The organism is Vogesella aquatica (assembly GCF_028548455.1).
GTDB lineage: Bacteria > Pseudomonadota > Gammaproteobacteria > Burkholderiales > Chromobacteriaceae > Vogesella > Vogesella aquatica.
On sequence record NZ_JAQQLF010000007.1, the window covers coordinates 57527 to 114070 of the forward strand.

The window sequence follows — 56544 nt, forward strand, 5'->3', positions numbered from 1 at the left end:
TGATTGATGTCGCCAGCAGCGAATTGTCGCTGTAACAGATTGGGCGCCACGGGGTGAAGATGTTGGCTGCTCACGGGTCGCCAACGTTTACGGGTTCTGACCCTGATGCCGTTTCGCCGCATCAAGTCCGCGATGCGATGCCGCCCACAAGCGAAACCCTGCGCAAGCAATTCGGCATGAATGCGCCGGTGGCCATAGATGCCATTGACCTCGGCATGAACCAGCCGGATTTCACGCAGTAGTTGTCGGTTTGCCATCTCTCGCGTCGAAGGGGGCGGTGTAGCCATGCGTAGTAGCCACTGCGGGACACACGAAACAGTTGGCACATCGGCGCTACTGGGTAGCGGCCCGACAGTGCCTGAATCGCGCGGAATTTCACTTCGTGGGTTGCGAGAAGATGGCGAGCGCCTTTTTTAGGACATCGCGCTCCATGGTGACGCGGGCCAGTTCGTCGCGCAGTCGTTTCAGCTCGGCGGCTTCGCCGCTCTGTTTGCCTCGGCCCGGGAAAGCATCGGGGCCGGCATCTTGGAACTGACGTTTCCACTTACCCAGCAGTGACTCGGTAATGTCGAAGGCTTGGGCAACATGTCGTAATGGCGTGCCGGCAAGCACCTGCTCAACCGCTTCGCGCTTGAGGGACTCCGGAAAAGTACGTCTGGTCTTGGTCATGAGCACTGCTCCTTGGTGGCGATTATCCACCTTAAGTTAGTGTCCACGGGGAACGGGACAGACCAGTCTTCAGACCAATGTTCCATCGGTATTCCCTCCTTCAGTCCTTGTGTTACTCATCCGCTCGTTCACGTTGGGCCGCCCTAAACTCGGTGAGGCGCCTAAACACTTTGTGCGACCTGATCTCGGCTTTCGAGAAATCAACAACGACATTTTTCCCTGTGACGGCTGGCGCTGGCGTAGAGATATCAATACCATACTGCAGTAAGTCTTTACGAAGACTATTAAACTGATTCTGATGGTTTCTATTATCCAGGTCAAAGCTATTAGCAAGGTCATGGCCTGCTAAATAAAGCTGTGTCGCAATTCTCTTGCTTGGTATCGGTATCTGATTAAGCAAATGGGTTGTGTTGCTGATCTCAAAGGTAAGTGTTGGTGGCAGGTTGTTTTTAATGGCCTTGAAGAATAACTCCTTTACTCGCTCTTTACTGAGGTCTGCAACGGTTAATATTTTTTCACGCTGAAACTGCTTGAGATAATACCTGGCTTCTATCCTAGCGTGTCTGTCCAAGAAATCTGCGCACTGCTTCTTGTATTCAGGCCAGTCTTTGGTACGTGGCTCGAAGATCCAGCGCTTATGGTGGATCTTCGGTACATCACAACCCTTGTCATACAGGACCAATATAAAGGTCTGGCGCTGGCCTATGTAGATGGTTGGGTGCTTATTCTGCAGGTACTGGTCTACATGATGGCTATGGCGCATGGCATCACTTACCCGCTGGTACAGCTGATGATGAGTGACGGTGTCCGGCAGGGGGAGGTAGCCAGCAATGTGCAGCTCTCGGATCTCCATGTTACCGGTAGCGATCTGCAGCATGGTTTCCGGATCCAGGATCAGGCCATGGGATTTGATGATGGCTAGCACCACCTTCGGGATGATGGTTGCTGCATCGTTACTACCGCTGAAGTTGTGTCCCTGCAGAATGCTAGCGGCAGAGCAACGGATCTGGATTGTCTTGTCCCGGTAGATACGCAGGGCGTACCGCGCTTTATCCACATTGTTCAGTTTGTTGAATGGCAGGCTGAACGACCGATCAAAGTCCTTGCTAAGGATATCGTCCTTCTCTTTGTTTGCCTTGATATAGGGGGTCTTTCCGTTCTTGCTCGATGCAGACTTGAACGGGAAGCTGACGGTAAAAGTATCGATGGCCATTGGTCTCTCCTGGGCCAATACAGCTACTGTTTGTTAGTGAAGCAGGTAGTAGCTACTGACCCGTGTATGCAATGTATGTATGTAATAAGTGGCTGTTTACAGCACTTTCCCATGGGGGTACCCCCGTGATATGTACCTGTATCAACGATGAGTTTGTCCATGCGGTCCAGACCTACCGTATGTGCACGGTAGGTCCGGTTAAACGCTTTCAGTGATTACCGCTTGAACAGTGCTCTGGCCTCTGCTGGTACGTTGAAGTACGTTTTGCCGCTAATCCGTACGGTCACTTTGTCCGCAGCAGGGAGAGGTGCCGAGATGTCGATACCTGTTTTCTCCAGGATCAGCTGCCGCTCTTTGGCAAGCTTGGTCGGGCGAGCCTTTTCGCGTACATCACCTCCTCGCTGGTACAGCCGCACCAGCCTGAGATCTTGCAGTTTCAGTTGCTGTACCTGGCTGTTCTGCTCGCTCGTCAGTACCAGATCCAGGACAGCAGGAAACTGCTGGTTCAACACCGCCATGAAGTGCTCCTCACCAGCTTTTCTCCAGGCAGCCGGTGACGTCATGTCGTGGCGCATCAAGTAGGTGTTACTGAACAGCAATTCTACCCAGTAGCGTTTGCTCAGTCTGTGTTCCAGGCTACGCAGCCCTTCCTCGCCCAGTTTTTTGATGATGAACTTCTGGTTCTGCTTCAGCCGCTTGATGGCTGGTTGGAAGGTGATGCGGTACTCGGCGCATTCGTAGTACGTGGCACCATCAGCATCGATGCCCACGGACGTTGGCGATGGCTGGCTGTTCGTTGAGTTGCATGACCTGTTCTGCATCTTGCTATGCAGGTGTGCCAGCAGATCCGTCTCGGTGACTGCCGGCTCCAAGCGCACGAAGGCGGCGATACCCAGCTCGTGCAAGCGGAACTTCCCAGCGCTGATTTCTGCTTGCAGCGGCTGCGGGAAAGGCAGCTTGTTCTCGGCAAGCAGGGCTTCCGTTGACTGCTTGATGAAGTCCTTCAGCCTGCAAGAGCCAAATAGCGTTTGGCCGTACAATCTCGCACTCTCGGTCTGGGCATGGAGCTGGTGCTGTTGATCGATCACCAGCCAAGACCGTGCACCGTGGCGCGTGGTGCCTTGCTGTGGCTTCACGGTGCCGGATGGGCTATCCAGTTGTTCCAATTTTCCGTTTTGTGCCAGGTGCGCAAGCGTGATGTCGCCGTGACCGGTAGATACAAAAGTAGCGCGTGTAAACATGGTGTTTCCTTTCCTGTTTGGACATGGATGCGAAGCCATCCTCACCACGAGCGATGACTTGCAGGTTGGCTTTACAGGAAACGCACAGCACACGATTTTCGTAGAAAAACGAAGTAGGCAAGATTCGTCAAAACCCCCTGTAGATGCATCTACGAGGCCAGTTGATAGCGACTTTTGCCCAATCCTTGAAATTGACGATTAAGAATATTTTTTGAGTCGTGCGCGAAATCTGCTTGTCGCGGCGTGATGATTTCGTGCCTGAGCGTTGGCATGCTTCGCGCTAAAAAATCACTTGCCGCATCACCTCATCACACACTTTTTGCATCTGCTGGACGGTGTTGTCTCAAGCCGGCTCACCGCTCCATCGCCACCGCATTGATGCGGGCGCAGCGCGCCGGCCCTAGGCACGTAAAAAATGGCCGGATCGCCTCCCGGCTGCGCCCTTCGCCCACCCACAACACGCGCCGGGTATCGGCGTCCATCACCAGGCGACGCAGCTCGACCAATGCGCGACGATCTGGGCCAGACGGTGCGTCAGGAAGACATAGCGGTCGAGCCAGCTGACTTGCTCCTGTTCGGGCCGCAGTGCGGGCAGCTGCGCTAGCTGTCGTAGCTGCAAAGGTGGTAGTTGCCACTGACTAAGTCTCGCAGGTTTTCATGCCTGTACCCCCGCGACCCTTGCCGGCACGGGGGGTATTGTTTTGCGCCGGCTTGTACGGAAAACCGTGCGCGGCGTTGGTGCTTTATCCGTCAAACCGTCTGTCCTTGGGGGGAGACGCTAGAAAAACGCTATCGAATCAGTAGGCTGGCTTTTGTCACCCAGCAAGGGCGGCTTGGCATGAGAAATGCATGCAAATGCATTGTGTGCGAGACCGGTCCGCCTTCAAGAGGCCTGCCGCCACGACAACGGCGGGCCGTATGGGTCAGCCGTTTACGACAAAGGAGAAATTCCCATGCAGAAATCTGCACACAAACGTGGACAGTTGCTAGGCGTACTGGCTGCCAGCCTGGTGCTGGCGTTTTCCCCGCTGGTCAATGCGTCCACTCCGGCACCGAGCGCTGCACTGGTCAAGTACGACTACGATCAAGACATTTTCCATCCGGTTTACGCCAAGAACGGCATGGTTGCCGCCGAGCAGGAGCTGGCCACCCGCGTGGGTGTTGATGTGCTCAAGCGCGGAGGCAATGCGGTAGACGCTGCCGTAGCCGTGGGTTTTGCCCTGGCGGTGGTGCTGCCCAACGCCGGTAACCTTGGCGGTGGCGGCTTCATGATGCTGCACGACGCGCGCAGCGGTAAGGATATCGCGCTGGACTTCCGCGAAATAGCGCCGGTGCGTGCCAGCCGCGATATGTACCTGGACGACAAGGGTAATGTGGCCGATGGCCGCTCGCTCTACACCCACTTGGCGGTAGGCGTGCCCGGCACCGTGGCCGGCATGGAGTACGCGCTGAAGCAGTGGGGCAGCATGAAGCTGGCCGACATCATTGCGCCGTCGATCAAGCTGGCCGAGGAGGGCATGCCGGTCAGCGTGACCCTGGCCAAGATGCTGCAAGTGGAAAAAGACAATCTGGGTAAATGGCCGGGCACCCGCGCCATTTTCTTCCGCAACGGCGAGCCGCTGAAAGCCGGTGACCGCCTAGTACAGAAAGACCTAGCCAAATCGCTGCGCCTGCTGGCCAAGCACGGCAGCAAAGTGTTTTACCAAGGCGAGATCGGCGACAAGATCGTGGCCGAAATGGCCCGTCACGGCGGCCTGATCAGCAAAGACGATCTGCGTAACTACAAGGTGGAGCAGCGTGAGCCGGTGAGCGGCGACTACCGTGGCTACAAGGTGGTCTCCATGCCGCCACCTAGCTCGGGCGGCACCCACATCGTGCAGATCCTGAACATGCTGGAGCGCTACCCACTGGCGCAATACGGTGCCAACAGCGCGCAGACCATCCACTACCTGGCCGAAACTATGAAGCTGGCCTACGCCGACCGTGCCGAGTACCTGGGCGACCCGGGCTTCGTCAAGGTGCCGGTGCGCGGCCTGACTGCCAAACGCTACGCCGACGAGCTGGCAGCGCGTATCGACCCGCAGGCCGTGCTGCCGGCCTCTGCCATCAAGCCGGGCAAACCGCAGCCTTACGAGAGCGACCAGACCACGCACTACTCGGTAGTGGACAGCAAGGGTAATGCTGTGGCAGTTACCTACACGCTGAACCTGAACTTTGGCAGCGGCATCGTGGCCGAAGGTACCGGCATCCTGCTCAATAACGAGATGGACGACTTTTCTGCCAAGCCGGGCGTGCCCAACGCCTATGGCCTGATCGGCGGTGACGCCAACGCCATCCAGCCGGGCAAGCGCCCGCTGTCCTCGATGTCGCCAACCCTGGTACTGAAAGACGGCAAGCCTTGGCTGGTAACGGGTAGCCCGGGCGGTGCCCGCATCATTACCACCACGCTGCAAACTATCGTCAACGCCATCGACTTTGGCATGAACCCGGCCGAAGCTGCGGCTACCCCGCGGGTACACCACCAGTGGCTGCCGGACGAGCTGCGTGTAGAAAAAGGCCTCAGCCCGGACACGCTGGCTATCCTGCGTCAGCAGGGCTACAAGGTAGCGGTCAAGCCGACCATGGGCCGTACCCAGACCATTCAGGTACGCCCAGATGGCCTGTACGGCTTCTCCGACCCGCGTAACCCGGACGGTGCCACGCTGGGCTACTGAGTCTAGTTGCAATTACGCCCCCTGTCGTCGCTGGCAGGGGGCGTTTTTCATGTGGCGCTGCCCTGCTGCCACCTTGGGTGTGCGAAGTTGGCGACCAGATAATCCAGCTCCGCCCGTACTGCTGGTGGCAAATGTCGGCGGGAAGGGTAGAGCGCGTAGGTGGTCAACGCCGATACGCCATCGCCATCCACTTGACATATTTGGCGGTTTTTGGTAGGCTGGTACTGTCGAGCATTGCGCTCGGCTACCGTCACCGCCAGCCACTCGGCTCGGCCAGCTTCCCTTTCATCCCGACTGATTCATGCGCCATTGGCAGCGCAGGCCTTCTTGCGTCCACCGCAAGGGCCGCTGCCGTGCGTGCGCGTCGGCTGGTGCGTGGCGTTTCCCCCGACCAAAGGAGACCCACATGGATACCCAAGACCAACCGCGTGTACGCCACATTACGGCCTTCATGATGAATGCGCCACGACCGCTGTTCCGCCCCGGGCAGGTGGTAGCGACCCCCGGCGCGATTGCCGCGCTCGACCAGCGGGATCTGGCGGCGCTGCCGCTTCTGATCCGCCACCTTGCCGGTGATTGGTCCGAGATGGACGAGGAGGATCAGCAAGCCAACGACTACGCGCTACGTCACGGCCTGCGCGTGCTCAGCAGCTACCGGCTGGATGATCACCAGCGGCTCTGGCTGATCACCGAGGCAGACCGTAGCAGCACCACGCTGCTGCTGCCTGAGGAGTACTGACATGGCAAGAACCGCTACCACACCACAACGCAACGGCCTGGACACCCAGGCCGTTGTCACATCCACGGTGACCCCGCTACCGGTTGCCGTGGCCGAGGACGGGGTGCCACGGCACACCCTGGTGACCGCGTCACCGCTGGACATGCCGATTACCGTGTTCAAGGAGGGTCTGGACCGCCGTAAGGCCAACCGGCTGGCGCTGATGGAGTGGCTACGGCAGTCGCTGGTAGAGGGCGTGGATTACGGCCGGGTCCACATTGCTGGCCGTGACCGTTGCCAGATGGCGAGGCAGGGACGCGCCAGTGAGTGCCGTGACGACCGCCACTGGAGCAAGCCCAGCCTGTTCAAGCCCGGTGCCGAGAAAATCACCGGCATGCTGGGCATGAGCGTGCATTACCCGTCGCTGGCGGCGTACGAGCAGGCGGTGATCAACGGCCAGCAGCCCACGCACGTGATCCTGCGCTGTGAGCTACGGGACGCCCACGGGCGGAGCGTGGCTGAAGGCGTGGGGGCCCGGTCGCTGGCTCAGGACTACGGCGACATCAACAAGGCGCTCAAGATGGCCGAGAAAAGCGCCCACATCGATGCGACGCTGCGGCTGGCCGGGCTATCGGAGGTGTTTACGCAGGACATGGAAGACGGTGGCGGTAGCGTGGCGGCTCCGGCAGATGCCGAGGATGAGGAGGATGAAGACGACGATGAGGACGAGCCGGATGAAGTGCCGCCCGAACTCGCGGCGGTGACGGCCAAGCAGGTGGAGACCCTGCGGATGAGCCTCAAGCGTTACCAGTTGCCTGAGCGACGGGTCGTGGCCTGGGTCAAGAAGGCGACCAAGGGCGCCGTCACCCGGCTGGAAGACCTCAACGTTACCCAGTTCGCGCTGGTGCTGAGCAAAGTGCCGCAATGGGCCGCCAGCGACAGTGACCAGGCTGAACCCCAAACAACTGAAACCAACCGCCGTCGTCGCCGGCTCGTCGATGCCCGGCCTTACCCTGATGACGACGATCCTGCTGATGATGAGGAGGCATGACAATGAGCAGCAAATCCTTCACGCTGTACCAACTGGCCGACCAGTACCTGCAACTGGCGCAAGCCATGCGCGACACCGAGGTACCCGATGAGGTCATCGATAAAACGTTGGCCGCAGCCAGCGGCGACATCGAGCACAAGGCCTGGAACATCACCGCGCTGATGCAGGAGTTCGAGGGGCAGATTGCGATGATGAAGCTGGCCGAGCAGCGCATGGCGTTCCGCCGCAAGTCGCTGGAGAAGCGGACGGAGACGCTACGGCAGTACCTGCTGCAGCACCTGTGCCGCGTCGGGATCTTCGAGATCGAGACGCCCGAGTTTGCGATTCGTGTCTACGACAACCCGCCACGCGTCATTTTGGATGACGAGGATCTGGTGCCTGACCAGTACAAGGAAGAAGAGGTGGTGGTGAGCGTGCGCAAGGACGAGCTCCGCCGCGCCATGCTGGAGGGCGAGATCATTCCCGGTGCTCACCTGGAGCGCAGCCAGCGGCTTGCCATCAAGTAACTGCCGCCAACCAGAATCAACCACATGGCCGTGTGCCCTTCGGGGTATGCGGCCATTCGCATTTGGGAGCCACCACATGCATACGACCTTCCGTGTTCACCCAGCGCTGGCGGTCTGTCGCCAAGGGCCTTGCGGCCAACGTCAGCTCGTTCACCTGCGGCAGAGCGACCTTGACGGTGCCTGCGGCCAGCATTGCTTGCTGATGGCGCTGCAGATCCTGGGGCTGGCTAGCCGCGAGACCATTATCAATATCGATCAGACCCGCTCACGCGCACTCAAGACGCTGTGGCAAAGCAGCCGAGAGCACTACTTCCGTGGCACCCACGCCGCGCACATCACGGCGCTGACCGTGCCGTTTGCCCGGCAGCTCACCGTCGAGGAGCACTTCGGCCATGAGGGTGCCCAGCGTGCCTGCGCCACACTGACTGACGGTGGCTTGGCCATGCTGGGTATCCGGTATCGCTACGGTGGTGGGCACTGGTTATTGGCCATCGGGACAGAAGGGCTGGGCGACGGCCAACGTTACCGGGCTAACCGGTTTCTGGTTATCGACCCCAGCTACGACCCGCTGCCGCTCACACCGTGGAATGGTGTGCTCAATATCGGCAATGGCCGCGCCCGGAGCCAACGGCTGGCTTCGCCGGATGGTGACAGCCTTGTGTACCTGGAGTCGGTGCTGACGCTGTTGCCCAAGCAACGCGGGAGGGCCTGACCATGCTTGATCAACATGAACTGGCCTGGCTGCTGGCCGCCTGCGAGGAGCTGCCTGACTTTGGCGAGGAAGATCGTCCCTTCGATTACTTGGAGGCGCTGTTCATCACCGTGCTGGACTTCCATTCGCGTGGCGAGATGGTGGAAAAGGCACTTGATCACTACACCGCTACCGCTCGGGCAAAACTGAAGCTGACCGGGCACCAGAGCCTGCTGAAATGGCTGGCCCGCTACGGCGACAACCAGGCCGAGCTGGAGAAAGCCAGCCTGGCGTTGTGGGGCAACCGTCACTGGACACGGCTACGCTTACTCAAGCAACTGGTCGCCTACTTTGACGAGCAGGGCGTCGTGGATGCCACGACCCTGCGCCACTGGGCCATGAAGGCCGATTTTGAGCGCGACTTCAAAGGCCGGGTCAAAGGGCTGGGCTACACCGTGTTTCACTGGCTACAGCTGCGCTGTGGCGTGCCCACCATCAAGCCGGACGTGTGGGTACTGAACTTCGTACAGCGGGTCATCGGCAGGCGGCCCACCGAGCGCGAGGCGGTGCAGGCATTCGTCGCGCTGGCACCGTATCTGAAAGTGCCGCTGGCCCGGCTGGACAAGATCATCTGGACCACCGAGCGCGAGTGGATCGATGAGGGGGACTGCCCGGGCATGCGCATCGTGTTCTGGCGGCTGATGCAGCAACTGATGGTCAGCCGTCTGGATGCCTGTGCGCCCGGCTGGCGAGCTTGGGCGACCCTGACGGTAGATGCCCCGGAAAGGCTGCGCTATGGCATTGGTGGGCTGGAGTGGCGGGTACGCAGGGAGATCGGCGGCTGGATGCCCGGGGAGGGCGTGAAACTATGGCAAGACGAACCGGCCGAGGGCTTCCCGCTGATCGTTGAAATCAACGCAGGAGCGGAGGCAGCCCCCTTCTGCCTGATGGACGAGCACTACGCCCCGGTCGAGCTGTTCGGGCTGACGCCCGACCGGATGGACGACTATCTGCATGAGGTGATCACCATCGTGGGTGGATGGCTGCTGCTGGCTGCGTCTACAGTGCAGGGGAAGGACAGCTAGTCGGTATTATGCTAAAGGGGAGCTGCCGCTCACCAAGTGGTGCAGCGTCAATCGAATGGTCAAAGCAGGTATCCGATTTGCTGACGGCAGCGACAGAATATCTAGCCTAATGAAGAGATCATGCTACTTATTCTTGTTTCTGCCATCAAGAACCGTTACGCGTACCGAAGAGCCAATGCGTTTTATTGTTTGTAGCTTTCCATTTATGACTTTTTGAATCTGTCTTATATTTTTTTGGGCTGGAATGCTATTGCTTGCGGTGCCATCCGTATCTTGTTCTTGTTGAATCGTGGCATTGCTATCTATAACCATGCTTGGTTTCGATTTATTCTGAGTGTTCTCAGTTTTTATCGTTTCTGATGGCGGTGAGGATTTGATTGCTAGCCTTGGTGCCTCTTTGGTAATGTTATCTGTTTTACGAACCGTATCATTTTTGTTGGTAGGGAGCTCGTTGATTGTTGGGGCGCTTGGCTGGTTATATTTTTCTGGGTTTTTCTGCCACTCCTTGATATCTTTTGCGCGCCACCTATTTGTTCGATACTGTGTAATGGTTTCTGGTTTTGGAAATATCCCAGCCGCCATGTATCTATATATGGTTGCTCTCGATAATGATACATAGCCAATAATGCCAAGTTCAGGAACTCCAGTAAGTTGCCAAAGTTCTAATAGCGCATCATCGGAGAGGCTGCTAAGAGACGGTAGTGGGACAAATTCTCTAGGTTTGGCCATTTTAAATATCCGTTATGAATTTGCAATTTTCTGTCTTGGGCGCTTTATCGGAGTGACATTGTAATTCTCTCCCTTTTCTAGCTGGTCTAGTAGGTTTGCCCAACGGTTCAGTGCCTCTTGACGCTCATTGAAGTAATCATGCCGGTTATAGATACCTTCAACACCCTTGATCTTATGATTCAAACAGCGCTCTGCTACAACAGGGTCAATGCCAAGTTCTGCAAGATGGGTTCTTGCAGTTCGGCGTAAGTCATGGATCGTGAATGGTGGAACATCGGGCATGTGTGGTTTTACTTTACCGAGTGCTGTTCCTAGAGTGCCTTCATGGATGTGAGGAATCATTCTGTGCTGCATTTTTCGTGCAGGTAATACCCATTTACTAGGTCCGGCTAGTTCCTTCAGGCGCTTTAGCCATTCGATAGCTAGTGCGGGGAGTGGGATGTCAATTGGTGCGCCTGTTTTTGAGCGTTCACCCGGTAAGTGCCATACTTGATTATCTAGGTCAAACTCTTCCCATCTCGCAGCACAAAGCTCCATCTTTCGGCAGCAAAGCAGCAAGAGAAGTCGAATAGATAGGTCATTTTCGACACTGAACCCTTTGGCCAGTGGCATGGCGATAAAAAGCTTCCTGATTTCATCACGAGTTAGCCATCGTTCTCTAGCAAGCTCCTTACCTCCTGCATCATTCAGATCAAAGGCGGAAGCTGGATTGATTTCGATCATATGCCGTTTGATAGCGAAATCAAACATCCGCCTAGTCCAGCGAAGCGTATCGTTTGCAATCGAGGGGGCGCCACGTTTGACAATGGCTTGTAACATCTCGTCGATATGGCGTGGCTTCACATCTTCGACTTTCATTTTGCCAAGGTGTGGAGCAATGTCTTTATCGATGCGGCGACGGACAATGTCAGGGTGCTTCCAACGGCCCAGAATCATGCGCTCGAAGTACATGTTAGCCAGGTCAATCATCTTAATCGCGTTTTTTTCCTCCTCCCTACGAGCGACAGCGGCTGCCTTGCGGTCCTGCTTTTCGGCCGCAACGTCGTAACCGAGAGCAACTCTGGCGGCGAGTTCTTTGGCAATTTCCCGAGCTTTTGCTAGAGACAGCTCGCTGTAAGAGCCCAGCTGCATAACTCGAGACATGCCAGCCAGCTTGTAGCGAAAGCGCCATGTTGGACTCGCAGCCTTTTCCCGATAGCTCAAGTAGAGCCCATTGCCGTCAGAGCGTCCTTCAAATCGCTCGTTTGCTCTGATCCAGGCCTTGATCTGCATGTCAGTCATTTTGCCCATCTAACCTACCTCCAGGTGTACACGATAGATCATAAAAACCACTTTAAAAACATGACCTTGGCTGTGGTGTACATTTTTTGTTGTACACTTTGGTGAGAATGTACACCTAAGTGTACACCCTGGATGTGAGATTTTGTATGCGCCAATGAGCGCTGGTGAGACGATAAAAAGGCCCGAAACCTAGTGTTTTCGGGCCTTCTGGGATGGTGCTGAGCGCTGGTGAGCGGTTTTGAGACAATTATTCTACGTTCTGGATCTGCTCGCGCATCTGTTCTATCAGCACTTTCAGCTCTACCGAGGCCTGGGTGGTTTCGGTGGAAACCGACTTGGAACCCAGTGTATTGGCTTCGCGGTTCAGCTCCTGCATCAGGAAGTCCAGGCGTTTACCTACCTGACCTCCGGTTTTCAGGATGCGGCGTACTTCTGACAGGTGCGTGGTCAGGCGTTCCAACTCTTCGTCGACATCGATTTTCTGGGCAAACAGGGCAAATTCCTGCTTGATGCGGTCGTCATCGACATTGCCCAGCGCTTCTTGCAGGCGTGCGGCCAACCTGGTGCGATATGCTTCCAGAATTACCGGCAAGCGGGGCTTGACCTCTGCGATAATGTGATCCATGCCACTGATACGGTCTTGCAGCACCTGGGCCAGCTTGCTGCCTTCGCGTGCACGGGTGTCGCGGAAGTCGCCCAGTACGGCGTTCAGGCCTTCCAGGCACAGCTGATGCAGTACTTCCGGGGCGAGCGAGTTTGACTTGAGTACGCCAGGCCAGCGCAACAGCTCGCCCATGCCCAGGTCACGCACCTGCGGGGCCAGCTCGCGGACTTCCGCACTCACGGCCAGCAGACGCTGTACTGTGTCGCGGTTCAGTTCCAGCTGCGGGGTATCGCTGTCGGTCTGGTTCAGGCCAATGCGGCACTCCACTTTGCCACGGGTAACACGGCCGCCGATCAGCTCGCGTAATTGCGGTTCGATAATGCGCAGCTCTTCCGGCAGGCGCATTTGCACGTCAAGATAGCGGTGGTTGACCGCACGCAGCTCAATGGATAACAGGCCACCCGGAAACTCGCGGGTGGTAGAGGCAAAGCCTGTCATGCTTAAAATCATGGGGGCTCCCTAAACAGAATGAATAATTGGAAACTGACCCCGGATCGTTCAATCGATCCTGAGGCTGGCACACTATAACAATGGACACTACGCAATCCAAGCAGCGAGCGCTGCCGGTAGGCACACGGCTGGAAGATTACACCGTGGTGCGCAGCCTGAGCTCTGGCGGTTTCAGCGAGGTTTATCTGGCGCTGGACCAGTACGACCGCAAATACGCCATCAAGGAATATTTGCCATTGTCTATGACCGGGCGGCGTGGCAAGTCGGATGTCACGGTGTTGAACGAACTGGACAGAGAGGCGTTCAAGCTGGGGCTAAAGTGTTTTTTTGAAGAAGCGCGTATCCTGGCTGCCATCCAGCACCCCAATATCGTGCGGGTAAGTAACTTCTTTCGCGCCAATCAGACCGTCTACATGGTGATGGACTATACCGAAGGGCGGCCACTGGCCAAGGAGATCGAGCTGTCGCCGCAAGGCATCGCCGAGCCACGCCTGCGCCGGCTATTTGCCGAGCTGATCGGTGGCCTGCGCGAAGTACATCTGCAGCATTTGCTGCATCTGGATATCAAGCCGGCCAATATCTATCTGCGTCGTAATGGCACCCCGGTGTTACTGGATTTTGGTGCCGCCCGCCAGACGCTGGGGCGGGTCCAGCATTTGGCCAGCATGTTTACCCCAGGCTACGCTGCGCCCGAGCAGTACGACTCCCAGGCCAAGCTAGGGCCGTGGACCGACATCTATGCGCTGGGCGCCTGCATGTATATGGCGATGGGCGGCGACAAGCTGCCCTCGGCGGACCTGCGCCTGAAGCAGGACAAGGTTGTACCCGCCAGTAAAGCCTTTGCGCGCTACTACTCCCCCGCGCTGCTGGCGCTGGTGGACGACTGCCTGGGGCTGGACCCGCTTACCCGTCTGGCCAGCCTGAGTGAAATGCAAAAGCGGCTGCGCGACAAAAACTATGTGACCCCCGAGCCACCGCGCGGCGTAGCTGCCTGGCTTGGCCGGCTAATAGGGCGATAAGCATGAAGTTTGCCATTGCGGTAGATACCAGGGTGGGTGGTCGCCCCTATAACGAAGACCGCATCGGTGTGGTCTGTACCGAGCACGCACAGCTACTGGTGTTGGCCGACGGCATGGGGGGGCATGCCCATGGCGAGGTAGCCGCCCAGATCACGGTAGACGTATTCAGCGAGTTGTTCAAAAAAGCCGCCAAGCCACGGCTGCAGCATCCGCGACGTTTTCTGCTCAATGCCGGGCATGAAGCCCACCAGGCCATACTGGACCATGCCATTCGCTACCGCATGAGCGAAGTACCCAGCACCACGGTGGTGGTGGTGGTGATCCAGGATGGCGAGGCCTGGGTAGCGCACGCCGGGGATTCCCGCTGTTATCTGCTGCGCCAGGGCCTGGTAGCCTGGCGTAGTCACGACCACAGCCATGTCCAGCGCCTGATCGATACCGGTTTCCTGAACGAGGCCGACGCCCACGACCACCCGGCGCGCAATCGTATCTACAACTGTCTAGGTGCAATCGGTGAGCCGGATATCGAGCTGGCCGAGACCCTGCCGTTGAGCCGCGGTGATACCTTGTTGCTGTGCTCGGATGGCGTATGGGGGCCGCTGCGCGACGAGGAAGTCGCGAAGGCTTTTGTTGGCCGCTTGCCAGTCATGGTGGTGCCGGCCTTGCTCAGCGTGGCAGAAAAGCGTGCCGGTGCGCACAGCGACAACCTCAGCGCTATTGCCTTGCAGCTACTGTCTGACGAGCAGTTTGTACCGGGGCGGGAGGGTTTTATCGACAGCGAGATGCTTGCCGATACGCAAACCGAGCAAACCTGGCAGTCCACCCTGATGGAGAGCGAACTTAACCAGGGCCTGCACCGCAGCTGATACCCGTCAGCCGGTTAAGGCTTTGCGCTAGAATGCCGTTTTCTGATGCACCGAAAGAAACCGTATGCGCCCATCCCAACGCGCCACCGATGCCCTGCGCACCGTTCGTCTTACCCGCCATTACACCAAGCACGCCGAAGGTTCGGTTCTGATCGAGTGCGGTGATACCAAAGTAATCTGCACCGCCAGTGTGGAAGAGTCGGTGCCGTCGTTCCTGAAAGGCAAAGGGCAGGGCTGGGTCACGGCCGAGTACGGCATGCTGCCACGCTCTACCGGTAGCCGCATGCGTCGCGAGGCAGCCAGCGGTAAACAGTCCGGCCGTACCCAGGAAATCCAGCGCCTGATTGGCCGCAGCTTGCGCGCTGTAGTGGATCTGCAAAAGCTGGGCGAGCGCCAGATCCTGATTGACTGCGATGTCATCCAGGCGGATGGTGGCACGCGCACCGCCAGTATTACCGGTGCATTTGTCGCATTGGCCGATGCCATTGCCGGTTTGATGGCGGCAGGTAAACTGACAGAAAGCCCGCTGCGGGATCATGTCGCCGCCATTTCGGTAGGTGTGGTGGCTGGGCAGCCGGTGCTGGACCTGGATTACGTGGAAGACTCTGGCTGTGAAACCGATATGAATGTCGTGATGACCGGTGATGGCCGTTTTATCGAAGTGCAAGGTACCGCAGAAGGGGCACCATTCAGCCGCGATGAAATGAATGCACTGATGGCGCTGGCCGAGAAGGGTATTGCCGAACTGGTGTCATTGCAGAAGCAGGCACTGGCGAGCTAGCACTGGCACGTGCGGCCAACCCGGGTGGCCACCGCCGCCTTCATGAAAAAAGGGCACCGCAAGGTGCCCTTTTTTTATCCTGCAGCCGGATTACTTGGCAGCGGAAGCGGCTTTTTTAGCCTTAACAACTTTTTTCTCTACTTTCTTTTCAGCTTTCTTTTCTACTTTCTTTTCAGCAGCAGGGGCAGAAGCAGCAGGTTTCTTGGCATCAGCAGCGAAACCAGCGGAAGCAGCAACAGCGAAAGCCAGACCAGCAGCAACCAGAGTCAGTTTTTTCATGGTGAAATCCTTTGCAAAGAGTAGGGTTACACGTTGTGTTCAACGTCTGGTGCCATGTTAGGTAGTTGCCTGCTATTTGTCTGTTATGAATTGTTCATCGGTGTATCGCTTTGTTGCCCGGGCCAGCTCAGGGTAAAGCGTGCGCCCCCCATCGGGCTGTCGTCTATCCTGATATGGCCATGGTGGGCCAGCATGATCTGTCGCACGATAGCCAGGCCCAGCCCGTAGCCGCCCTGGCCGGCACCGCGGCTTGGGTCCAGCCGCACAAACGGTTCCAGTACGCTGGCGCGATCGGCTTCGGCAATGCCGTGCCCGTTATCGGCTACGCTTAGCTGCTGTTCACCATTGAGTATGGTGAAGCCAAGCTCGATTTCGCCCTGCCCGTAGTTGGCCGCATTGTTCAGCAGGTTATCCAGAGCACGTGCCAGCAAGGTGGGGTCGGCATGCAGGCTATCCTGATATACCCGCAGGCTGACCCGTAGCTGCGGGTGGTGGCTGGTCAGGTCGTCCAGGCGCTGGCGCAGCCAGGCGTGGGCGGGCAGGGTTTCCGGCTGCATGGGCAAGTCGGGGCGGCTCAGGCGGGCGTGCAGCAGCAGCTCGTCAATGAGCGAACCGATGTTGTTGAGGTCGCGTTCTATGCCCTCGTGCACCGGGTTGGCCGCATCCACGTCCAGCAAGGCCAGACGGTAGCGTAGCCGAGCCAGCGGGGTGCGTAGTTCGTGCGCTACGGCATTGATCAGGGTCTGTTTGCTTTCCAGCAGGCGCTCTACGCTTTGGGCCATATGGTTAAAGCCGCGCGCCAGCGGTTGCAGGCCGGAGGCGGGGGCCAGGCTGACCCGTGCCTGAAACTGCCCCTGGCTGAGCTGCTTGGCGGCGTTTTCCAGCTGTACCAGCTCGTTCCAGTGTGGCCGCATCCATAGCAGCACGGGGATGGCTAGCGACAGGCCAATCATGGTGAGCAGAGCGTAGTCCAGCCATTTGAGCTCGTGCATGAACACCAGATAGCTCATCGGCCCGGCCACCAACGCGTATTGCGACTGTTTGACCCGCTGCAGATAGGTCAGATCATCTTCCAGCATCACGATATCGCCACGCAGCAAGGCCTGCATGGAGACCGGGTCAAGCGGCAGGCTTTGTAGCGGCTGCAGGGATACGCTGAAATCCAGTTCGTGGTCCAGCCTGGCCAGCTCGGCTGGCCATTGGGGTTGCGGCACGCCATCCAGCGTGTGTTCGATCAGCGTTAGTGTTGTTTTGAGCAGGTCTGCCAGCGCGCGGTCACCTGCCTTTTCGGCCACTTCCTTGTACACCAGGCCGGCGAGCGATACCGCCACCAGAAAGCTGAAGATCAGCAGCAGATAAAACTGGATGAACAGTTTGCGCATGCTTTACCAGCCCGCCGGCGAGAACAGGTAGCCTTTATTGCGTACGGTCTTGATGCGTTGCGGTGCCAGCGGGTCATCCCCCAGTTTTTTGCGCAGCCGTGATACGGCAATGTCGATGCTGCGGTCCAGGCCGTCGTAGCTCAGGCCGCGCATCACACGCAGCAGGGTATCGCGATCCTGGATTTCCCCTGCGTGGCTGGCGAGCTGCCATAGCAGGTCGAAGTCCGAGGTGGATAGCGCCACGCGCTCGCCAGCCAGCAGTACTTCACGGCAGGGTCCGTCGATGATCAGCGAGCCAAATGCCAGACGCTGCGGCTGGCTGGCAGACGCGGGAGCGGGAGTGGCGACGGGGCTGTGCTGGCGTAGCTGGGCGCGTAGCCGTGCCGCCACGACGGCCGGCGGGGTGGTTTTGAGGATATAGTCGTTGGCACCCAGCTCCAGCCCCAGGATGTGGTTCATATCGCTATCCAGCGAAGTGAGCATCACGATGGGGCCGTGAAAGGTTGGCCGCAACTCGCGGCACAGGGTGAGGCCGTCTTTGCCCGGCAACATGATGTCCAGCAGGATCAGGGCGGGCTGGACGCGGGTAACGGCATCCAGTGCGGTATCTCCGCGTGGCTCGATGATCACGTCCAGATCATGGCGTGCCAGAAAGTCGCGCATCAGCGCGGCCAGCTCGGCGTCATCCTCGACAAAAAGCACGGTGTGTTTCATGGGGCGCAGTCGGCTAAAAAAGGAAGTATCGCGCGCCTGCGCATTCCCGGGCAAGCCCGTACCTGTAACAGCATGATGTCCAGGCATGCGGGCGTTAGCATTAGCGCTTTTCTACCTCGAAGGCACTCGCCAGTGTGGCTACCTGGGCGGCCTCGCTGGCCAGGCCGGCAATGGCTTGTCTGGCTGTGGCAATCTGTTCGGTCGAGGCATCAAACCTGGCCGAGATCAGTGTCATGCGTTCGGCCAGATGGCCGGCAGTGGCAGACTGCTGGGCATTGGTTACCGCGATTTCCTGCATCATCATGTTCACCTCGCCAGAACCTTGTTGCAGTGTGTCCAGCCTGCTTAGCGTGTGCTGTACGGTTTCTACGCCGGCCCGTGTTTCCTGCGTGATGGCAGCGATGGCGTCGACCGTCCCCTTGGCCGCCAGCTGCACATTGCTGACCAGGTGTTTGATTTCGTCGGTACTCAGGCTGGTACGTTCGGCCAGTTTGCGTACTTCGTCGGCCACTACAGCAAAACCGCGCCCGCTTTCGCCCGCGCGCGCGGCTTCGATGGCGGCATTCAGTGCCAACAGATTGGTCTGGTCGGCAATGTCGTGGATGGTCTGCGTCACCTGGGAGATGCTGCCGATGGCACTGGAAAGCGCGCGGATCGTATTCTGGGCTTCTTCTACGGCCTGGGCGGCAGCCTGGTTGCGGTTTTGCGAGCTGGCCATCTGGCTCACGCTTTGCTGCAGGTTTTCCCGGGTGTGCTGGCTCAGACGGGCTGTGTGCTCGGCATTGGCGGCCACCTGCTCGATCGAGGTGGAAAGCTCCTCGACCGCAGCGCCCATCTGGGTGACGGCCGTGGTGCTTTCGTCGATATGCCCTAGCAGTTCACCTACGGCAACCTGGACCTGTTGGGTGTTGCGCGTTTGCTTGTGTGCTGTCCACTGCAGGTTATCCAGCATCACTTTCAGGTTTACTTGCATATAGGCCAGCGCGCTTTCCATTTTGCCCTGGTCTCCGGCGCGGTTGATGCTAAGCGGATTGGTGAGCTTGCCCTGGGCGATATTGCGACAGGCTTGCAGCAGGGCTTGCTGCTGCTGTTTGCGCTGGCGCTCCAGCACCAGCCACAAGCCGGTAGCCAGCAGGCCCAGAGCACTGATCAGCAGCCCGCTTTTGTCGGGATGCGTGGCACCGGCCAGTATCACCATCAGCGTCATCAAGGTGACGTATAGCGGGCGGAACCAGACCATGATGCGCCCGGTTTTCTGTGGTTTTTGCCAGCGCTGGCCAGCCAGCAGGGCAGGGTAGGCCTGCTCGGCTTGCTGGATGTCGGCGCGGCTGGCCGGGGTACGTACCGACATATAGCCGCTGATATTGTCGCCTTCCAGCACGGGGACGACAAAAGCATCCACCCAGTAGTAATCGCCGTTTTTGGTGCGGTTCTTCACCAGGCCCCGCCAGCATTGCCCTTGTTTCACGCTATGCCACAGGTCGGCAAACAGCACCGGTGGCATTTCCGGGTGGCGCACGATGTTATGGGGCTGGCCCAGCAGCTCTTCCCGGCTAAAGCCGGAGAGCTGTACAAAGCGGTCGTTCGCATAGGTAATCGTGCCGTCCAGGGTGGTCTGGGTCACGATAATGCCTTCGGTAAACGGTATTTCGGTCTGGCTGACCGGCAGGTTTGTGCGCATGGTGATTGGCTTGGTATGGATAAATAAGTGGAGGCTGTGTGTCAGTGGCTATCCAGCAAGAGCTGGTGAATATCGGGTAATAGCGCTTGCCAGCTATCTGCGGTTTCGTGGCGCAGCACATGGTCGTCGGCATGGGGGCCATAGCGTATGGCCAGGTTGATACTTTCCGGTTTGAGGCGCTGGTTACGCCGGGTGTCAAAGAACACCACCACTTCGGGGCGGGTGAGGTCGCCGTCTGCATGGCGTTTCACCACGGCCAGCTTGCCGCTGGCCAGGCGTACCAGGGTGCCCGGCGGGTAAATGCCGAAGCAGTGCACCACATCGCGTACCACTGTCGGGTCGAAGTGGTTCTTGCCCAGCTCGAAGATTTTCTTGATGGCCACCGGGGCCGGCAGGCCTTTGTGATAGCAGCGGTCCGAGGTAATGGCGTCGTACACGTCGATAATGGCCGCTTGTTGGCCATAGACCGAAATGGCGTCACCCGCCAGCCCCAGCGGGTAGCCGGTGCCATCGTAGCGCTCGTGGTGTTGCAGGGCGATGGCGCGGATGATGGGCGAGTCGATACCGTTTTCGTCCAGGATCTGCTGGCTGAAGCGCACGTGCTCGCGCATCTGCTCGCGCTCTTCCGCTGTATGGCGGCCAGGTTTGTTCAGCAGCGGCAAGGGGATGCGTGTCTTGCCGATATCGTGCAGCAGCCCGCCCATGCCGGCCTCGACCACGATCTCATGCGGCGCACCCTGATGGTGCTGCAGGATCATCAGCAGCAGGGCAACGCTGACCGAATGCTGGAAGGTATAGGCATCCTTGTTGTACACCTGTGCCACCATGCGCAGTGCCAGGGCATTGCGGTCCAGCGAACCGGACAGCTCGCTACTGATGCCGTGCAGGGCCGCCACATCGAGCCGCAGGCCCAGCCGGGCGTCTTTCATCAGGTTTTGTGTAATGGCCTCGGTGCGCAGCACGATGTCGCGCGCCAGGCCCAGCTCCTGGTCTAGCGGGGTGGTACGGGCCTGGCTTTTCTCCGTGCCAGGGCGCCTGGCCGGTGCGCGCACGCTGGTGGCCGGGGGAATATCCCGGCCTTTCTCGGTATCGATATAAAAACTTTGTATGCCTTCCTGGCGCAGCATGGCGATTTGCGCCGCATTGCGCAGGCAAAAACGCGATAGCCAGAACGGATGGGCAGTCCAGTCACAATCCAGGCTGGCGACATACATGCCTACCACCGCCTGGTCGATATGGATTTTGCGCAATTTAGGCATTGTATTTTTTGCCGTCCGGGACGAAGTAGTTCACCAGGCTGTTCAGCGTTTGTGCCACCTCGTGCAGCTTGGCCGACATGGCATAGGCCTCCTGCGTGTCCTGCCGGTTGGAAACAATCAGCTTCAGGATCAGGTCGATCTTGTCCAGGAAGTCTTCCAGGGCAAAGGTTTGCAGGCGGTTCAGGTTGGTGATGCTGGCAATGCAGTCGGCTACCTGGGGGGCAACTTCTTTTTCGGCCAGCAGCTCGTCCAGCATGGCCAGCTGGTTGGACAGCTCGTAGATGAAATCCAGTGACATGAAGGACTTGGCCTCTTCCAGCTTGTCGTGCTGTACCTCGGAGTGGTCGCTGATTTCGAACAGCGCGGTGTTCAGGCTCAGGCAGGCACTGTCGATCTGGCCGGCCAGCAGGTTCAGCTCGTCCATCACCACCTTCAGGTGCATCTGCATGATCACGCTGGAGCGCAGCAGGTGGCCGGTTTCACCGGCACCATCCAGCGGTACGTCGCCGGTCAGGTCGCCCTCGGCAATTTTCTCGAAGTTTTCAATAGCCGAGTCCAGCGGCCTCACGATCTGGCGCATGAATACCAGGCCAAAGGCCACCACAGTGACGATGCCCAGGATAATGCCCAGCAGCGAGATATCCACAATCTGCACATTGCGCTGGTTAATGCGGCCAACCTCCTGTGCCGACTGGCGCAGTATCTGTAGCCGGTTCTGTTCCGCCAGCTGCACCAGTGCGCGCAGCTGGCTGTCCAGGCTGGCATCCAGTGCGCTGCTACGCGCCAGGCGTGCTGCATTATTCAGTGTTTCCAGCTCTTGCAAGCGGTCGCGGATCACGGCGGGGGTATGCGGGTTGGCCGCATAGAGGCTACCCAGGCGCGCAATGCTGGCCTGGCGCTGCGCTACCGGTGTTGCCTGGGCGCGGGTGGCATCAATCTCCAGCTGGCTGATGATGTCCAGCTTGCGCAGGTATTGCCCGTCGGCCTTGTTGATCTGCTCGGTGCTGTGCTGGATGGTACCGATACCCAGAATGCCACCGGTAATCAGCAGGGCGATCACGAACAGCGAGCCGGCGATATAGCCCGACTTGATGGATAACAGACGCTTCAGGCCACCCGGTTTGGGCAGTTTGGCGCGGGGCTGGGCATATAAACGGGCGGCCTGTGCGATTTGCTCGTCGCTGGCGGCGTAGCGTACCGACATATAGCCCACCACCTTGCCGGCTTTGCGGATTGGCACGATGGTGGCTTGTACCCAGTAAAAGCCACCGTCCTTGGTGCGGTTTTTGACAATGCCGCGCCAGGGTCTGTTTTGCTCCACCGTGGCCCACAGGTCGGCAAAGGCGGCGGCGGGCATGTCCGGGTGCCGCACGAGATTGTGCGGTTTGCCTATCAGTTCTTCACGGCTGAAGCCGCTGATGGTGATAAAGGCGTCATTGGCATAGGTAATCATGCCGCTCAGATCGGTCTTGGACACGATGGCGGTGTGGAGGGGAACCTTGTATTCGATGTCGCTCATGTCTTACATCCAGATCCGTTTGATAGCCAGCAGCGCGGTTTTGCACCGCTCCGGTGAAATGCAGCCTTTGATTTCGTACTTGGTGTTCAGGGTGTCGCGCGGGGTGGGTTCGCTGCGTGGAAAGCCTTTTTCGTCAATGATGGAGTACACCATCGGGCTTTTACGGGTGTAGTTCGTGTTCTTCACTACGCCGATTTCACCGCTTTGCAGCGCCACGACGGTACCGGCGGGAAAACGCGTGAGCTTCTTGATCAGCAAGCCGATGTGGCTTTCCAGATACTTGCTGTCCTTTTGCAGGTACAGCTCTTTCAGCGTGTTGGCCGGGTAGATACCGGGGCGCCATTTATTGGCGATTGTCATGCCGGCATAAGCGTCCGCCAGCCCCAGCAGCAGGGACAGCTCGTGGGTTTCCTCGCGTGTTTTGGCTAGCGGGTAGCCGCGGCCGTTGGGTTGCTCATGGTGTTCGTACACGTGCAGCAGCCATTGCTTGTCTTGTATGCCGTGCTTTTGCAGCAGTTTTACCGCCGTGCTGGTGTGCTCCCATACCGCCAGCTGTTCCAGCTCGCCCAGGCCTTTTTGCGCGCCCAGGCCTTTGTCGAAGTGGTACAGCGCCAGGTCCCGGGTAAGGGCGGCGCACAGGAGTGAGTCCAGGGCGGTATCGTTCTGGCAGATCTGGCTGGCCAGCATGTAACACACCGCGGCACCCAGTACGTGCTTGTTGGCACGCAAGTCCTGGCCGTGCTGTTGCAGGTATAAAGCTGCCAGTACCGCATCCGGGTCGTGCTGAATGAAGCCCACCAGCTGTTGGGCACGGCTGCGCATCAGCTCCTCAACATTGGCCAGGTTGCTGGGCGGGCTCAGGATGATGCGGTGAATCCGCGCGATGGCTTCGACAAAGCTGGCCATCTCGATGAATACGCTGGTTTGCTCGGCCGGGCGGCGAATGACGCGCGCCTTGATTTCCTTGGCCGATGGCAAGTCGCCCGCTTCGGATACCCCGATAAAATAGCCCCGCTCCACCAGTTTCTCGGCAAAGCCAGGCATGGATACGACAAAGCCTTTGCGCAGGATCAGGTTTCCCGAGCGATCGAAAATCGAGTAATCGATAGGCTTGTGTATCTGTATGTCTGCAAACGCCAGTTTGCGGATGAGTTGGGCCATAAATATCTCTAAGTAATACTTACTTTATTTTTAACCGGTTATTTATTTATTGCTTTGGTATAAACAGAATATTGAAAATTCACATGGTATTTATAGGGAAACGAATGCTAGTTGATGGTTTGCTGGCAGGCTTGATCCAGATCAAATGCAGTTGGTCTGACAAATGTGATAGCTGCATCTGTCGCCGAATGGAGACAGACCAGTGTCATGCCTGTGCGCGGGGGCCAGAGACCGCGCTTTCCGCGGCTGTAGGCAAAGCCCAGGCCACGGGCCGGCCCCAAGATTGACCGCTACTGCCCGCGCACGGATAATCCGCACTCTTTTCAAATGCTTACGGCCCCGCCGCCTTATTGATGACCGCAGCACCCAAAGCCCTGCCCCCGCGCACCCTGTCCGTTGCCCCGATGCTGGACTGGACCGATCGACACTACCGCTATTTCGCTCGTCTGATTACCCGCCATACCTGGCTGTACACCGAGATGGTTACCACCGGCGCGCTGCTGTATGGCGACGTTGGCCGCCATTTGCGTTACCACGAGGCCGAGCACCCGATCGCGCTACAGCTGGGCGGTAGCGAGCCTGACGAGCTGGCGCGTTGCGCCCGTCTGGCACAGGAATGGGGTTATGACGAGGTAAACCTGAACGTAGGCTGCCCGTCGGAGCGGGTGCAAAAAGGCGCGTTTGGCGCCTGCCTGATGGCCGAACCGCAGCTGGTGGCCGACTGCGTGAAGGCGATGCGCGATGCGGTGGACATCGACGTCACCGTCAAGCACCGCATCGGTATCGATGACGTGGATAGCTACGACAGGATGCGGGTGTTTGTGGATACCGTGGCCGACGCCGGCTGCCGTACCTTTATCGTGCACGCGCGCAACGCCATCCTGAAGGGCCTCAGCCCCAAGGAAAACCGCGAGATTCCGCCGCTGAAATACGACTATGTGTACCGCCTGAAGCAGGAGCGCCCCGATCTGGAGATCCTGATCAACGGCGGCATCAAGACCAATGCCGAGATCGCCGGCCACCTGCAGCATGTCGATGGCGTGATGGTGGGCCGCGAGGCTTACCACAACCCCTACCTGATGGCGGCCTGGGACGCGCAGTTCTACGGTGACAGCCACGACGTGCCGTCGCGCGGCAAGGTGGTGGAAGCGCTGCTGCCTTATATCGCCGACCGTCTGCAGGATGGCAGCAGCGTGCGCCATATCGCCCGCCACGTGCTGGGCCTGTTCCATGGCGAGCCCGGTGGCCGCCAGTGGCGCCGCATGCTGTCCGACGCCAAAGAGCTGAAAGACGCCGACGAAAGCCTGCTGATCCGTGCGCTACTGGCTACGCACGGTTGAACTGTCACGCAGTCCTTGTAAGATAGCCAAGTCACCCCGCGCCCGGTTCGCCGGGCCCAGGCTGCTGCCAAGGTGCCAATCCAGGTCTTGCCGGCCCCGGCACCGCCGGGCCGGGCCGCATAGGTACCAGAGTCGGCAGCCTTCCTGTTTACAAGCCCCACCCAGCTTGCCCGGCAAGCAGGGTGGGGCATCAATCTGCGCCCGGCTTGCCGGGCTTTTGGGTTTTATGGTGAGTACCCCTGCCAACAGCAAGGTTGGCCGCAGTACTTGCCACGGAGCAAAGCATGATCAATAAACTGGTACTGGCCAGCAATAATGCCGGCAAGCTCAAGGAATTCGCCGCCCTGCTGGCCCCACTGGGCATCGAGGTCATCCCGCAGGGCCGTCTGAACGTGCCCGAATGCCCCGAGCCGCACTACACCTTCCTGGAAAACGCGCTGGAAAAAGCCCGCCACGCCAGCCATGTGACCGGCCTGCCGGCGCTGGCAGACGACAGCGGCATCTGCGTGGAAGCGTTGGGCGGCAAACCCGGCGTGCTGTCGGCGCGTTACGCCGGCGAGCCCAAATCGGACGAGCGCAATAACGCCAAGCTGGTAGAAAAACTGCAGGGTAAAGCTAACCGCCGCGCCTACTACTACTGCGTGCTGGTGTTGGTGCGCCACGCCGATGACCCGCAGCCGCTGGTGGCAGACGGCGCCTGGTACGGCGAGGTGGCGGATACCGCGTCCGGTACTGGTGGCTTCGGCTACGACCCGCACTTCTGGCTGCCGTCGCATGGCTGCACCGTGGCCGACCTGCCGGCCGACGCCAAGAATGCCATCAGCCACCGTGGCCAGGCCATGCAGGCGCTGCTGGCCAAGCTGCAGGCGCAACTGGCATGAGCGTGATTGATTTGTCTGCACTGAAAGGCGGCCTGAAAGAATTACCGCCGCTGTCGCTGTACATCCACTTTCCCTGGTGCGTGAAAAAATGCCCGTACTGCGACTTCAACTCGCACGAGTTCAAGCCGCAGGCCGGCAGCATCGCCATCCATGATGCGGCCAACGTTGGCCGCAACGGCGTGGGGCAGGGCTTTGACGAGATGGCCTACGTGGACACGCTGCTGCGCGACTTCGAGCTGAGCCTGCCCGCCATCTGGGGCCGCCCCATCACCACCATCTTCATGGGTGGTGGTACTCCCAGCCTGTTCAGCCCGCAGGCCATGGACGCGCTATTGGCCGGCCTGCGCGCGCGCGCGCGCATCCACCCGGACGCCGAAATCACCATGGAGGCCAACCCCGGCACCTTCGAGCTGGAGCGCTTTGCCGGCTACCGCGAAGCAGGCATCAACCGCCTGTCCATCGGTATCCAGAGCTTTGACCCCGGCCACCTCAAAGCGCTGGGCCGCATCCACGACGGCGACGAAGCGCGCCGCGCGGTAGAGATCGCGCTGACGCATTTCGACAACGTGAACCTGGACTTGATGTACGCGCTGCCGCAGCAAACGCTGGAACAGGCGCTGGCCGACATCGATACCGCCATCGCCTACGGCGTCAGCCACATCTCGGCCTACCACCTCACCATCGAGCCCAATACGCTGTTTGCCGTGCAGCTGCCGGCCAACCTGCCGGACGACGACCTGTCGGCCGACATGCAGGAAGCTATCGAGGCGCGGCTGGAAGCCGCCGGCTACGTGCACTACGAGACCTCGGCTTTCGGCAAGCCCGGCCGCTTTGCCCGCCACAACGTCAACTACTGGCAGTTTGGCGACTACGTCGGCATCGGCGCCGGCGCCCACGGCAAGATCAGCGCCCACGACGGCATTGTGCGTGAAATGCGCTACAAGCAGCCGGCCGCCTATATCCAGGCGGTGGCCGACGGCCAGCCGGTGCAAACCCGCCACAAGGTTGGCCGCAAAGACCTGCCGTTCGAGTTCATGATGAACCTGCTGCGCCTTACCGGCGGCTTTGAAAGCAGACTGTTCACCGAGCGCACCGGTTTGCCGGTATCCTGTATCCAATCACAATTGCAGCAAGCACTGGCCGAGGGCCTGATCGAACAGGACCTTACCCACATACGCCCCACGCTGAAGGGCCAGCGCTTCCTGAATGAACTGTTAACCCTGTTCCTGCATGAAGAAGGAGAAGTCTGATGGCAAAAGAAATCATCCATACCGATAAAGCCCCGGCCGCAATCGGCGCCTACTCGCAAGCCGTGAAGGCTGGCAATACCGTGTACCTGTCCGGCCAGATTCCGCTGGACCCGGCCACCATGACCGTGGTGGAAGGCGGTTTTGCTGCTGAAACCCACCAGATGTTCAAGAACCTGCAAGCCGTGTGCGAAGCCGCCGGTGGCAGCCTGGACCAGATCGTGAAGCTGAATGCCTTCCTGACCGACCTGTCCAACTTTGGCACCTTCAACGAAATCATGGGCCAGTACTTCAGCCAGCCGTTCCCGGCACGCGCCGCTATCGGCGTGGCCAGCCTGCCTAAAGGCGTACAGGTCGAAGCCGACGCCGTGATGGTGCTGGGCGAGTAAGCTGCCATCTGGTAGCAATAAGCAAAGCGGCCTGCGGGCCGCTTTTTGTTTGGCTGTGGGCAGCATGACATGACGCCGCGCATGGGTCGCGCACCATCAAGTTGGCCGCATTCAGGTGCCTTGTCCGCAGGCCGAAGCGCTCCGCACGGCGCCAGCTCATTCCCGCCTGTTGTTTGCCAGCGCAAAAAGAGTGTTCCGATTGGCAGCGGTTCACCGTCTGCGCTGCCGTGTTAGCGTAATGGCATGGTGAGCTAATCGAGGGGGCATCATGATCACTAGTACAACGCTGGGTTTATTCCTGTTAAGTGTCAGCCTGTTATTACTCTCGCCCGGGCCGAACATGGCCTTTTTGCTGTCTTACAGCACGCTGCAAGGGCCGCGTGCGGCCTGTGCCGTTGCCTTGGGCATTGCCATCGCCGACGTGGTACTGACACTGCTGACGGCCGGTGGTGTCACCGCCATGCTGATGGCTTGGCCGTTTATGTTTGATGTGCTGCGCTTGGCTGGTGCTGTGTACTTGCTATGGCTGGCTTACAAGGCGTGGCGTAGCGGGGGTATGACGGCGATGGCGACCTTGCCCCGGCGTAGCGAACGCGACATCGTGCGTATGGCCCTGTTCAATAGCTTGCTCAACCCCAAGGCCTTGTTGTTCTTCATGGTGTTTCTGCCGCAGTTTGTCGATGCCAGCCTCGGGCATATTGGCTGGCAGTTGTGTCAGCTGGGCGCCATGCTGACGGTCCTGGCTTTTGTCTTTCATGCGGTCTTGGGCGCACTGGCCGCTACGGCGAGCGCGTACTTGCTACGCCGGCCGGGCTTTGCCCGCTGGCAGGGCCGGGTGCTGGCCATGGTCTTGATCGGCTTGGCCATGCGTTTGCTGTTGATGCAGCGGCCTGCTCCTTAGTCGGCAAGCCCCTAGCGGTGCGCGCGCCCAGGCTTCGCGGCCTGGTGCAGCCAACGCTCCTCAAGCCTGGCGTGCCTGCAGCAGAAAGTCGCGTAGCGCCTGGAAGCGGGTGGCGTGGCTGCCATCCGTATCCTGAATGCTGCTGCTGAAATAGCGGGTTATATTTTCTGGCGTGATGGCGGTGTGGCGTGGGTTATAGCTGCCGTTTGCGCTGCTGGCGGTATCGGAGCCGATACGCGTCAGTGCAATCAGGGCAATGGCGTCGGCGGCCGCCTGGTTACCGCTGGCGATTGCGCGATCGTATAGCGCTTTTTCGCTGTCGCTCAGCTGGGCAAAGGTGTTCACCATGCCGGTGGCGCGCTGAGAATAGTCTTCATCGTCGGCACTGATTTTCCCGCCAGCGTTGCGCTGGGCAAAGATGGCTGCCAGGCGCGCGTCGTGCTTGAGCAGAAACTCGCTGTCTTCGCTGGAACGATTGACCGGGCCCTGCTGGCGTATGCGTGCCAGCTCTGCCGCTATCGCCGCTTCCTTGGCGGCAACAGGCGTAGTACTGGCCGTGGTGGCCGAGGCGGGGGGCGTCAGCTGCTGTTGCAGCACATCGGCAAAACTTGCCGTGCTGCTGCTAGTCTGCTGGTCACTGCTTGCCGGTATCAGGCTGGCGGGTGAGGCGAGCAGGCTGGCCGATAGGGGGGAGGGAAAGCGGGGCGTGATCACTGTGTGACTCCTAGCTGAGGGTAGATGCCAGATGTGCAATTGTCATGCCAGCCAGCCCGTAGCTTGGGCTGAATGAAATGAAGCCCAACGTTTACCGCGCCGCCGCAGCGTTGGCCGAATGCCACTGCGGTGTCGTGGCTAACCTTATGCCTTCACGGTATTGCGGCCAACCTTTTTGTTTTGTGGTGCCGCTGCGCGGCGTGATGGCATGCCGCTTTCCGCGCGGCGGCGGGGTACTTTCTTTTGCGTCGCCAAAAGAAAGTACCCAAAGAAAAGGCGACCCGGGGCTGCTCGAAACCCCGTGCCAAACGGTCCGCCCCAGGCGCCGCCGAACTCGCCCCTTGCTAACGGTGCGGGGCTCAAACAAATCGGCCGCTTGCGCGTGCGAATCTTTGATTCGCTCAGCACAATCCTGGGGCAAACCGTTTGACCCGGCTCGCGCCAACGGGATAGGGCGGCGCCGGTGCGGTTCTATTAATTGACTAGTTTGTGTGCTTTGGGCCTTGAATGCTTTTGTAGCCTTAAAAGGTTGGCCGCAAGCATTTACGTTACTGCGGCCAACCTTGTGCAGTGACCCATGCCCCCTTGGGGAGCGCCGGTAAAAAGTCTGCCGCAAGGATTGTGCTGGGCGAATCAAAGATTCGCACGCGCAAGCGGCCGATTTGTTTGAGCCCGGAGCCGTTAGCGTAGGGCGAGTTCGGCAGCGCCTTGCGGTGGGCTTTTTGCCGGGGTTTCGCGGACCGCGGGGGCGAGGGGTCTGCGTGCGAATCTCTGATTCGCTCAGCGATAGAAAGGGGGCGCCGACCCGCCCCCTTCCCGTCAGCCGGGCGGAACCGGCTGTAATTATTATCCGCGAAGCGGATTCAAGACCTTTCATGTTGTCGCACGACAAAATTAAATGCGGCCAACCTTGTGTCGCTTGCTCCGTTACCCACAAAAAAGCCCGCTCAATCGAGCGGGCTTTGCCTTGTTGGCTGTCTGGCCAATAAAAACGATCAGCCGTTCTGGCGCGCCAGTTGCGGCGCATCTTCGCGCACGTCGCCGGCGGCGATGCAGGCGGCGGCGGTGAACAGCACGTCGGTGGAGCTGTTCAGCGCGGTTTCGGCCGAATCCTGTACCACGCCGATGATGAAGCCCACGGCGACTACTTGCATAGCCACGTCGTTGCTGATGCCGAACAGGCTGCACGCCATCGGGATCAGCAGCAGCGAGCCGCCTGCCACACCGGACGCACCGCAAGCGGCGACGGTGGACAGTACCGACAGCAGCAGGGCGGTAGGCAGGTCAATGTGGATGCCCAGCGTGTGTACAGCCGCCAGGCTCAGTACCGAGATGGTGATGGCGGCGCCGGCCATATTGATGGTGGCACCCAGCGGGATGGACACGGCGTAGGTGTCTTCATTCAGGCCCAGCTTTTTGCACAGGTTCATGTTCACCGGGATGTTGGCCGCCGAGCTGCGGGTAAAGAAAGCGGTCACACCGCTTTCACGCAGGCAGGTGAACACCAGCGGGAACGGGTTGCGGCGGATGGTCAGGCCAACGATCAGCGGGTTTACCACCAGCGCGATAAACAGCATGGCGCCCACCAGTACCAGCAGCAGCTTGCTGTAGCCCAGCAGCGCCGACAGGCCGGTGGTGGCGACGGCTTCGGCCACCAGACCGAATACGCCCACCGGGGCAAAGCGGATGATGACGCCCACGATGCGCGACACGCCTTCTGCCAGCTCGTTCAGCAGGGTTTTGGTGCTGTCGCTGGCGTGGTGCAGCGCCATGCCCAGCGCTACAGCCCAAGTCAGGATGCCGATGTAGTTGCCGGTAGCGATGGCGTTGATCGGGTTATCCACAATCTGGAATACCAGGTTGTTCAGTACCTGGCCGATACCGCCTGGCGGCGTGGTGCCGGTAGCGGCGGCTACCAGCTGCAGCGTGGTGGGGAAGGCAAAGCTGATCAGTACGCCGGTAACGGCTGCCAGGAAGGTGCCCAGCAGGTACAGGGTGAGTACCGGGCGCATATTGGTTTGCACGCCCTGCTTTTTATTGGCGATGGCACTGGCCACCAGCACAAAGACCAGCACCGGCGCCACGGCTTTCAGGCCTTTGACGAACAGGCTGCCCAGGAAGGTCAGCGATTTGGCGGTGTCGGGGGCAACGCTGGCCACGGCGATACCGGCCAGCAAACCGATCAGGATCTGCAGCACGATGCTGCCGTTCATGATGCGGTGGATCAGGGTAGGGTTCTGCTGCATAGGGGTTCCACGGTTCTGTCGTTATAGGTATCTGGCATGCCTGCGGGCGCGCCGGGCTGGCTTGCGGCCAACCTCCAAGACGATTCAAAACTGCAGAACAATCAAACGGGTACCGCCGTACAAGCAACAGCGGGGCGCAGTGTAGCAAATTTTTATTGGTGACAGAATTCTGTATCCAAAAGCTGTCAACTGTCACCATTGTCAGCCCGGTAAAAACAATCTGTTTACCCTGGGTGGCTTTATGCATGCCCTGGCCTCATGGCCTAATGCTTGTTCAACCGTATCGCTGCCGTTGGCAGCAGAAAGTCATCCCGATGAGTGCAGAGGCGATCGTTCGCGGTTTTTTCGGGCGGGTGCGCTCCGGTGTGGCACCGGAAGAGGCTGCCTTGTATCTGGCACCGCAAGTGCAGGCTTGGCAGGTGTGCTCGGCACCTCAGCCAGAGTGCATCGTGCGTACGCCGGACAATTACCGCGCGCATATCGAAGACTTCCGCCAGATGTTTGGCGACTTCACCGTGCAGCTGGACGAGGTACTGGCGCAGGGCAAGAAGGTCTATGTGCGCTGGCGTCAGTTTGGCCAGCACCTGGGCGAGATCGAAGGCTACGCCCCTACCGGCCTGCCGCTGGTGTGTGCCGGCAGTGCTGTGTACGAGGTAGCCAATGGCCGTATCGTGGCCTACTGGATGCAACAGGAACACCATGGCTTGCTGCAGCAGCTGCAGGCCAATGCACATCACAAGGAGCCGGCATGAGCCAGACCTACCCTTACCGTATCGTCAACGTGTTTGCCGAAAGCCGCTTTGGCGGCAACCCGCTGGCGGTGTTTACCGACGCTGCCGGCCTGTCCGACGCTGACATGCAGCTGATCGCGCGCCAGTTCAACTTGTCCGAGACGGTATTCATCCACCCCGGAGACGACGCTGCGCTGGCTAGCCTGCGTATCTTTACCCCCAGCTACGAGCTGCCGTTTGCCGGCCACCCCACCATCGGCAGCGCGGCGGTACTGCACGCGTTGCGGCAGCCGGGTGATGTCTTTACGCTGCGTACACAGGCCGGGCTGATTCCGATCACGCTGGACGATGGCGTGTTCCGCCTGACCGCCGTGGCCGCCACGCAGCGTGCGGCCAACGTTGGCCGCGCCGAGGCGGCCGCCATGCTGGGGCTGGACGAGGCCGACATCGCACTGGCGCCGGTGTGGGTGAACGCCGGCAGCGAGCAGATGCTGATCCGCCTGGCCAGCCGCGAGGCGGTGCTGCGTGCGCGGCCGGACCACACGCTGTTTACCCGTCACGCCACCCTGCGGCCGGGGCGTAGTATTGCCTACCTGTGGTACCAGGCCGGCGGCGTAGCCACAGTGCGGCTGTTCTTCGAGCAGCAGGGTAGCGTGATCGAAGACCCTGGCACGGGTAGTGCCTGCGCCAACCTGGGTGGCTGGTGCGCGCTGAACGGCTTGGCGCCGTTGTCGTGGCGCATCGAGCAAGGCGCAGCTATCCAGCGCCCCAATGTGCTGTACCTGGACGTGGCGGCCGATGGCTGCGTGCAGGTGGGCGGCAAAGTGCAGACGGTGGCCGAGGGGGTCTTCACCTTGCCCTAGGGCGGTGTGTTTCCCACAATAAAGGCAGCTGCGGCTGCCTTTTGCCATTTTGCGGTGGCACGGGGCGTTGCGAATACACCCGTGGCGGATAAAGCTGGCCGGCCAGCCATTGACGCTGTCGCGGCACGCTGATAGTTTTCTGCGCTACGGCTAGAGCCGTAGCTCGAAACAGGCGTTTGATGGCATGAGGGGTGCCGGACGCCCAAAACACAATACGAGGGAGTACAGATGAAAACATTCGCAAAACTGGCCGCAGTCACCGCCCTGACCCTGTGCAGCAGCCTGGCGCTGGCCGCCGGTGCCGGTGGTACATGGAAAACCATCGATGACGAAAGCAAGCAAGCCAAGGCACTGGTGGAAATCACCGAAGCGGCCAACGGCGAACTGACCGGCAAGATCATCAAGCTGTTCAATAATCCGGAAGCCGTGTGCGACAAGTGCGAAGGCGCATTGAAAGGCAAGCCGGTCATCGGCATGACTATCCTGACCGGCCTGAAAAAGGACGGCGAGGACTGGGAAGGCGGCAAAATACTGGACCCGAAATCGGGCAAGGTCTACAGCGCCAAAGCCAAGCTGGCCGACGGCGGCAAGAAGCTGGAAGTACGTGGTTTTCTGGGCGTAGCCCTGCTGGGCCGTACCCAGACCTGGGAACGCCAGTAAGCCAGGCTTGACCGGCCTGTGGCAGCCAGGCTGCCGGGTGCCGGTTGCTGTGTCTATCGAAGCGGGATGGCTTGTGCCATCCCGTTTTGCATTGGGTACAATCGCGGCATGAACGCTACCGTCGATATCGCCTGCCAGCCCATCGTGGCCGCGGCGGCCACCGCCAAGAAACTGGAGAAGCTGGGCCTGACCCGACGCTTCGACCTGGTGCTGCATTTACCATTGCGCTACGAGGACGAAACCCATCTCTACCCCATCCAGCAGGCACCGTACGGCCAGGCAGTACTGGTGGAGGGCGAGGTGAGCAACTGCGAGGTGCAGTTCCGGCCACGCCGCCAGCTGGTGGCGCAGATCGAAGATAAAAGCGGCAAGCTGGTGCTGCGCTTTATCCACTTCTACCCCAACACCCAGCAGGCGCTGGCCAAAGGCCGCCGTGTGCGGGCGCTGGGCGAGGTGCGGCGCGGCTTTTTCGGCGACGAGATGGTGCACCCCAAGCTGCGCGAGGTGCACGAGGGCGACCCGCTGGCCGATAGCCTCACCCCGGTCTACCCCACGGTCAACGGCTTGTCGCAGCCGGTACTGCGCCGCCTGATCCATGCCGAATTGAAAGCGCAGCCGATACCGGAAACCCTGCCCGACGAAGTGCGCCGCCGCCTGGGGCTGATGCCGCTGGCCGACGCCGTACACCTGCTGCACCGCCCGGGGCCGGAGTTTTCCGCCACCCAGCTCACCGACGGCAACCTGCCTGCCTGGCAGCGGTTGAAATTTGACGAGCTGCTGGCGCAGCAGCTGTCCATGCGGCTGGCGTATCGCGCGCGGCGCGAAGGCAGTGCACCGGTAATCGCGGGCGACGGCAGCCTGCGCGCGCAGCTGGCGGCCAGCCTGCCGTTTGCCCTGACCGGTGCGCAGCAAAAAGTACTGGGCGAAATTGTGGCCGACCTGGCGCAGCCGCACCCGATGAACCGCCTGCTGCAGGGGGACGTAGGCAGCGGCAAGACCATTGTGGCTGCCATGGCCGCGCTGGCTGCTATCGAGGCCGGCTTTCAGGTCGCGTTGATGGCCCCTACCGAGATTCTGGCCGAGCAGCATTACGTGAAGTTGGCCGCATGGCTGGCGCCGCTGGGCATCGAGGTGGCCTGGCTATCCGGCAGCCTGCGCAAGAAGGCGCGCGGCGAGATGGCGGCCAAGATCGCCAGTGGCGAAGCGCGGCTGGCGGTAGGCACCCACGCGCTGTTCCAGGACGATGTGGCGTTCGAGCGGCTGGGCCTGGTGATTGTCGATGAGCAGCACCGCTTCGGCGTCGGCCAGCGGCTGGCGCTACAGCAGAAGGGTGCCGAGCCGCACCAGCTGATGATGTCGGCCACGCCGATTCCGCGCACGCTGGCGATGAGCTTCTACGCCGACCTGGACGTATCGGTGATCGACGAGCTGCCGCCGGGGCGCACGCCCATCGTCACCAAGCTGATCAGCGCCGAGCGCCGCGACGAGGTGGTGCGCTTTGTCGACAAGGCCTGCCGCGAGGGCAACCAGGTGTACTGGGTGTGCCCGCTGATCGAAGAATCCGAAACTCTGCAGCTGCAAACGGCGGTGGATACCCACGTGGTACTGCAGCAGGACTTGCCGCAGTGGGGCGTGGGCCTGGTGCATGGCCGCATGAAGGCTGCAGAAAAGGCCGAGGTGATGGGGCAGTTCATCCGCAACGAACTGCAGCTGCTGGTGGCCACCACGGTGATCGAGGTGGGCGTGGACGTACCGAACGCCAGCCTGATGGTGATCGAGCACGCCGAGCGCATGGGCCTGGCACAGCTGCACCAGCTGCGCGGCCGGGTAGGGCGCGGTGCGGCCAAGTCCACCTGCGTGCTGCTGTTCGATACCCCGCTGTCGGAGCTGGCCAAGGCGCGGCTGAAGGTCATCTACGAAAACACCGACGGTTTCGAGATTGCCCGCCAGGACTTGAATATCCGCGGCCCCGGCGAGTTTCTGGGCGCCCGCCAGAGCGGCCTGCCCATGCTGCGCTTTGCCGACCTGGAGGTGGATATCGAGCTGCTGGAAGCGGCCCGCGAGCTGGCCCCGCAGCTGCTGCAACGTTGGCCGCAATACGCGCAGGCGCACCTTAACCGCTGGCTGGCGGGCAGGGCGCATTTCCTGAAAGCCTAGCGCAGCTTGCGGACTGCTGTGCGGGCATGAAAAAAGGCTGCCGGTTGGCAGCCTTCTGCGTAGTGCTCGCTGGCCTTATACGAACAGCTTCACGCCAAAGTAGTACAGGGTAATGGCCAGGCCCATGCTCACCGGCAGGGTCAGCACCCAGGTAGTGAGGATGGTCTTCACGGTACTCATTTGCACACCGGAGCGGTTGACGACCATGGTGCCTGCTACCGCGCTGGACAGAATCTGCGTGGTGGACACCGGGGCACCAATGGCACTGGCCAGGCCGATGGACACCGCCGACATGGTTTGCGCCGCCATCCCCTGGGCATAGGTCATGTCCTGTTTGCCGATCTTGGCGCCCACGGTGTTGACCACGCGCTTCCAGCCCACCATGGTACCCATGCCGATCGCCAGGGCTACCGCAACAATCACCCAGGTCGGGGCGTATTCGGTGGTGGCAGACAGGTCTTTCTGGATGCCTTTCAGCTGTTTCTGGTCTACGTCATTGATGCCGGCGACCTTGCCGATTTTCTTGGCGGCATCGCCCAGGCAGATCAGCTGGGTGCGTACGTTCCAGCGCTGGTTTTCCGGCAGCTGCTGGAAGGACTTGGCATCGCCAATAGCAGACAACAGCTCGCCGGTTTCATCGATAACCTTGGATACATCGCACTTGTGTGCGTTGCTGGCCGGGTACTTGGCATCGATGATGGCCTGATTACGCTGGTACAGTTCTTTCAGCTGTACGGCGGCAATCTTGGTGTGCTCGATCTGGATGGGCTCGGCGTCCAGGTTCACCACAAAGTGGGCCGGTGCCAGCGCAATCAGGACCAGCATCACCAGGCCAACACCTTTCTGGCCATCGTTGGAGCCGTGGGTGAAGCTCATGCCCATGGACGATACGATCAGCATGAAGCGCGCCCAGAATGGCGGGTGCTTGCGGCCTTCGATTTGCTGGCGCTGGAACGGCGACTTGTGGATGTTGGATAGCGGGCGCATTTTCAACAGGGTAAACAGCATCAGGCCTGCCAGGCCGGCGCCGAACAGCGGCGACAGGAACAGCGACACGAATACGTCGATGGCCTTGCTCCAGTTGATGCCGTTGGCCAGCGAGTCGCCGGTAATCAGCGCATTACCGACACCCACGCCCAGGATGGCACCGATGAGGGTGTGCGAGCTGGACGCCGGAATGCCGAAGTACCAGGTACCCAGGTTCCACAAAATGGCGGAGGTCAGCAGGGCAAACACCATCACCATGCCCTGGGCAGAGTTGATGTTCAGCAGCAGATCGGTCGGGATCAGGTTAACAATGGCGTAGGCTACAGCCAGACCACCAAAGAACACCCCCAGGAAGTTGAACAGACCGGACAGCATCACGGCGGTCTGCGGTTTCATGGACTGGGTGTAGATAACGGTCGCTACCGCGTTGGCGGTATCGTGAAAACCGTTGATGAATTCAAAAGCCAGGACAAAGGCCACCGAGAGAACCAGGGTGACTGCCAGCGTAGTGTCGAGCCCCGAGAGGAGTTCCAGCATGATGATGTGCAGTGCGTTATCAGAAAGGCGGGATTCTTGGGCTTTGCAGATGACACGTCAAGAGTTTGTAATAATCTTTTTTAGCCTTATCAAAAACCTATCAAAATTGTCCTGACGGGCTTGACAAAGGCGTATTTATTTTTGCTGTAGATGCATGATTTTAAAAAGAAAAAAAGCCCTTCGGCACCGGCCGTAAGGGCTTTGTAATAAAACAGTAATAATCAGCCAAATTTGCCGGTGATGTAGTCTTCTGTTTCCTTGCGCTTCGGTGCGGTGAAGATGCCGTCGGTTTCACCAAACTCTACCAGCTCGCCCAGGTACATATAGGCGGTGTAGTCGGACACACGCGCAGCCTGCTGCATGTTGTGGGTCACGATGGCAATGGTGTAGTCCTGTTTCAGTTCGTGGATCAGCTCTTCGATGTGGCCGGTAGAGATCGGGTCCAGCGCCGAAGTCGGCTCGTCCAGCAGCAGCACTTCCGGGCGGGTAGCCACTGCGCGGGCGATACACAGGCGCTGTTGCTGGCCGCCGGACAGCGAGTTGCCGCTTTGCTTGAGCTTGTCTTTGACTTCGTTCCACAGCGCAGCCTTGCGCAGCGCCCATTCCACGCGGTCGTCCATTTCGGCTTTGGACAGGCTCTCGTACAGCTTCACGCCAAAAGTGATGTTGTCATAGATGGACATCGGGAATGGCGTAGGCTTCTGGAACACCATGCCCACTTTGGCGCGTAGCATGTTCACGTCCACGCTCTTGGCCAGCAGGTTTTGCGAATCCAGCAGGATCTCGCCTTCGGCGCTCATGCCCGGGTACAGCTCGAACATGCGGTTGAAGGTGCGCAACAAGGTGGACTTGCCGCAGCCGGATGGGCCGATGAAGGCGGTAACCTGGCCTGCGGGGATGTCCAGGTTGATGTTCTTCAGTGCGTGGAATTTGCCGTAGTAAAAGTTCAGGTTTTTGACCTGGAGCTTGATGGCGTTAGTAGTCATGGTCGTCAAGCCTTAATGAGTAGAGTTGTTTTTGCTGGCAAACCAGCGGGCCAGAATATTCAGGGTAAGAACGCTGAACGTAATCAGCAGGGCACCAGCCCAGGCCAGTGCGTGCCAGTCTTCGTACGGGCTCATGGCAAACTGGAAGATCACGATCGGCAGGTTGGCCATCGGCTGGTTCATATTGCTCCAGAACTGGTTGTTCAGGGCCGTGAACAGCAGCGGGGCGGTTTCACCGGAAATGCGCGCTACCGCCAGCAGGATGCCGGTAATCACGCCGGCTTTGGCTGCACGCAGTGTCACGTACATGATGACTTTCCACTGCGGTGCACCCAGCGCAATAGCGGCTTCGCGCAGGCTGTTGGGTACCAGGCGCAGCATGTTTTCGGTAGTGCGGACTACGACCGGGATCACTAGCAGTGCCAGCGCCATGGAGCCGGCCCAGCCAGAGAAGTGGCCCACGCTAACGACATAGACTTCATAAACAAACAGGCCAATCACGATGGATGGGGCAGACAGCAGAATATCGTTGATGAAGCGTGTTGCCGGCGCGAGCCAGCCGCGCTCACCGTACTCTGCCAGGTACACACCGGCCAGGATGCCGATAGGGGTACCGAACAGGATGCCAAAGAAGGTCATCTGCAGCGAGCCGGCAATGGCGTTGGCCAGGCCGCCGGCCGAACCCGGCGGCGGGGTGATCTGGGTAAAGACGTCGGCAGACAGGCCGGACAGACCGTGCTGCAGTAGCGTCCAGAGAATCCAGAACAGCCAGAACAAGCCAAAGCCCATGGCCAGGGTGGCGGCTAGCATATTGAAGCCGTTGACCAGGCGACGACGGGCATAAATGGCGTTATTGCGTTGTGTAGACTGTGACATAACCTTGATCGCTTTCTCGGAGCCGATAGCTTGGCTGGTGCTCATGGCAATGCTCCGATCAGGAAGAGCGGCCTTCCTGCTTTTTCAGCTGCAGCAACAGCAGCTTGGAGCAGGACAGCACGACAAAGGTAATAAAGAACAGGATCAGACCCAGCTGGATCAGCGAGGACAGATACAGTTCACCGTTGGCCTCGGCAAACTCGTTCGCCAGGGTAGAGGCAATCGAGTTGCCAGCTTCAAACAGGCCGGTGGCAAAGATGGACGAGTTACCGATAACAAAGGTGACCGCCATGGTTTCACCCAAGGCGCGACCCAGGCCCAGCATGATGCCGCCTACCACACCGGTTTTGGTGTAGGGCAATACCACGTAGCGGACGACTTCCCAGGTCGTGCCGCCCAGGCCGTAAGCCGACTCTTTCAGCATCGGCGGAACCACTTCAAACACGTCGCGCATCACCGATGCAATAAACGGAATCACCATGATGGCCAGAATCAGGCCTGCGGTGAAAATACCGATACCCATCGGCGCGCCCTGGAACAGGAAGCCTACCAGCGGCAGGTCGCCCATGTTTTCCAGGATCCAGGGTTGTACGTGTTCGCCAAACAGCGGGGCAAATACAAACAGGCCCCACATGCCGTAAATAATGGAAGGGATACCTGCCAGCAGCTCCACTGCAATACCCAGCGGGCGCTTCAGCATGGGCGGGCACAGCTCGGTCAGGAAGATGGCAATGCCGAAACTGATGGGCACGCCAATCAGCAAGGCGATAAACGAAGTGATCAGTGTGCCGAAGATGGGTACGACGGCACCAAACTGCTCGGTCACCGGGTCCCACTCGCTGCTGGTGAGAAAGCCCCAGCCGAAGTGACGAATGCTCGGCATGGCGCCGATCAGCAGCGAAATCAGGATGCCGATGAGCATGGCCAGCACGAGGAAGGCAAAGAAGCGGGTTGCCACCCGGAAGACCGAGTCAAGCAGCATCTGGCGTTTCAGATGGGCTGAGTACTGATTATTTTCCATGGGAAATCTCTAAGCGCTTGCAGACAAAAAGCCGGGAACGGGTCCCCGGCCTGCGTTGCTTGATGCCTGTGGGCATTATTTCCAGATCGGGGCGCCGGAGGCGTCGGTGATCTGTTTCCAGCTGTTGCGGATGGTAGTCTTCACATTAGCTGGCATCGGTACGTAGTCCAGTTGGTTGGCTGTGGCATCGCCGTTGCTGTAAGCCCAATCGAAGAATTTCAGCGCTTCCTGGCCTTGTGCCGGTTTATCCTGCTTTTTGTGCATCAGGATGAAAGTGGCACCGGACAGCGGCCAAGAGTCTTTACCTTGCTGGTTGGTCAGAATCAGGTAGAAGCCTGGTGCCTTGGCCCAGTCTGCGTTGGCCGCAGCAGCCTTGAAGGTGCTGTCATCCGGGTTGACGTAGGCGCCGGAGGCATTCTGCATCTGGGTGTGGGCAATCTTGTTCTGCTTGGCGTAGGCGTATTCCACGTAGCCAATCGCACCCTTGATGCGGGTTACATAGTTGGCCACGCCTTCGTTACCTTTGCCGCCTACACCGACAGTCCATTTCACGGCGGAGTTGGCACCGATGGTGCTGTTCCACTCTGGCGAAACCTTGGACAGGTAGTTGGTGAAGATGAAGGTGGTGCCGGAGCCGTCAGAGCGGCGTACTACGGTGATCTTCTGGTCAGGCAGCTTTACGCCCGGGTTCAGCTTGGCGATGGCTGCGTCGTTCCAGTTGGCTACCTTGCCCATGTAAATGTCTGCCAGCAGCGGGCCGGTCAGTTTCATCTGGCCAGCGGCAATGCCCTGAACGTTGACAACCGGCACCACACCACCGATCACGGTCGGGAACTGGGTCAGGCCGGCTTTATCCAGCTCTTCCGGTTTCAGTGGCATGTCGGATGCACCGAAATCGACAGTCTTGGATTGAATCTGTTTGATACCACCACCGGAGCCGATGGACTGGTAGTTCATGTTGTTGTTGGTTTTGGCCTTGTAAGCCTCGGCCCATTTGGCGTACAGCGGGTACGGGAAGGTTGCGCCGGCACCAGTAATATCTGCCGCAAACGCGTGGCCTGCTACAAAACCGGAAAAAGCCAGAGTGGCGACCAGGCGGGTAGTGTGTTTCATTGCGTGCTCCAAAGTTTAACGGCGTGTTTCGATGGAGTGCATCGTAATGCTTGGTGATTTCAGAAATATTACAGTTCGTCACATTGCAGCCGGTGGGGTTGGCACGGGTATAATCCGCCCATTCTTAACGGTTCACCTAAAGGCAGGGCGCAATGGATAGCAAGCTGGTAATTGGCAACTGGAAGATGAACGGGCGTACTGCGGCGAACCAGGCTCTGGTAGCCGGCATGCTGGCAGATGCCGACATCAATCGTGCCGGTGTGGGTATTGCAGCGCCTGACATCTATCTTTCACAACTGGCTACTATGCTGCAGGGCAGCCAGATCGCTGTAGCGGCGCAAGATGCCAGCCGTTTTGCCGCTGATGGCGCTTTTACCGGCGAAACCAGTGCCGCCATGCTGGCCGATATCGGTTGCCGCTACGTATTGGTAGGGCATTCCGAGCGGCGCCAGTACTTTGCCGAAGATAATGCGGCACTGTCTGCCAAGCTGCAGGCAGTCGTGGCGGCAGGCATGGTGCCAGTATTGTGCGTGGGCGAAACGCTAGCGCAGCGTGAGGCTGGCCAGGTTGAAGCGGTCATTGGCCAGCAGCTCGAAGCATTGGCTGCTATAAATGGACAGCACTATGTCGTAGCGTACGAGCCGGTCTGGGCAATTGGTACTGGCAAGGTCGCTACTATCGAACAAATAGACGAAGTGCATAAGCAGATCCGGGCTGTCGTGTTGCAATGCTATGGTGCGTCTGATAGTATTCGCGTCCTCTACGGCGGAAGCGTAAAGGCAGACAATGCCGACGCAATCCTGTCGCTGGCAAGTGTCGGTGGCGCCTTGGTTGGTGGTGCGTCCCTCGAGGTTAACGGATTTGGCAAGATTTGCCAGGCTGCTAAAAAGTTGATATAGTATGGAACTCTTGAATACGTTTGCACTTGTCGCGCTGCTGGTTTCTGCGCTGGCAATTATTGTCCTTGTCTTGATGCAGCATGGCAAGGGGGCTGATATGGGTGCCGCTTTTGGTAGTGGCTCTTCTGGAAGCCTGTTTGGTGCAAGTGGTTCCGCTAATTTCCTGAGCAGGGCAACCGCCGTGTCGGCTGCTGTGTTCTTTTCGATGTTGATGTTGATTAGTTACTTGCATGTCGCAAACGATAGCAAGCTTGGCGTAATGGACACGGCAGTCGAAAAAGCGACATCGCAAATCCCGGGCGGTGCTGCTAAGGGTAATGCCTCCGGCGTGATTCCGGAATAAAAGTTAAAATTGTGCCGACATGGTGAAATTGGTAGACACGCTATCTTGAGGGGGTAGTGGCCGTAGGCTGTGTGAGTTCGAGTCTCACTGTCGGCACCACATTCAAAAAACAGGCCGCCGGGATTCCGGTGGCCTGTTTTGTTTGGAGTCAAGGGGGTCTGTCCTCCTTTCTTTTAGGGGTGTGCGGGAAATGCTGCAAAATTACTTTCCCATTCTGTTGTTTGTCGTCGTCGGCCTCTTGGTCGGGGTAGGTCCGCTGGTTCTGGGCTGGTTGCTCGCTCCTAACAGACCTGATCCTGAGAAACTGTCTCCTTACGAGTGCGGTTTTGAAGCCTTCGAAGACGCACGAATGAAGTTTGATGTCAGGTACTACCTGATAGCCATTCTTTTTATCCTTTTCGATCTCGAGGTCGCATTTCTGGTTCCTTGGGCGGTCGTATTTAAGGAATTGGGCGTGTACGGCTTTGGCGTCATGCTGGAATTCCTGACCGTTCTGACACTTGGCTTTATTTACATGTGGAAAAAAGGAGCGCTGGAATGGGAGTAGAAGGCATTCTCGAAAAGGGTTTTGTCACTACCACTGCTGACAAGCTGATCAACTGGACGCGTACCGGCTCGCTGTGGCCGATGACGTTCGGTCTGGCCTGTTGTGCCGTAGAGATGATGCACGCAGGTGCAGCCCGCTACGACCTGGATCGCTTCGGTATCGTATTTCGCCCAAGCCCGCGCCAGTCTGACCTGATGATTGTGGCTGGTACCCTGTGCAACAAGATGGCACCCGCCCTGCGCAAGGTTTACGACCAGATGGCCGAGCCGCGCTGGGTAATCTCCATGGGTTCCTGTGCCAACGGTGGTGGCTACTACCACTATTCTTATTCTGTCGTGCGCGGTTGCGATCGCATCGTGCCGGTAGATGTCTATGTTCCAGGCTGTCCTCCTACTGCAGAAGCCCTGCTGTACGGCATCATTCAGCTGCAGAACAAGATCAAGCGTACCAACACCATCGCCCGCTGAGGTAAAACCATGTCATTGAAAATGGAAGAGCTCAAGTCGGCGGTTGAACAGGTGCTCGGCGACAAGCTGGTTAGCGCCAAAATCGCGCTGGACGAGCTGACGATTGTCTGTAAATCCGCTGATACGCTCTCTGTGATGACTTCGCTGCGTGATAACGCTGCGCTGTCGTTTGAGCAGTGCATCGACATCTGCGGTATGGACTACAGCACCTATAAAGACGAGCCACAGGATGGCCCGCGCTTTGCCGTTGTCTACCACCTGCTTTCCCTGACGCATAACACCCGCATCCGCGTGCGCATTTTTGCCGAGGACGACAGCTTCCCTGTTGTACCTAGCGTGAATGACATCTGGTCTGCGGCCAACTGGTTCGAGCGCGAAGCATTCGACCTGTTCGGTATTGTGTTCGAAGGCCACCCGGACTTGCGCCGCCTGCTGACCGACTACGGTTTTGTCGGCCACCCGTTCCGCAAGGATTTCCCGGTGTCCGGTCATGTGGAAATGCGCTATGACGCAGCCCAGCAGCGAGTCATCTACCAGCCTGTAACCATCGAGCCGCGCGAAATTACGCCGCGTATCGTCCGCGAGGAGAACTACGGTGGCTGAAATCCGTAACTACACGCTGAACTTTGGTCCACAGCACCCGGCCGCGCACGGTGTTTTGCGCCTGGTTCTGGAGCTGGATGGTGAAGTGGTGCAGCGTGCCGACCCGCATATCGGCCTGCTGCATCGCGGCACCGAGAAGCTGGCGGAAAGCAAGACCTTCATCCAGTCCCTGCCGTACATGGACCGTCTGGACTACGTGTCCATGATGTGTAACGAACACGCTTACTGCCTGGCCATCGAAAAACTGATGGGTATCGAAGTGCCGGAGCGTGCGCAGTACATTCGTGTCATGTTTGCCGAAATCACCCGTGTACTGAACCACCTGCTGTGGATCGGCGCACACTCCATCGATATCGGTGCCATGACCATGTTCCTGTACGCTTTCCGCGAGCGTGAGGACCTGATGGACTGCTACGAAGCGGTATCCGGTGCCCGTCTGCACGCAGCGTACTTCCGCCCGGGTGGTGTGTATCGCGACCTGCCGGACAGCATGCCGCAGTACAAGGCATCCAAAATCCGCAATGCCAAAGAAATCGCGCGCCTGAACGCCACCCGTGCCGGCACCATGCTCGATTTCATCGAAGATTTCACCCAGCGCTTCCCTGCCTGTATCGATGATTACGAAACCCTGCTGACAGATAACCGTATCTGGAAACAGCGTACCGTAAACATCGGTATCGTTACGCCGGAACGCGCCAAGAACCTGGGCATGACCGGCCCGATGCTGCGTGGCTCCGGTATCGCTTGGGATCTGCGCAAGACCCAGCCGTACGATGTATACGACCGTATGGACTTCGACGTGCCGGTTGGCGTAACAGGCGACTGCTACGACCGCTATCTGGTGCGCGTGGAAGAAATGCGCCAGTCCAACCGCATCATCGCGCAGTGCGTGCAATGGCTGAAAGCCAACCCGGGTCCGGTGATTACCGATAACCACAAGGTGGCACCGCCTAGCCGTGAGGGCATGAAGTCGAATATGGAAGAACTGATCCATCACTTCAAGCTGTTCACCGAAGGCATGCACGTACCGGAAGGCGAAGCTTACGCTGCGGTAGAGCATCCAAAAGGCGAGTTCGGTATCTATCTGGTGTCCGATGGCGCGAACAAGCCATATCGCCTGAAGATTCGTGCCCCTGGCTATGCCCACCTGGCCAGCCTGGATGAAATGTCGCGTGGCCATATGATTGCCGACGTTGTGGCCATCATTGGTACTCAGGATATCGTGTTTGGGGAGATTGACCGCTGATGTTATCCGCAGAATCGCTAGCCAAGATTGATCGCGAACTGGCCAAGTACCCAGCCGATCAATTCCGTTCCGCGGCCATGTCGGCGCTGCGCATTGCGCTGACCGAACGTCGTGAAACGGGGGCAACGCCAGAAGAGCGTTGCCTGAACGCCGACGTGATCGAGTTCGTGGCCAACTACATCGGCATTCCGCCGGTAGCAGCCTACGAAGTGGCCACGTTCTACAACATGTACGACATGAAGCCGGTAGGCAAGTACAAGATCACGGTCTGTACCAACCTGCCATGCGCGCTGCAAGGCGGCGTGAATGCTGCCCAGTACATCTCCGGCAAGCTGGGTATCGCCCTGGGCGAAACCAGTGCCGACGGCAAGTACACCTTGCTGGAAGGGGAGTGCATGGGTGCTTGTGGTGATGCGCCAGTGCTGCTGCTGAACAACCACAAGATGTGCAGCTTCATGACCCCTGAAGCCATCGATAAAAAACTGGCGGAGTTGGAATAATGGCAGTCTTCGTCAATGGTGTGATTTTCGAGGGGGTGGATACTCACGCCCCTGATTGCTGGCGCATCGATGCCTATATGGCTCGTGGCGGCTACCAGGCGCTTAAAAAGATCCTGGAAGCCAATATGCCGCAGGAAGACGTGATTGCCGAGGTGAAAAGCTCCGGTCTTCGCGGTCGCGGCGGCGCTGGTTTTCCTACCGGCCTGAAGTGGAGCTTCATGCCGCGTTCCTTCCCGGGTGACAAATACGTCGTCTGCAATACAGATGAGGGCGAACCGGGCACCTTCAAGGACCGCGACATCCTGCTGTACAACCCGCACGCGCTGATCGAAGGCATGATCATCGCCGGCTACGCCATGGGTTGCAAAGCCGGTTACAACTACATTCACGGTGAAATCTTCGAAGCTTACGAGCTGTTCGAAGAGGCGCTGGACGAAGCACGCAAGGCCGGCTTCCTGGGTGAAAAAATCCTGGGTACCGATTTCAGCTTCGACCTGTTCGCCCACCACGGTTACGGCGCCTATATCTGTGGCGAGGAAACCGCGCTGCTGGAATCGCTGGAAGGCAAAAAAGGCCAGCCGCGCTTCAAGCCGCCATTCCCGGCCAGTTTCGGCCTGTACGGCAAGCCAACCACCATCAACAACACCGAATCGTTTGCGTCGGTGCCGTTCATCATTCGCGACGGCGGCCAGAAATTCCTGGAAGCCGGCAAGCCGAATAACGGTGGGACCAAGCTGTTCTCGATCTCCGGCCACGTCAACCGTCCGGGTAACTACGAGATTCCGCTGGGCACCCCGTTTGCCACCTTGCTGGAAATGGCGGGCGGCATGAAAGACGGCAAGAAGCTGAAAGCGGTGATCCCGGGTGGTTCGTCTGCCCCGGTACTGCCTGGCGACGTGATGATGGGCCTGACCATGGATTACGACAGCATCTCCAAAGCCGGCTCCATGCTGGGTTCGGGTGCCGTGATCGTGATGAACGAAGATGTCTGCATGGTAAAAGCGCTGGAGCGTCTGGCTTATTTCTACCATGAAGAATCTTGCGGCCAGTGCACGCCGTGCCGCGAAGGCACCGGCTGGCTGTACAAGGTCATCCATCGCATTGCCAACGGCGAAGGCCGCCCAGGCGATCTTGAGTTGCTGGACTCGGTAGGCAACAACATGGCAGGCCGCACCATCTGCGCCCTGGCCGATGCCGCTGTGTTCCCGGTTCGTAGCTTCACCAAACACTTCCGCAATGAGTTCGAGTACCTCATCGAGCACAAGAAGTCTTTGGTGGATCACAAATGGTGTTGAGCGATGCTTGAAATCGAAATCGACGGTAAAAAACTGACAGTCAACCAGGGCAGCACCATTATTGATGCCGCCCATACTGCCGGTACCTACATCCCTCACTTCTGCTACCACAAGAAGCTGTCCATTGCGGCCAACTGCCGCATGTGCCTGGTAGAAGTCGAGAAAGCACCGAAGCCGCTGCCTGCCTGCGCCACGCCGGTAACAGATGGCATGAAAGTGCACACTGCGTCCCCGCTGGCCAAAAAGGCGCAGCAAGGCGTAATGGAATTCCTGCTAATCAACCACCCGCTGGATTGCCCTATCTGCGACCAGGGCGGTGAGTGCCAGCTGCAAGATCTGGCCGTGGGCTACGGTAATTCCGGCTCCCGTTACCAGGAAGAAAAGCGTGTTGTGGTAGGCAAAGACATGGGCCCGCTGGTTTCCGCCGAGGAAATGAGCCGCTGCATTCATTGCACCCGCTGCGTACGCTTCACCGACGAAATCGGTGGCTTCCAGGAAATCGGTATGGCTAACCGTAGCGAATTCTCGGAAATCATGCCGTACCTGGGCAAAACCGTGAATTCGGAAATCTCCGGTAACGTGATCGACCTGTGCCCGGTGGGCGCGCTCACTTCCAAACCGTTCCGTTACAGCACCCGTGCCTGGGAGCTGTCGCGTCGCAAGTCGGTGAGCCCGCACGACGGCCTGGGTGCCAACCTGATCGTGCAAGTAAAACAGAACGAAGTCATGCGCGTTCTGCCCCTGGAAAACGAAGCCATCAACGAATGCTGGCTGGCCGACCGTGACCGCTTCTCCTACGAAGGCCTGAACAGCGCCGAGCGCCTGCACAAGCCGATGATCAAGTTCGACGGCAAGTGGCACGAAACCGACTGGCAGACTGCGCTGGAATACGTAGTAAAAGGCCTGAACGGCGTATCTGCCGACCATGGCAAAGATGCTATCGGCTTCCTGACCAGCCCGCACAGCACCACCGAAGAACTGTATCTGGCCCAGAAACTGGCCCGCAGCTTTGGTGTCAACAACATCGACGCCGCCCTGCGCCGCAGCGACAGCCGTGTGTCTGCCGCCCAGCAAGGTGCACTGTGGCTGGGTTCCTCCATCACCGAGTTGGCTGCTGCCAAGTCGCTGCTGGTAGTGGGCTCCTCGCAGCGCCAGGAACAGCCGCTGCTGGCTTCCCGTATTCGCCAGTCGGTGAAAAAGGGTACCCAGCTGAACGTGATTCACGTTGCCGATGACGAGCTGTTTACCACACTGAATGCCAAGCTGATCGTTTCCCCGGCTGCGCTGGTGAATGGCCTGGCCCAAGTGTTGAAAGCTGCCGTATCGATCAAGGGTGTGGAAAGCACGCTGGATCTGTCTGCGGCCAACGTTGGCGAGCAGGCGCAAGCCATTGCTGCCAGCCTGTGCGCTACCGATAACGCCGCCATCATCCTGGGCAACGTTGCACAGCACCACCCGGCTTTCTCCGAGCTGCTGTCGCTGGCACAAGAGCTGTCCCGCATCACTGGGGCACGTTTCGGCATTACTGCCGAAGCCGCCAACAGCGTAGGTGCCGACGTAGCGGGCGCCAACCCGGCGCGTGGCCCGATGGGTGCTGCCGTGACTGCCGGCCTGTCCGCTGCAGCCATGCTGGCTGCCCCGCGCAAGGCTTACTTCCTGTTGAACGCCGAAGCGGAAGCCGACACCTATAACGGCCAGCAAGCCGTTGCCGCCATGAAACAGGCTGCCACCGTGATTGCGCTGACTGCTTACAAAGGTGCCGGCCTGCTGGACTACGCCGATGTGCTGCTGCCGGTAGCGCCGTTCTCGGAAACCGCTGGTTCTTTCGTGAACATGGAAGGCAAGCTGCAGAGCTTTAACGGTGTGGTGCGCCCGCAAGGCGAAGCGCGCCCGGCGTGGAAGGTACTGCGCGTGCTGGGCAATATGCTGAGCCTGGACGGCTTCGAGCAGAACTCCGCCGAAGACGTACGCGCCGAGCTGCTGGCCAAGGGTGATATCGCCGCCAAACTGAATAATGCACTGGCTAGCACTGCGGCCAACGTGGCCGCACCGGCTGCTGCCGGCCTGGTACGTGTGGGCGAGGTACCGCTGTACCACGCCGATCCGATCTGCCGCCGTGCACCGTCTCTGCAGCAAACCGAAGCCGCCGCTACCCCGGTAGTGCGCGTCAGCCCTGCCGATGCTGCCCGTCTGGGCCTGAACGATGGTGACGCCGTCGTGGTAGAGCAGGGTAGTGCCTCGGTAAGCCTGCAAGTACGTGCCGACAAGGCGCTGGCTGAAGGGGTGGTACGCGTTGCTGCGGCTCATCCTGCTACCCAGGCGCTGGCTGGCATGTTCGAACCGATTCAGATCAAGCGAGGTTAATCCATGGAACTTCTGCAAAGTTTGCTGGGTAGCGAGGCCGGAATGGCAGTGTGGACACTGCTGAAAATCCTGGCCATTGTTGCCCCGCTGATGATTGGTGTGGCCTACCTGACGCTCGCAGAGCGCAAGGTGATCGGCTACATGCAGATCCGTATCGGCCCCAACCGCGTCGGCCCGAAAGGGCTGCTGCAGCCACTGGCTGACGGTGTGAAACTGCTGATGAAGGAAATCATCCTGCCGACCAAGTCGAGCAAGGGTCTTTTCCTGCTGGCGCCTGTGCTGTCCATCATGCCGGCGCTGGCTGCCTGGGCGGTGATCCCGTTCAACGACACCATGGTGCTGGCCAATATCAACGCTTCGCTGTTGTACATCATGGCCATTACGTCCATGGGCGTGTACGGCGTGATCGTTGCCGGCTGGGCGGGTAACTCCAAGTACTCCTTCCTGGGTGCGCTGCGCTCCTCGGCCCAGATCGTGTCCTACGAGCTGGCCATGGGCTTTGCGCTGGTAGGTGTACTGATGGTGTCCAGCAGCCTGAACCTGGTAGATATCGTGAACCAGCAAGGCCAGGGTATTGCCGGTGGTTCCATCTTCTCCTGGAACTGGTTGCCGCTGTTCCCGCTGTTTATCGTGTACCTGGTATCCGGTGTGGCAGAAACCAACCGTGCTCCGTTTGACGTGGCCGAGGGTGAGTCCGAAATCGTAGCCGGTTTCCACGTGGAATACTCCGGCATGGCATTTGCCATCTTCTTCCTGGCCGAATACGCCAACATGATCCTGGTGGCGGCACTGACTTCCATCATGTTCCTGGGTGGCTGGCTGTCGCCGTTCCCGGCAAGCTGGGGCGCGCTGGGTGCCTCCGGTATTGTCTGGCTGCTGGTGAAGATGTCCGCGGTACTGTTCTGCTTCTTGTGGTTCCGTGCAACGTTCCCGCGTTATCGTTATGACCAGATCATGCGTCTGGGCTGGAAAGTGTTTATTCCGGTAACGCTGGTGTCGATTCTGGTTCTGGGCCTGTGGATGCTGAGTCCGCTGTCGCTCTGGAAGTGATGGAGCTTAAAGCATGGAAATGATCCGCAATTTTTTCAAAACCTTCCTGCTGGTTGAACTGGTGCAGGGCTTGATGGTGACCGGTCGTCACTTCTTTGCCCGCAAGATCACCATTCAGTTCCCGGAAGAGAAAACGCCGATTTCACCGCGCTTCCGCGGCCTGCATGCGCAGCGTCGTTATGCCAACGGTGAAGAGCGCTGCATCGCCTGTAAACTGTGCGAAGCAGTGTGCCCGGCCATGGCCATCACCATCGAGTCCGAGCAGCGCGACGACGGCACCCGCCGTACCAGCCGCTACGATATCGACCTGACCAAGTGCATTTTCTGCGGTTTCTGCGAAGAAGCCTGCCCGGTAGATGCCATCGTCGAGACGCATATCTTCGAATATCACGGCGAGAAGCGTGGCGATCTGTACTACACCAAACCGATGCTGCTGGCGGTAGGTGACAAGTACGAAGCTGAAATCGCGGCCAACAAGGCTGCCGATGCCAAGTATCGCTAAGGGGGACTCATGAGCTTTCAGGCTGTCGTTTTTTATATTCTGTCGGCGATCCTGATCTTCGCGGGTTTCCGCGTGGTGACGGCTAAAAACCCGGTACATGCTGCACTGTACCTGGTGCTGGCTTTCTTTACTGCGTCCGGCCATTGGCTGCTGCTGCAGGCCGAGTTCCTGGCGATTGCCCTGGTATTGGTCTACGTCGGTGCGGTCATGGTGCTGTTCCTGTTTGTGGTGATGATGCTGGACATCAACGTGGAGAAGCTGCGCGAAGGCTTCTGGCGTCATTTCCCGCAGGCTGCCACCGTGGCGCTGATCATGATGGCCGAGATCGTGCTGATCCTGTCCAGCCCGGAAGCGCATCTTTCCGATGTGAAACCGGCTGCTGCCGCTGCGGTGGCAGGCGAGATCAGCAACGTGAAGGTGCTGGGTCGTCAGCTTTACACTACCTACCTGCTGGCCTTTGAAGCCGCGGCTGTGATTCTGCTGGTAGCCATGGTGGCTGCAATCGGTATCACCATCCGTCAGCGTAAAGACAGCAAGTATGTTGATCCGGGGGTACAAGTACGCGTGCAGAGCAAAGACCGCGTACGTGTCGTGAAAATGGCGGCTACCAAGCGCCAGGACGACGACGTATCCGATTCTAACGAGCAACAGGCCTGACGGCCGTAGATTGGGAGGACACGTGCTTACACTCACACACTTCCTGGTGCTGGCCGGCATCCTGTTCGCCATCAGCGTACTGGGCATTTTCCTTAACCGGAAAAACCTCATCGTGCTGTTGATGGCCATCGAGCTGATGCTGCTCGCGGTGAACTACAACTTCATCGCTTTCTCGCACTTCCTGTCGGATTCGGCAGGGCAGATTTTCGTCTTCTTCATCCTGACCGTTGCTGCCGCTGAGTCGGCAATCGGTCTGGCTATCCTGGTGGTACTGTTCCGTAATCTGGACACCATCAACGTAGAAGACTTGGGCAGCCTCAAAGGCTAAAGAAACCGGATTTCAATTCTAAAAAGCACGACAAACATGGATATGAAGAGCTTATACCTGCTGATTGCGCTCTCACCTCTGGTGGGGTCGGTCATTGCAGGCCTGTTTGGATGGGCGATTGGTCGCCGTGCTGCTCACGTCGTGACGATTCTCGGCGTGGCAGTATCGGCGGTTCTCTCGATTGGTGTACTGAAGGGCTTCCTTGATGGAAGCGCCCAGGTATTCAATGGCCCTGTCTATACCTGGTTGACGGTGAATGGTTTTGAATTCTCTGTCGGCTTCCTGGTGGACTCCCTCACCGCGATGATGCTGGTAGTTGTCACCAGCGTTTCGCTGATGGTGCACATCTACACAATCGGCTACATGCACGAAGACCCGGGTTATCAGCGTTTCTTCAGCTATATCTCGCTGTTTACCTTCTCCATGCTGATGCTGGTGATGTCCAACAACTTCATCCAGCTGTTCTTCGGCTGGGAAGCGGTGGGCCTGGTGTCCTACCTGCTGATCGGTTTCTGGTTCAAGCGCCCTACGGCGACCTTTGCCAACCTGAAAGCGTTCCTGGTAAACCGTGTGGGTGACTTCGGCTTCCTGCTGGGTATCGGTCTGGTTCTGGCGTATTTCGGCGGCTCGCTGAACTACACCGACGTGTTTGCTGCCGCGCCTGCGCTGGCCAGCAAAACCATCCAGATCATCCCTGGTGTGGAGTGGTCACTGCTGACGGTTACCTGCATCCTGCTGTTTGTGGGTGCCATGGGTAAGTCTGCCCAGTTCCCGCTGCACGTGTGGCTGCCGGATTCCATGGAAGGCCCGACCCCGATCTCCGCGCTGATCCACGCTGCCACCATGGTGACAGCCGGTATCTTCATGGTATCGCGCATGAGCCCGCTGTTCGAGATGTCCGATACCGCCCTGAACGTGGTGATGGTAGCCGGCTCGATTACCGCGCTGTTTATGGGCTTCCTGGGCATTGTGCAGAACGACATCAAGCGTGTGGTGGCTTACTCCACCCTGTCGCAGCTGGGTTACATGACGGTTGCACTGGGCGCGTCTGCCTACTCGGTAGCCATGTTCCACGTGATGACCCACGCCTTCTTCAAAGCCCTGCTGTTCCTGGGCGCCGGTTCCGTGATCATGGGCATGCACCATGACCAGGACATGCGCAATATGGGTGGCCTGCGCAAGTACATGCCGATTACCTGGCTGACTTCGCTGCTGGGCTCGCTGGCGCTGATCGGTACGCCGTTCTTCTCCGGCTTCTATTCCAAGGATTCCATCATCCTGGCGGTACAGGCCAGCAATCTGTCGGCATCGGGCTTTGCCTACTTTGCCGTGATCGCCGGTGTATTCGTTACCGCGTTCTACTCCTTCCGCATGTACTTCCTGGTCTTCCACGGCAAGGAGCGCTGGATGGAGGTGAAGCACGATCACCATCACCACGATGATGATCACGGCGACGACCACCATCATGGTCTGGGCCCGAACGACAAGCCGCACGAATCGCCATGGGTAGTGACCCTGCCGCTGGTGATGCTGGCGATTCCGTCCGTGCTGATCGGTTTCTTTGCCCTGCACCCGCTGGTCGGTGGCGAGTTCTTCAAAGGCGTGATTTTCACCAACCTGGAAAAACACCCGGGTCTGGAAGCGGCCATGCACCACGCACACGATGCCGTGGCCATGGGTACGCATGCCTTTGTCAGCCTGCCGTTCTGGTTGGCCGCAGCCGGTGTGGCACTGGCCTGGTTCTTCTACATGAAGGCGCCGCATATCCCGGCCGCCATCAAGCAGAAGTGCTCCGGTGTGCATGCCCTGCTGGAAAACAAATACTACCTGGACGAAATCTATTTCGCCGTGTTCGCCAAAGGCTCCCGTGCGCTGGGTACTTTCTTCTGGAAAGTCGGCGACATGTTGCTGATTGACGGCTTGCTGGTAAACGGCACAGCGCGTCTGGTGGGCTACTTCTCCAGCGTGGTTCGCAAGCTGCAAACCGGTTTCATCTACAGCTACGCCGCCATCATGATCGTGGGCGTGCTGGTACTGATGACTTACTGGTTCAAGCCGCTGATCCTGCGCTAGGGTTGGTTACCGGAATCGATTTAACAAATAGGCTATCTATATGTTTTCTAATCCTTTGAGTCTGGTGATCTGGACTCCGATTGTGGCGGGCCTTCTGGTGCTGGCCACCGGCGGTGACCAGCGTGCCACGCTGGCACGCTGGCTGGCACTGGCCGGCGCCCTGGCGGGGTTCCTGGTATCGCTACCGCTGTTTACCCAGTTCAACAACCTGCATGGCGGCATGCAGTTTGTTGAAAACCTGCCGTGGATCGAATCCCTGGGGATTCGCTACCACCTGGGCGTAGACGGCATCTCCATGCTGTTTATCGTGCTGAACAGCTTTACCACCCTGATGGTGGTACTGGCTGGCTGGGAAGTTATCCAGAAACGTGCCGGCCATTACATGGCTGCCTTCCTGATCATGTCGGGCCTGATCAACGGTGCTTTTGCGGCACTGGATGCGATTCTGTTCTACGTGTTCTTTGAAGGCATGCTGATCCCTATGTACCTGATCATCGGTATCTGGGGTGGTCCGCGTCGCGTATACGCATCGGTGAAGTTCTTCCTGTACACCCTGCTGGGTTCCCTGCTGATGCTGGTAGCGTTCATCTACCTGTATTTCCAGGCTGGCAAGACTTTCGAGATCGAAGCCTTCCAGGCGTTGGCAAAGATCCCGCGTGACGTGCAGTTGCTGCTGTTTATAGCGTTCTTCCTGTCGTTTGCGGTGAAGGTGCCGATGTGGCCAGTACACACCTGGCTGCCTGATGCCCACGTGGAAGCCCCTACCGGTGGTTCCATGGTACTGGCTGCCATCACCCTGAAGATCGGTGCCTATGGCTTCCTGCGGTTTGCCCTGCCTATCGTGCCGGACGCTGCGCTGCAAGTTGCCCCGATCATGGTGGGCCTGTCGCTGGTTGCCGTGGTGTATATCGGCCTGGTGGCGCTGGTACAAACCGACATGAAAAAGCTGGTGGCGTACTCATCCATTTCGCACATGGGTTTTGTCACCCTGGGCATGTTCCTGTTTACCGGTAGCCAGATGAACGTCTGGGCGCTGGAAGGCGCGCTGGTGCAGATGGTGTCGCACGGCTTCATCTCTGCCGGCATGTTCTTCTGCATCGGTGTGATGTACGACCGCGTGCATAGCCGCAACATCGCCGACTACGGTGGTGTGGCCAACAAGATGCCGATCTTTGCTGCTTTCATGATGCTGTTTGCCATGTCCAACTCCGGTCTGCCGGCTACCTCCGGCTTCGTGGGTGAGTTCATGGTGATCATGGGCGCGGTGCAGGTGAACTTCTGGGTAGCTGCCCTGGCTGCAACCACCCTGATTTTCGGTGCGGCGTACACCCTGTGGATGTACAAGCGCGTGATCTTCGGTGAAGTCGGCAACGACCACGTAGAACACATGCAAGACGTGAACAAGCGCGAGTTCCTGGTGCTGGCCATCCTGGCGCTGGCGGTACTGGGCATGGGTCTGTACCCGCAGCTGTTTGTGGAGAAGATGCACCTCTCCGTGAACGATCTGATTGCGCACGTTGCGCAAAGCAAGCTCTAAGCTTACAAGGACAACGCTAATGAATTGGGCTGATCTCAACCTGATGCCGGCATTGCCCGAGATGTTTCTGCTCGGAGCTTTGCTGGTCATCCTGATGCTTGACCTCTTTATCTCGGATGCCAAGCGCGGCATTACCTACGGCCTGTCCCTGGTGACACTGGCGGTAGCCGCGTTCCTGCAGGTGTCCACTTTTGAAACCTTCAGCACCATTACGCTCAGCGGCCTGTTTGTCGATGACCCGATGGCGGACATCGTCAAGGTCGCCATGTATGGCGTTACCGCTACTGTACTGGTGTATACCCGTCAGTATGTAAAAGACCGTGGCCTGTTCAAGGGCGAGTACTACACCCTGGCACTGTTTGCGCTGGTGGGCATGAACCTGATGGTGTCTGCCGGTAACTTCATCAGCCTGTACATGGGCCTGGAGTTGCTGTCGCTGTCGCTGTGTTCGCTGATTGCCCTGCAACGTGACTCGGTAAAAGCTACCGAAGCCGCGATGAAGTACTTTGTACTGAGCGCGCTGGCTTCCGGCCTGCTGCTGTACGGCATGTCCATGGTGTACGGCGCGACCGGCACACTGGATCTGGCTACCGTAGCGAAAGCCGTTGCCGGTGGCAGTGCCAACACCACCCTGATGGTCTTTGGCCTGGTGTTCATCGTGGCGGGTCTGGCGTTCAAACTGGGTGCCGTACCGTTCCATATGTGGGTGCCGGACGTTTACCAGGGTTCGCCGACTGCGCTGACGCTGATGATTGGTGCCGCACCCAAGCTGGCCGCCTTCGTGTTTGTCATCCGTATCCTGGTACAAGGT

General features: G+C 59.0%; 55 protein-coding genes, 1 tRNA gene and 1 pseudogene (2 of these 57 only partly in view). 35 read left to right on the top strand and 22 right to left on the bottom strand.

Annotation, left to right across the window (positions count from 1 at the left end):
• From PQU95_RS06540 to PQU95_RS06560, 5 genes and pseudogenes are all read right to left on the bottom strand, one after another.
• Positions 1-287, bottom strand: partial view of an IS3 family transposase gene (locus tag PQU95_RS06540; protein ID WP_272751249.1) — the beginning only. The gene continues 484 nt to the left of window position 1, outside the view; the window shows 287 of its 771 coding nt (coding positions 1-287); it begins with the start codon at positions 285-287; its stop codon lies beyond the left edge, outside the window.
• 88 nt (positions 288-375) lie between these two features.
• Positions 376-669: a transposase gene (locus PQU95_RS06545; protein ID WP_272751250.1), complete on the bottom strand. Its 294-nt coding sequence runs from the start codon at positions 667-669 to the stop codon at positions 376-378.
• 112 nt (positions 670-781) lie between these two features.
• The gene (locus PQU95_RS06550; RefSeq protein ID WP_272751251.1) at positions 782-1882 is read right to left on the bottom strand and encodes a phage/plasmid replication domain-containing protein; all 1101 of its coding nucleotides are present in this window, start codon (positions 1880-1882) and stop codon (positions 782-784) included.
• 215 nt (positions 1883-2097) lie between these two features.
• On the bottom strand, positions 2098-3123 hold the full coding sequence (locus PQU95_RS06555; RefSeq protein ID WP_272751252.1) for a hypothetical protein: 1026 nt from the start codon (positions 3121-3123) through the stop codon (positions 2098-2100).
• Between the two features lie 359 nt (positions 3124-3482).
• Positions 3483-3605 (bottom strand): annotated as a pseudogene (locus PQU95_RS06560) (transposase); the annotation flags it as partial.
• Between the two features lie 471 nt (positions 3606-4076).
• Between PQU95_RS06560 and ggt the strand changes: the two are divergent.
• From ggt to PQU95_RS06590, 6 genes are all read left to right on the top strand, one after another.
• Positions 4077-5837: a gamma-glutamyltransferase gene (gene ggt / locus PQU95_RS06565; RefSeq protein ID WP_272751253.1), complete on the top strand. Its 1761-nt coding sequence runs from the start codon at positions 4077-4079 to the stop codon at positions 5835-5837.
• Between the two features lie 406 nt (positions 5838-6243).
• Positions 6244-6576 carry a hypothetical protein gene (locus tag PQU95_RS06570; RefSeq protein ID WP_272751254.1) on the top strand — a complete coding sequence of 111 codons (333 nt, stop codon included), beginning with the start codon at positions 6244-6246 and terminating at the stop codon, positions 6574-6576.
• Between the two features lies 1 nt (position 6577).
• Complete coding sequence (locus PQU95_RS06575; protein WP_272751255.1) at positions 6578-7606, top strand: hypothetical protein; 1029 nt, start codon at positions 6578-6580, stop codon at positions 7604-7606.
• Positions 7607-7608: 2 nt separating this feature from the next.
• Positions 7609-8112, top strand: a complete 504-nt coding sequence (locus PQU95_RS06580) for a siphovirus Gp157 family protein (RefSeq protein WP_272751256.1) — start codon at positions 7609-7611, stop codon at positions 8110-8112.
• A 76-nt stretch (positions 8113-8188) separates the two neighbouring features.
• Complete coding sequence (locus PQU95_RS06585; RefSeq protein ID WP_272751257.1) at positions 8189-8824, top strand: hypothetical protein; 636 nt, start codon at positions 8189-8191, stop codon at positions 8822-8824.
• A gap of 2 nt (positions 8825-8826) precedes the next feature.
• On the top strand, positions 8827-9888 hold the full coding sequence (locus PQU95_RS06590) for a DUF8548 family protein (protein WP_272751258.1): 1062 nt from the start codon (positions 8827-8829) through the stop codon (positions 9886-9888).
• 123 nt (positions 9889-10011) lie between these two features.
• Here PQU95_RS06590 and PQU95_RS06595 read toward each other — a convergent pair whose 3' ends face one another.
• The 3 genes from PQU95_RS06595 to PQU95_RS06605 all read right to left on the bottom strand — a co-directional run bounded on the left by PQU95_RS06595 (position 10012) and on the right by PQU95_RS06605 (position 13012).
• A complete protein-coding gene (locus PQU95_RS06595; RefSeq protein ID WP_272751259.1) occupies positions 10012-10617 on the bottom strand; it encodes a helix-turn-helix transcriptional regulator in 606 nt (201 codons plus the stop codon).
• A gap of 12 nt (positions 10618-10629) precedes the next feature.
• A complete protein-coding gene (locus tag PQU95_RS06600; protein WP_272751260.1) occupies positions 10630-11898 on the bottom strand; it encodes a tyrosine-type recombinase/integrase in 1269 nt (422 codons plus the stop codon).
• A 247-nt stretch (positions 11899-12145) separates the two neighbouring features.
• A complete protein-coding gene (locus tag PQU95_RS06605) occupies positions 12146-13012 on the bottom strand; it encodes a YicC/YloC family endoribonuclease (RefSeq protein ID WP_272751261.1) in 867 nt (288 codons plus the stop codon).
• Between the two features lie 80 nt (positions 13013-13092).
• Here PQU95_RS06605 and PQU95_RS06610 point away from each other — a divergent pair, with 80 nt between their 5' ends.
• The 3 genes from PQU95_RS06610 to rph all read left to right on the top strand — a co-directional run bounded on the left by PQU95_RS06610 (position 13093) and on the right by rph (position 15678).
• Complete coding sequence (locus PQU95_RS06610) at positions 13093-14031, top strand: serine/threonine protein kinase (RefSeq protein ID WP_272751262.1); 939 nt, start codon at positions 13093-13095, stop codon at positions 14029-14031.
• Between the two features lie 2 nt (positions 14032-14033).
• Positions 14034-14897 carry a PP2C family protein-serine/threonine phosphatase gene (locus PQU95_RS06615; RefSeq protein ID WP_272751263.1) on the top strand — a complete coding sequence of 288 codons (864 nt, stop codon included), beginning with the start codon at positions 14034-14036 and terminating at the stop codon, positions 14895-14897.
• A 64-nt stretch (positions 14898-14961) separates the two neighbouring features.
• Positions 14962-15678, top strand: coding sequence for a ribonuclease PH (gene rph / locus PQU95_RS06620; protein ID WP_272751264.1), 717 nt, complete (start codon positions 14962-14964; stop codon positions 15676-15678).
• 90 nt (positions 15679-15768) lie between these two features.
• On the opposite strand, the gene PQU95_RS06625 is transcribed toward rph, so the two are convergent.
• The 7 genes from PQU95_RS06625 to PQU95_RS06655 form a co-directional block, all read right to left on the bottom strand.
• Positions 15769-15957: a hypothetical protein gene (locus PQU95_RS06625; protein ID WP_227301579.1), complete on the bottom strand. Its 189-nt coding sequence runs from the start codon at positions 15955-15957 to the stop codon at positions 15769-15771.
• An 83-nt stretch (positions 15958-16040) separates the two neighbouring features.
• Positions 16041-17339, bottom strand: a complete 1299-nt coding sequence (gene rstB / locus PQU95_RS06630; protein WP_272751265.1) for a two-component system sensor histidine kinase RstB — start codon at positions 17337-17339, stop codon at positions 16041-16043.
• Positions 17340-17342: 3 nt separating this feature from the next.
• Positions 17343-18053, bottom strand: coding sequence for a two-component system response regulator RstA (gene rstA, locus PQU95_RS06635; protein ID WP_272751266.1), 711 nt, complete (start codon positions 18051-18053; stop codon positions 17343-17345).
• A gap of 100 nt (positions 18054-18153) precedes the next feature.
• Positions 18154-19734: a methyl-accepting chemotaxis protein gene (locus PQU95_RS06640; protein WP_272751267.1), complete on the bottom strand. Its 1581-nt coding sequence runs from the start codon at positions 19732-19734 to the stop codon at positions 18154-18156.
• Positions 19735-19775: 41 nt separating this feature from the next.
• On the bottom strand, positions 19776-20993 hold the full coding sequence (locus PQU95_RS06645; RefSeq protein ID WP_272751268.1) for an HD-GYP domain-containing protein: 1218 nt from the start codon (positions 20991-20993) through the stop codon (positions 19776-19778).
• Complete coding sequence (locus PQU95_RS06650) at positions 20986-22512, bottom strand: methyl-accepting chemotaxis protein (RefSeq protein ID WP_272751269.1); 1527 nt, start codon at positions 22510-22512, stop codon at positions 20986-20988. Before PQU95_RS06650 ends, PQU95_RS06645 begins: the two co-directional genes overlap by 8 nt.
• Before the next feature lie 3 nt (positions 22513-22515).
• Complete coding sequence (locus tag PQU95_RS06655) at positions 22516-23673, bottom strand: HD-GYP domain-containing protein (protein ID WP_272751270.1); 1158 nt, start codon at positions 23671-23673, stop codon at positions 22516-22518.
• A gap of 353 nt (positions 23674-24026) precedes the next feature.
• On the opposite strand from PQU95_RS06655, the gene dusA reads away from it, so the two are divergent.
• The 5 genes from dusA to PQU95_RS06680 all read left to right on the top strand — a co-directional run bounded on the left by dusA (position 24027) and on the right by PQU95_RS06680 (position 28431).
• Positions 24027-25013, top strand: a complete 987-nt coding sequence (gene dusA, locus PQU95_RS06660) for a tRNA dihydrouridine(20/20a) synthase DusA (protein ID WP_272751271.1) — start codon at positions 24027-24029, stop codon at positions 25011-25013.
• Positions 25014-25297: 284 nt separating this feature from the next.
• Positions 25298-25894, top strand: coding sequence for an RdgB/HAM1 family non-canonical purine NTP pyrophosphatase (rdgB, locus tag PQU95_RS06665; RefSeq protein ID WP_272751272.1), 597 nt, complete (start codon positions 25298-25300; stop codon positions 25892-25894).
• Entirely contained in the window at positions 25891-27144 is a 1254-nt protein-coding gene (hemW, locus tag PQU95_RS06670) for a radical SAM family heme chaperone HemW (protein WP_272751273.1), read from the top strand. Before rdgB ends, hemW begins: the two co-directional genes overlap by 4 nt.
• A complete protein-coding gene (ridA, locus tag PQU95_RS06675) occupies positions 27144-27530 on the top strand; it encodes a deaminase RidA (protein WP_017509644.1) in 387 nt (128 codons plus the stop codon). Before hemW ends, ridA begins: the two co-directional genes overlap by 1 nt.
• Before the next feature lie 268 nt (positions 27531-27798).
• Positions 27799-28431, top strand: coding sequence for a LysE family translocator (locus tag PQU95_RS06680; protein WP_272751274.1), 633 nt, complete (start codon positions 27799-27801; stop codon positions 28429-28431).
• 60 nt (positions 28432-28491) lie between these two features.
• On the opposite strand, the gene PQU95_RS06685 is transcribed toward PQU95_RS06680, so the two are convergent.
• Both PQU95_RS06685 and sstT read right to left on the bottom strand, forming a co-directional pair.
• A complete protein-coding gene (locus PQU95_RS06685) occupies positions 28492-29145 on the bottom strand; it encodes a hypothetical protein (RefSeq protein WP_272751275.1) in 654 nt (217 codons plus the stop codon).
• A gap of 995 nt (positions 29146-30140) precedes the next feature.
• Entirely contained in the window at positions 30141-31391 is a 1251-nt protein-coding gene (gene sstT / locus PQU95_RS06690) for a serine/threonine transporter SstT (protein WP_272751276.1), read from the bottom strand.
• 314 nt (positions 31392-31705) lie between these two features.
• Between sstT and PQU95_RS06695 the strand changes: the two genes are divergently transcribed.
• The 4 genes from PQU95_RS06695 to recG all read left to right on the top strand — a co-directional run bounded on the left by PQU95_RS06695 (position 31706) and on the right by recG (position 35802).
• Positions 31706-32143, top strand: a complete 438-nt coding sequence (locus PQU95_RS06695; RefSeq protein WP_272751277.1) for an ester cyclase — start codon at positions 31706-31708, stop codon at positions 32141-32143.
• Positions 32140-32985 (top strand): PhzF family phenazine biosynthesis protein, encoded by an 846-nt coding sequence (locus PQU95_RS06700; RefSeq protein WP_272751278.1) that lies wholly within the window; start codon positions 32140-32142, stop codon positions 32983-32985. Before PQU95_RS06695 ends, PQU95_RS06700 begins: the two co-directional genes overlap by 4 nt.
• A 228-nt stretch (positions 32986-33213) precedes the next feature.
• Entirely contained in the window at positions 33214-33645 is a 432-nt protein-coding gene (locus PQU95_RS06705; RefSeq protein ID WP_272751279.1) for a DUF2147 domain-containing protein, read from the top strand.
• 108 nt (positions 33646-33753) lie between these two features.
• Positions 33754-35802 carry an ATP-dependent DNA helicase RecG gene (recG, locus tag PQU95_RS06710; protein ID WP_272751280.1) on the top strand — a complete coding sequence of 683 codons (2049 nt, stop codon included), beginning with the start codon at positions 33754-33756 and terminating at the stop codon, positions 35800-35802.
• A gap of 75 nt (positions 35803-35877) precedes the next feature.
• Here recG and PQU95_RS06715 read toward each other — a convergent pair whose 3' ends face one another.
• The 5 genes from PQU95_RS06715 to pstS all read right to left on the bottom strand — a co-directional run bounded on the left by PQU95_RS06715 (position 35878) and on the right by pstS (position 41322).
• Positions 35878-37326 (bottom strand): inorganic phosphate transporter, encoded by a 1449-nt coding sequence (locus PQU95_RS06715; RefSeq protein ID WP_272751281.1) that lies wholly within the window; start codon positions 37324-37326, stop codon positions 35878-35880.
• 221 nt (positions 37327-37547) lie between these two features.
• Entirely contained in the window at positions 37548-38312 is a 765-nt protein-coding gene (pstB, locus tag PQU95_RS06720; protein WP_227302456.1) for a phosphate ABC transporter ATP-binding protein PstB, read from the bottom strand.
• 12 nt (positions 38313-38324) lie between these two features.
• A complete protein-coding gene (pstA, locus tag PQU95_RS06725; protein WP_272751360.1) occupies positions 38325-39188 on the bottom strand; it encodes a phosphate ABC transporter permease PstA in 864 nt (287 codons plus the stop codon).
• Positions 39189-39246: 58 nt separating this feature from the next.
• On the bottom strand, positions 39247-40209 hold the full coding sequence (gene pstC, locus PQU95_RS06730; RefSeq protein WP_017509635.1) for a phosphate ABC transporter permease subunit PstC: 963 nt from the start codon (positions 40207-40209) through the stop codon (positions 39247-39249).
• Positions 40210-40284: 75 nt separating this feature from the next.
• Positions 40285-41322, bottom strand: a complete 1038-nt coding sequence (gene pstS, locus PQU95_RS06735; protein ID WP_272751282.1) for a phosphate ABC transporter substrate-binding protein PstS — start codon at positions 41320-41322, stop codon at positions 40285-40287.
• Between the two features lie 152 nt (positions 41323-41474).
• Between pstS and tpiA the strand changes: the two genes are divergently transcribed.
• The 17 genes from tpiA to nuoN all read left to right on the top strand — a co-directional run.
• Entirely contained in the window at positions 41475-42221 is a 747-nt protein-coding gene (tpiA, locus tag PQU95_RS06740) for a triose-phosphate isomerase (RefSeq protein ID WP_272751283.1), read from the top strand.
• Position 42222: 1 nt separating this feature from the next.
• Positions 42223-42564 carry a preprotein translocase subunit SecG gene (gene secG / locus PQU95_RS06745; RefSeq protein ID WP_272751284.1) on the top strand — a complete coding sequence of 114 codons (342 nt, stop codon included), beginning with the start codon at positions 42223-42225 and terminating at the stop codon, positions 42562-42564.
• A gap of 13 nt (positions 42565-42577) precedes the next feature.
• Positions 42578-42663, top strand: a tRNA-Leu gene (locus PQU95_RS06750).
• Between the two features lie 91 nt (positions 42664-42754).
• Positions 42755-43111, top strand: coding sequence for an NADH-quinone oxidoreductase subunit A (ndhC, locus tag PQU95_RS06755; protein WP_017509631.1), 357 nt, complete (start codon positions 42755-42757; stop codon positions 43109-43111).
• The gene (locus PQU95_RS06760; RefSeq protein WP_017509630.1) at positions 43102-43578 is read left to right on the top strand and encodes a NuoB/complex I 20 kDa subunit family protein; all 477 of its coding nucleotides are present in this window, start codon (positions 43102-43104) and stop codon (positions 43576-43578) included. The genes ndhC and PQU95_RS06760 overlap by 10 nt, the downstream gene beginning before the upstream one ends.
• Before the next feature lie 9 nt (positions 43579-43587).
• Positions 43588-44181 carry an NADH-quinone oxidoreductase subunit C gene (locus PQU95_RS06765; RefSeq protein WP_026108089.1) on the top strand — a complete coding sequence of 198 codons (594 nt, stop codon included), beginning with the start codon at positions 43588-43590 and terminating at the stop codon, positions 44179-44181.
• Positions 44174-45427: an NADH-quinone oxidoreductase subunit D gene (locus PQU95_RS06770; RefSeq protein WP_017509628.1), complete on the top strand. Its 1254-nt coding sequence runs from the start codon at positions 44174-44176 to the stop codon at positions 45425-45427. The genes PQU95_RS06765 and PQU95_RS06770 overlap by 8 nt, the downstream gene beginning before the upstream one ends.
• Complete coding sequence (gene nuoE, locus PQU95_RS06775) at positions 45427-45927, top strand: NADH-quinone oxidoreductase subunit NuoE (RefSeq protein ID WP_017509627.1); 501 nt, start codon at positions 45427-45429, stop codon at positions 45925-45927. The genes PQU95_RS06770 and nuoE overlap by 1 nt, the downstream gene beginning before the upstream one ends.
• Entirely contained in the window at positions 45927-47222 is a 1296-nt protein-coding gene (gene nuoF, locus PQU95_RS06780) for an NADH-quinone oxidoreductase subunit NuoF (protein WP_147689014.1), read from the top strand. Before nuoE ends, nuoF begins: the two co-directional genes overlap by 1 nt.
• Before the next feature lie 3 nt (positions 47223-47225).
• Positions 47226-49586 carry an NADH-quinone oxidoreductase subunit NuoG gene (gene nuoG / locus PQU95_RS06785; protein WP_272751285.1) on the top strand — a complete coding sequence of 787 codons (2361 nt, stop codon included), beginning with the start codon at positions 47226-47228 and terminating at the stop codon, positions 49584-49586.
• A gap of 3 nt (positions 49587-49589) precedes the next feature.
• On the top strand, positions 49590-50636 hold the full coding sequence (nuoH, locus tag PQU95_RS06790) for an NADH-quinone oxidoreductase subunit NuoH (protein ID WP_272751286.1): 1047 nt from the start codon (positions 49590-49592) through the stop codon (positions 50634-50636).
• A gap of 22 nt (positions 50637-50658) precedes the next feature.
• Positions 50659-51138 carry an NADH-quinone oxidoreductase subunit NuoI gene (gene nuoI, locus PQU95_RS06795; RefSeq protein ID WP_206208950.1) on the top strand — a complete coding sequence of 160 codons (480 nt, stop codon included), beginning with the start codon at positions 50659-50661 and terminating at the stop codon, positions 51136-51138.
• A gap of 9 nt (positions 51139-51147) precedes the next feature.
• Positions 51148-51795 carry an NADH-quinone oxidoreductase subunit J gene (locus PQU95_RS06800; protein WP_272751287.1) on the top strand — a complete coding sequence of 216 codons (648 nt, stop codon included), beginning with the start codon at positions 51148-51150 and terminating at the stop codon, positions 51793-51795.
• A 22-nt stretch (positions 51796-51817) separates the two neighbouring features.
• Positions 51818-52123 (top strand): NADH-quinone oxidoreductase subunit NuoK, encoded by a 306-nt coding sequence (gene nuoK, locus PQU95_RS06805; RefSeq protein ID WP_147689011.1) that lies wholly within the window; start codon positions 51818-51820, stop codon positions 52121-52123.
• Positions 52124-52159: 36 nt separating this feature from the next.
• Complete coding sequence (nuoL, locus tag PQU95_RS06810; RefSeq protein ID WP_272751288.1) at positions 52160-54196, top strand: NADH-quinone oxidoreductase subunit L; 2037 nt, start codon at positions 52160-52162, stop codon at positions 54194-54196.
• 40 nt (positions 54197-54236) lie between these two features.
• Positions 54237-55733, top strand: coding sequence for an NADH-quinone oxidoreductase subunit M (locus PQU95_RS06815; protein ID WP_272751289.1), 1497 nt, complete (start codon positions 54237-54239; stop codon positions 55731-55733).
• 19 nt (positions 55734-55752) lie between these two features.
• Positions 55753-56544, top strand: partial view of an NADH-quinone oxidoreductase subunit NuoN gene (gene nuoN, locus PQU95_RS06820; RefSeq protein WP_272751290.1) — the 5' portion only. It continues 663 nt past the right edge of the window; 792 of the gene's 1455 nt are visible here — the first part of the coding sequence; the start codon lies at positions 55753-55755; its stop codon lies beyond the right edge, outside the window.

Excerpts from the sequence above, each read along its gene's own strand:
- PQU95_RS06765 (WP_026108089.1), top strand. The coding sequence starts at position 43,588 with ATGTCATTGAAAATGGAAGAGCTCAAGTCGGCGGTTGAACAGGTGCTC.
- pstS (WP_272751282.1), bottom strand. The coding sequence starts at position 41,322 with ATGAAACACACTACCCGCCTGGTCGCCACTCTGGCTTTTTCCGGTTTT.
- pstA (WP_272751360.1), bottom strand. The coding sequence starts at position 39,188 with ATGTCACAGTCTACACAACGCAATAACGCCATTTATGCCCGTCGTCGC.
- PQU95_RS06615 (WP_272751263.1), top strand. The coding sequence starts at position 14,034 with ATGAAGTTTGCCATTGCGGTAGATACCAGGGTGGGTGGTCGCCCCTAT.
- nuoL (WP_272751288.1), top strand. The coding sequence starts at position 52,160 with ATGGATATGAAGAGCTTATACCTGCTGATTGCGCTCTCACCTCTGGTG.
- pstC (WP_017509635.1), bottom strand. The coding sequence starts at position 40,209 with ATGGAAAATAATCAGTACTCAGCCCATCTGAAACGCCAGATGCTGCTT.
- PQU95_RS06575 (WP_272751255.1), top strand. The coding sequence starts at position 6,578 with ATGGCAAGAACCGCTACCACACCACAACGCAACGGCCTGGACACCCAG.
- PQU95_RS06715 (WP_272751281.1), bottom strand. The coding sequence starts at position 37,326 with ATGCTGGAACTCCTCTCGGGGCTCGACACTACGCTGGCAGTCACCCTG.
- nuoH (WP_272751286.1), top strand. The coding sequence starts at position 49,590 with ATGGAACTTCTGCAAAGTTTGCTGGGTAGCGAGGCCGGAATGGCAGTG.
- nuoF (WP_147689014.1), top strand. The coding sequence starts at position 45,927 with ATGGCAGTCTTCGTCAATGGTGTGATTTTCGAGGGGGTGGATACTCAC.
- nuoG (WP_272751285.1), top strand. The coding sequence starts at position 47,226 with ATGCTTGAAATCGAAATCGACGGTAAAAAACTGACAGTCAACCAGGGC.
- ndhC (WP_017509631.1), top strand. The coding sequence starts at position 42,755 with ATGCTGCAAAATTACTTTCCCATTCTGTTGTTTGTCGTCGTCGGCCTC.
- PQU95_RS06695 (WP_272751277.1), top strand. The coding sequence starts at position 31,706 with ATGAGTGCAGAGGCGATCGTTCGCGGTTTTTTCGGGCGGGTGCGCTCC.
- secG (WP_272751284.1), top strand. The coding sequence starts at position 42,223 with ATGGAACTCTTGAATACGTTTGCACTTGTCGCGCTGCTGGTTTCTGCG.
- recG (WP_272751280.1), top strand. The coding sequence starts at position 33,754 with ATGAACGCTACCGTCGATATCGCCTGCCAGCCCATCGTGGCCGCGGCG.
- PQU95_RS06655 (WP_272751270.1), bottom strand. The coding sequence starts at position 23,673 with ATGGCCCAACTCATCCGCAAACTGGCGTTTGCAGACATACAGATACAC.
- PQU95_RS06570 (WP_272751254.1), top strand. The coding sequence starts at position 6,244 with ATGGATACCCAAGACCAACCGCGTGTACGCCACATTACGGCCTTCATG.
- PQU95_RS06625 (WP_227301579.1), bottom strand. The coding sequence starts at position 15,957 with ATGAAAAAACTGACTCTGGTTGCTGCTGGTCTGGCTTTCGCTGTTGCT.
- PQU95_RS06555 (WP_272751252.1), bottom strand. The coding sequence starts at position 3,123 with ATGTTTACACGCGCTACTTTTGTATCTACCGGTCACGGCGACATCACG.
- tpiA (WP_272751283.1), top strand. The coding sequence starts at position 41,475 with ATGGATAGCAAGCTGGTAATTGGCAACTGGAAGATGAACGGGCGTACT.
- PQU95_RS06815 (WP_272751289.1), top strand. The coding sequence starts at position 54,237 with ATGTTTTCTAATCCTTTGAGTCTGGTGATCTGGACTCCGATTGTGGCG.
- pstB (WP_227302456.1), bottom strand. The coding sequence starts at position 38,312 with ATGACTACTAACGCCATCAAGCTCCAGGTCAAAAACCTGAACTTTTAC.
- PQU95_RS06610 (WP_272751262.1), top strand. The coding sequence starts at position 13,093 with ATGGACACTACGCAATCCAAGCAGCGAGCGCTGCCGGTAGGCACACGG.
- PQU95_RS06645 (WP_272751268.1), bottom strand. The coding sequence starts at position 20,993 with ATGCCTAAATTGCGCAAAATCCATATCGACCAGGCGGTGGTAGGCATG.
- rstB (WP_272751265.1), bottom strand. The coding sequence starts at position 17,339 with ATGCGCAAACTGTTCATCCAGTTTTATCTGCTGCTGATCTTCAGCTTT.
- PQU95_RS06650 (WP_272751269.1), bottom strand. The coding sequence starts at position 22,512 with ATGAGCGACATCGAATACAAGGTTCCCCTCCACACCGCCATCGTGTCC.
- PQU95_RS06600 (WP_272751260.1), bottom strand. The coding sequence starts at position 11,898 with ATGACTGACATGCAGATCAAGGCCTGGATCAGAGCAAACGAGCGATTT.
- PQU95_RS06800 (WP_272751287.1), top strand. The coding sequence starts at position 51,148 with ATGAGCTTTCAGGCTGTCGTTTTTTATATTCTGTCGGCGATCCTGATC.
- nuoE (WP_017509627.1), top strand. The coding sequence starts at position 45,427 with ATGTTATCCGCAGAATCGCTAGCCAAGATTGATCGCGAACTGGCCAAG.
- PQU95_RS06590 (WP_272751258.1), top strand. The coding sequence starts at position 8,827 with ATGCTTGATCAACATGAACTGGCCTGGCTGCTGGCCGCCTGCGAGGAG.
- rph (WP_272751264.1), top strand. The coding sequence starts at position 14,962 with ATGCGCCCATCCCAACGCGCCACCGATGCCCTGCGCACCGTTCGTCTT.
- PQU95_RS06550 (WP_272751251.1), bottom strand. The coding sequence starts at position 1,882 with ATGGCCATCGATACTTTTACCGTCAGCTTCCCGTTCAAGTCTGCATCG.
- PQU95_RS06545 (WP_272751250.1), bottom strand. The coding sequence starts at position 669 with ATGACCAAGACCAGACGTACTTTTCCGGAGTCCCTCAAGCGCGAAGCG.
- PQU95_RS06585 (WP_272751257.1), top strand. The coding sequence starts at position 8,189 with ATGCATACGACCTTCCGTGTTCACCCAGCGCTGGCGGTCTGTCGCCAA.
- PQU95_RS06760 (WP_017509630.1), top strand. The coding sequence starts at position 43,102 with ATGGGAGTAGAAGGCATTCTCGAAAAGGGTTTTGTCACTACCACTGCT.
- PQU95_RS06580 (WP_272751256.1), top strand. The coding sequence starts at position 7,609 with ATGAGCAGCAAATCCTTCACGCTGTACCAACTGGCCGACCAGTACCTG.
- PQU95_RS06595 (WP_272751259.1), bottom strand. The coding sequence starts at position 10,617 with ATGGCCAAACCTAGAGAATTTGTCCCACTACCGTCTCTTAGCAGCCTC.
- hemW (WP_272751273.1), top strand. The coding sequence starts at position 25,891 with ATGAGCGTGATTGATTTGTCTGCACTGAAAGGCGGCCTGAAAGAATTA.
- PQU95_RS06605 (WP_272751261.1), bottom strand. The coding sequence starts at position 13,012 with ATGATTTTAAGCATGACAGGCTTTGCCTCTACCACCCGCGAGTTTCCG.
- PQU95_RS06640 (WP_272751267.1), bottom strand. The coding sequence starts at position 19,734 with ATGCGCACAAACCTGCCGGTCAGCCAGACCGAAATACCGTTTACCGAA.
- sstT (WP_272751276.1), bottom strand. The coding sequence starts at position 31,391 with ATGCAGCAGAACCCTACCCTGATCCACCGCATCATGAACGGCAGCATC.
- dusA (WP_272751271.1), top strand. The coding sequence starts at position 24,027 with ATGACCGCAGCACCCAAAGCCCTGCCCCCGCGCACCCTGTCCGTTGCC.
- PQU95_RS06705 (WP_272751279.1), top strand. The coding sequence starts at position 33,214 with ATGAAAACATTCGCAAAACTGGCCGCAGTCACCGCCCTGACCCTGTGC.
- ggt (WP_272751253.1), top strand. The coding sequence starts at position 4,077 with ATGCAGAAATCTGCACACAAACGTGGACAGTTGCTAGGCGTACTGGCT.
- ridA (WP_017509644.1), top strand. The coding sequence starts at position 27,144 with ATGGCAAAAGAAATCATCCATACCGATAAAGCCCCGGCCGCAATCGGC.
- PQU95_RS06680 (WP_272751274.1), top strand. The coding sequence starts at position 27,799 with ATGATCACTAGTACAACGCTGGGTTTATTCCTGTTAAGTGTCAGCCTG.
- rstA (WP_272751266.1), bottom strand. The coding sequence starts at position 18,053 with ATGAAACACACCGTGCTTTTTGTCGAGGATGACGCCGAGCTGGCCGCG.
- PQU95_RS06700 (WP_272751278.1), top strand. The coding sequence starts at position 32,140 with ATGAGCCAGACCTACCCTTACCGTATCGTCAACGTGTTTGCCGAAAGC.
- rdgB (WP_272751272.1), top strand. The coding sequence starts at position 25,298 with ATGATCAATAAACTGGTACTGGCCAGCAATAATGCCGGCAAGCTCAAG.